At 39.6% G+C, this 57,671-nt stretch carries 55 protein-coding genes (2 of these 55 cut by a window edge); 35 read left to right on the top strand and 20 right to left on the bottom strand.

Annotated features, from left to right (window positions below; genetic code table 11):
* A protein-coding gene (locus CVP05_RS01645) for a Z-ring associated ZapG family protein (protein WP_100287810.1) crosses the window boundary here: on the bottom strand, positions 1–317 show its 5' portion. Its footprint begins 112 nt before the window's first position; 317 of the gene's 429 nt are visible here — the first part of the coding sequence; the start codon lies at positions 315–317; its stop codon lies off the left edge, out of view.
* Between the two features lie 316 nt (positions 318–633).
* Here CVP05_RS01645 and rplM point away from each other — a divergent pair, with 316 nt between their 5' ends.
* Together rplM and rpsI are read left to right on the top strand one after the other, a co-directional pair.
* Positions 634–1,062 carry a 50S ribosomal protein L13 gene (rplM, locus tag CVP05_RS01640; RefSeq protein ID WP_100287809.1) on the top strand — a complete coding sequence of 143 codons (429 nt, stop codon included), beginning with the start codon at positions 634–636 and terminating at the stop codon, positions 1,060–1,062.
* Between the two features lie 17 nt (positions 1,063–1,079).
* Entirely contained in the window at positions 1,080–1,472 is a 393-nt protein-coding gene (gene rpsI, locus CVP05_RS01635) for a 30S ribosomal protein S9 (RefSeq protein WP_100287808.1), read from the top strand.
* Between the two features lie 119 nt (positions 1,473–1,591).
* Here the strand turns inward: rpsI and CVP05_RS01630 are convergent, their stop codons facing one another.
* From CVP05_RS01630 to CVP05_RS01600, 7 genes are all read right to left on the bottom strand, one after another.
* Positions 1,592–2,623 carry a methionine synthase gene (locus CVP05_RS01630; protein ID WP_100287807.1) on the bottom strand — a complete coding sequence of 344 codons (1,032 nt, stop codon included), beginning with the start codon at positions 2,621–2,623 and terminating at the stop codon, positions 1,592–1,594.
* A 39-nt stretch (positions 2,624–2,662) separates the two neighbouring features.
* Positions 2,663–3,640: a DUF1852 domain-containing protein gene (locus tag CVP05_RS01625; protein WP_100287806.1), complete on the bottom strand. Its 978-nt coding sequence runs from the start codon at positions 3,638–3,640 to the stop codon at positions 2,663–2,665.
* A 297-nt stretch (positions 3,641–3,937) separates the two neighbouring features.
* A complete protein-coding gene (glmM, locus tag CVP05_RS01620; RefSeq protein WP_100287805.1) occupies positions 3,938–5,275 on the bottom strand; it encodes a phosphoglucosamine mutase in 1,338 nt (445 codons plus the stop codon).
* A 50-nt stretch (positions 5,276–5,325) separates the two neighbouring features.
* Complete coding sequence (gene folP / locus CVP05_RS01615) at positions 5,326–6,150, bottom strand: dihydropteroate synthase (protein ID WP_100287804.1); 825 nt, start codon at positions 6,148–6,150, stop codon at positions 5,326–5,328.
* Positions 6,151–6,266: 116 nt separating this feature from the next.
* Complete coding sequence (gene ftsH, locus CVP05_RS01610) at positions 6,267–8,165, bottom strand: ATP-dependent zinc metalloprotease FtsH (RefSeq protein WP_100287897.1); 1,899 nt, start codon at positions 8,163–8,165, stop codon at positions 6,267–6,269.
* A 68-nt stretch (positions 8,166–8,233) separates the two neighbouring features.
* Positions 8,234–8,863: a 23S rRNA (uridine(2552)-2'-O)-methyltransferase RlmE gene (gene rlmE, locus CVP05_RS01605; protein WP_100287896.1), complete on the bottom strand. Its 630-nt coding sequence runs from the start codon at positions 8,861–8,863 to the stop codon at positions 8,234–8,236.
* A 141-nt stretch (positions 8,864–9,004) separates the two neighbouring features.
* Positions 9,005–9,931 (bottom strand): AEC family transporter, encoded by a 927-nt coding sequence (locus CVP05_RS01600; protein WP_100287803.1) that lies wholly within the window; start codon positions 9,929–9,931, stop codon positions 9,005–9,007.
* Positions 9,932–10,176: 245 nt separating this feature from the next.
* Here CVP05_RS01600 and CVP05_RS01595 point away from each other — a divergent pair, with 245 nt between their 5' ends.
* The 5 genes from CVP05_RS01595 to CVP05_RS01575 all read left to right on the top strand — a co-directional run bounded on the left by CVP05_RS01595 (position 10,177) and on the right by CVP05_RS01575 (position 16,035).
* On the top strand, positions 10,177–10,629 hold the full coding sequence (locus tag CVP05_RS01595) for a DUF441 domain-containing protein (protein ID WP_100287802.1): 453 nt from the start codon (positions 10,177–10,179) through the stop codon (positions 10,627–10,629).
* A gap of 136 nt (positions 10,630–10,765) precedes the next feature.
* Positions 10,766–11,041, top strand: coding sequence for a BrnT family toxin (locus CVP05_RS01590; protein WP_100287801.1), 276 nt, complete (start codon positions 10,766–10,768; stop codon positions 11,039–11,041).
* Complete coding sequence (locus CVP05_RS01585) at positions 11,019–11,300, top strand: BrnA antitoxin family protein (protein WP_100287800.1); 282 nt, start codon at positions 11,019–11,021, stop codon at positions 11,298–11,300. Before CVP05_RS01590 ends, CVP05_RS01585 begins: the two co-directional genes overlap by 23 nt.
* 143 nt (positions 11,301–11,443) lie before the next feature.
* Entirely contained in the window at positions 11,444–15,358 is a 3,915-nt protein-coding gene (gene hrpA, locus CVP05_RS01580; RefSeq protein WP_100287799.1) for an ATP-dependent RNA helicase HrpA, read from the top strand.
* A 59-nt stretch (positions 15,359–15,417) separates the two neighbouring features.
* A complete protein-coding gene (locus tag CVP05_RS01575) occupies positions 15,418–16,035 on the top strand; it encodes a tellurite resistance TerB family protein (protein ID WP_100287798.1) in 618 nt (205 codons plus the stop codon).
* A 133-nt stretch (positions 16,036–16,168) separates the two neighbouring features.
* Here the strand turns inward: CVP05_RS01575 and CVP05_RS01570 are convergent, their stop codons facing one another.
* From CVP05_RS01570 to CVP05_RS01560, 3 genes are all read right to left on the bottom strand, one after another.
* The gene (locus CVP05_RS01570) at positions 16,169–16,666 is read right to left on the bottom strand and encodes a YbhB/YbcL family Raf kinase inhibitor-like protein (RefSeq protein WP_100287797.1); all 498 of its coding nucleotides are present in this window, start codon (positions 16,664–16,666) and stop codon (positions 16,169–16,171) included.
* A gap of 10 nt (positions 16,667–16,676) precedes the next feature.
* Positions 16,677–17,126 carry a macrodomain Ter protein MatP gene (matP, locus tag CVP05_RS01565; protein WP_100287796.1) on the bottom strand — a complete coding sequence of 150 codons (450 nt, stop codon included), beginning with the start codon at positions 17,124–17,126 and terminating at the stop codon, positions 16,677–16,679.
* A gap of 80 nt (positions 17,127–17,206) precedes the next feature.
* A complete protein-coding gene (locus tag CVP05_RS01560; RefSeq protein WP_100287795.1) occupies positions 17,207–18,979 on the bottom strand; it encodes an AAA family ATPase in 1,773 nt (590 codons plus the stop codon).
* A 228-nt stretch (positions 18,980–19,207) separates the two neighbouring features.
* Between CVP05_RS01560 and fabA the strand changes: the two genes are divergently transcribed.
* The 11 genes from fabA (at position 19,208) to CVP05_RS01505 (ending at position 29,458) form a co-directional block, all read left to right on the top strand.
* Positions 19,208–19,738, top strand: a complete 531-nt coding sequence (gene fabA / locus CVP05_RS01555; protein ID WP_100287794.1) for a 3-hydroxyacyl-[acyl-carrier-protein] dehydratase FabA — start codon at positions 19,208–19,210, stop codon at positions 19,736–19,738.
* Between the two features lie 211 nt (positions 19,739–19,949).
* Positions 19,950–21,032 carry a peptide chain release factor 1 gene (gene prfA, locus CVP05_RS01550; protein ID WP_100287793.1) on the top strand — a complete coding sequence of 361 codons (1,083 nt, stop codon included), beginning with the start codon at positions 19,950–19,952 and terminating at the stop codon, positions 21,030–21,032.
* 5 nt (positions 21,033–21,037) lie between these two features.
* A complete protein-coding gene (prmC, locus tag CVP05_RS01545) occupies positions 21,038–21,922 on the top strand; it encodes a peptide chain release factor N(5)-glutamine methyltransferase (RefSeq protein WP_100287792.1) in 885 nt (294 codons plus the stop codon).
* Between the two features lie 3 nt (positions 21,923–21,925).
* Positions 21,926–22,714, top strand: coding sequence for a SirB1 family protein (locus CVP05_RS01540; RefSeq protein ID WP_100287791.1), 789 nt, complete (start codon positions 21,926–21,928; stop codon positions 22,712–22,714).
* 10 nt (positions 22,715–22,724) lie between these two features.
* Positions 22,725–23,579, top strand: coding sequence for a 3-deoxy-8-phosphooctulonate synthase (gene kdsA / locus CVP05_RS01535; RefSeq protein ID WP_100287790.1), 855 nt, complete (start codon positions 22,725–22,727; stop codon positions 23,577–23,579).
* Between the two features lie 62 nt (positions 23,580–23,641).
* Positions 23,642–24,583, top strand: coding sequence for a 2-hydroxyacid dehydrogenase (locus CVP05_RS01530; protein WP_100287789.1), 942 nt, complete (start codon positions 23,642–23,644; stop codon positions 24,581–24,583).
* A gap of 123 nt (positions 24,584–24,706) precedes the next feature.
* The gene (locus tag CVP05_RS01525; protein ID WP_100287788.1) at positions 24,707–25,885 is read left to right on the top strand and encodes a lipoprotein-releasing ABC transporter permease subunit; all 1,179 of its coding nucleotides are present in this window, start codon (positions 24,707–24,709) and stop codon (positions 25,883–25,885) included.
* Positions 25,878–26,588 carry a lipoprotein-releasing ABC transporter ATP-binding protein LolD gene (gene lolD, locus CVP05_RS01520; RefSeq protein ID WP_100287787.1) on the top strand — a complete coding sequence of 237 codons (711 nt, stop codon included), beginning with the start codon at positions 25,878–25,880 and terminating at the stop codon, positions 26,586–26,588. Before CVP05_RS01525 ends, lolD begins: the two co-directional genes overlap by 8 nt.
* A 9-nt stretch (positions 26,589–26,597) precedes the next feature.
* Positions 26,598–27,854: a lipoprotein-releasing ABC transporter permease subunit LolE gene (gene lolE, locus CVP05_RS01515; RefSeq protein ID WP_100287786.1), complete on the top strand. Its 1,257-nt coding sequence runs from the start codon at positions 26,598–26,600 to the stop codon at positions 27,852–27,854.
* A 134-nt stretch (positions 27,855–27,988) separates the two neighbouring features.
* Entirely contained in the window at positions 27,989–29,074 is a 1,086-nt protein-coding gene (gene aroG, locus CVP05_RS01510) for a 3-deoxy-7-phosphoheptulonate synthase AroG (protein WP_100287785.1), read from the top strand.
* 174 nt (positions 29,075–29,248) lie between these two features.
* Positions 29,249–29,458, top strand: coding sequence for a DUF1107 family protein (locus tag CVP05_RS01505; protein WP_100287784.1), 210 nt, complete (start codon positions 29,249–29,251; stop codon positions 29,456–29,458).
* A gap of 148 nt (positions 29,459–29,606) precedes the next feature.
* Here CVP05_RS01505 and CVP05_RS01500 read toward each other — a convergent pair whose 3' ends face one another.
* Together CVP05_RS01500 and CVP05_RS01495 are read right to left on the bottom strand one after the other, a co-directional pair.
* Complete coding sequence (locus tag CVP05_RS01500; protein ID WP_133118692.1) at positions 29,607–31,166, bottom strand: WaaS/CpsH family glycosyltransferase; 1,560 nt, start codon at positions 31,164–31,166, stop codon at positions 29,607–29,609.
* Entirely contained in the window at positions 31,099–31,659 is a 561-nt protein-coding gene (locus CVP05_RS01495; protein WP_100287782.1) for a glycosyltransferase family protein, read from the bottom strand. The genes CVP05_RS01500 and CVP05_RS01495 overlap by 68 nt, the downstream gene beginning before the upstream one ends.
* A 262-nt stretch (positions 31,660–31,921) precedes the next feature.
* On the opposite strand from CVP05_RS01495, the gene CVP05_RS01490 reads away from it, so the two are divergent.
* From CVP05_RS01490 to yfbR, 13 genes are all read left to right on the top strand, one after another.
* Positions 31,922–33,322 (top strand): replicative DNA helicase, encoded by a 1,401-nt coding sequence (locus CVP05_RS01490; protein ID WP_100287781.1) that lies wholly within the window; start codon positions 31,922–31,924, stop codon positions 33,320–33,322.
* A gap of 1 nt (position 33,323) precedes the next feature.
* Positions 33,324–34,400 (top strand): alanine racemase, encoded by a 1,077-nt coding sequence (gene alr / locus CVP05_RS01485; protein ID WP_165773107.1) that lies wholly within the window; start codon positions 33,324–33,326, stop codon positions 34,398–34,400.
* A gap of 22 nt (positions 34,401–34,422) precedes the next feature.
* Positions 34,423–36,069: a glucose-6-phosphate isomerase gene (gene pgi / locus CVP05_RS01480; RefSeq protein WP_100287780.1), complete on the top strand. Its 1,647-nt coding sequence runs from the start codon at positions 34,423–34,425 to the stop codon at positions 36,067–36,069.
* A 59-nt stretch (positions 36,070–36,128) separates the two neighbouring features.
* Positions 36,129–37,181: a selenide, water dikinase SelD gene (gene selD / locus CVP05_RS01475; RefSeq protein ID WP_100287779.1), complete on the top strand. Its 1,053-nt coding sequence runs from the start codon at positions 36,129–36,131 to the stop codon at positions 37,179–37,181.
* 148 nt (positions 37,182–37,329) lie between these two features.
* Positions 37,330–37,803 (top strand): 6,7-dimethyl-8-ribityllumazine synthase, encoded by a 474-nt coding sequence (gene ribH / locus CVP05_RS01470; protein ID WP_100287778.1) that lies wholly within the window; start codon positions 37,330–37,332, stop codon positions 37,801–37,803.
* A 2-nt stretch (positions 37,804–37,805) separates the two neighbouring features.
* Entirely contained in the window at positions 37,806–38,240 is a 435-nt protein-coding gene (nusB, locus tag CVP05_RS01465; protein ID WP_100287777.1) for a transcription antitermination factor NusB, read from the top strand.
* A 17-nt stretch (positions 38,241–38,257) separates the two neighbouring features.
* The gene (gene thiL / locus CVP05_RS01460; protein WP_100287776.1) at positions 38,258–39,265 is read left to right on the top strand and encodes a thiamine-phosphate kinase; all 1,008 of its coding nucleotides are present in this window, start codon (positions 38,258–38,260) and stop codon (positions 39,263–39,265) included.
* Between the two features lie 7 nt (positions 39,266–39,272).
* Complete coding sequence (locus tag CVP05_RS01455; RefSeq protein ID WP_100287775.1) at positions 39,273–39,755, top strand: phosphatidylglycerophosphatase A family protein; 483 nt, start codon at positions 39,273–39,275, stop codon at positions 39,753–39,755.
* A gap of 14 nt (positions 39,756–39,769) precedes the next feature.
* Complete coding sequence (locus CVP05_RS01450; RefSeq protein ID WP_100287774.1) at positions 39,770–40,402, top strand: LysE family transporter; 633 nt, start codon at positions 39,770–39,772, stop codon at positions 40,400–40,402.
* 44 nt (positions 40,403–40,446) lie between these two features.
* Positions 40,447–40,896: a transcriptional regulator NrdR gene (nrdR, locus tag CVP05_RS01445; RefSeq protein ID WP_100287773.1), complete on the top strand. Its 450-nt coding sequence runs from the start codon at positions 40,447–40,449 to the stop codon at positions 40,894–40,896.
* Positions 40,897–40,898: 2 nt separating this feature from the next.
* Positions 40,899–42,029 (top strand): bifunctional diaminohydroxyphosphoribosylaminopyrimidine deaminase/5-amino-6-(5-phosphoribosylamino)uracil reductase RibD, encoded by a 1,131-nt coding sequence (gene ribD / locus CVP05_RS01440; protein ID WP_100287772.1) that lies wholly within the window; start codon positions 40,899–40,901, stop codon positions 42,027–42,029.
* Positions 42,023–43,057, top strand: a complete 1,035-nt coding sequence (gene degS, locus CVP05_RS01435) for an outer membrane-stress sensor serine endopeptidase DegS (protein ID WP_100287771.1) — start codon at positions 42,023–42,025, stop codon at positions 43,055–43,057. Before ribD ends, degS begins: the two co-directional genes overlap by 7 nt.
* Before the next feature lie 25 nt (positions 43,058–43,082).
* On the top strand, positions 43,083–43,679 hold the full coding sequence (gene yfbR / locus CVP05_RS01430) for a 5'-deoxynucleotidase (RefSeq protein WP_100287770.1): 597 nt from the start codon (positions 43,083–43,085) through the stop codon (positions 43,677–43,679).
* Between the two features lie 43 nt (positions 43,680–43,722).
* Here the strand turns inward: yfbR and mrcB are convergent, their stop codons facing one another.
* The 5 genes from mrcB to erpA all read right to left on the bottom strand — a co-directional run bounded on the left by mrcB (position 43,723) and on the right by erpA (position 49,942).
* Positions 43,723–46,104, bottom strand: a complete 2,382-nt coding sequence (mrcB, locus tag CVP05_RS01425) for a penicillin-binding protein 1B (protein ID WP_100287769.1) — start codon at positions 46,102–46,104, stop codon at positions 43,723–43,725.
* 200 nt (positions 46,105–46,304) lie between these two features.
* Positions 46,305–47,672, bottom strand: coding sequence for an L-serine ammonia-lyase (locus tag CVP05_RS01420; RefSeq protein ID WP_100287768.1), 1,368 nt, complete (start codon positions 47,670–47,672; stop codon positions 46,305–46,307).
* Positions 47,673–47,760: 88 nt separating this feature from the next.
* Entirely contained in the window at positions 47,761–49,017 is a 1,257-nt protein-coding gene (locus tag CVP05_RS01415) for an HAAAP family serine/threonine permease (protein WP_100287767.1), read from the bottom strand.
* A 211-nt stretch (positions 49,018–49,228) separates the two neighbouring features.
* Entirely contained in the window at positions 49,229–49,594 is a 366-nt protein-coding gene (locus tag CVP05_RS01410) for a YacL family protein (protein ID WP_100287766.1), read from the bottom strand.
* Between the two features lie 6 nt (positions 49,595–49,600).
* Entirely contained in the window at positions 49,601–49,942 is a 342-nt protein-coding gene (gene erpA / locus CVP05_RS01405; RefSeq protein ID WP_100287765.1) for an iron-sulfur cluster insertion protein ErpA, read from the bottom strand.
* Between the two features lie 166 nt (positions 49,943–50,108).
* Between erpA and map the strand changes: the two genes are divergently transcribed.
* The 3 genes from map (at position 50,109) to CVP05_RS01390 (ending at position 54,806) form a co-directional block, all read left to right on the top strand.
* Positions 50,109–50,912 (top strand): type I methionyl aminopeptidase, encoded by an 804-nt coding sequence (gene map / locus CVP05_RS01400; protein ID WP_100287764.1) that lies wholly within the window; start codon positions 50,109–50,111, stop codon positions 50,910–50,912.
* 68 nt (positions 50,913–50,980) lie between these two features.
* Positions 50,981–53,560 carry a bifunctional uridylyltransferase/uridylyl-removing protein GlnD gene (glnD, locus tag CVP05_RS01395; protein ID WP_100287763.1) on the top strand — a complete coding sequence of 860 codons (2,580 nt, stop codon included), beginning with the start codon at positions 50,981–50,983 and terminating at the stop codon, positions 53,558–53,560.
* Positions 53,561–53,567: 7 nt separating this feature from the next.
* Entirely contained in the window at positions 53,568–54,806 is a 1,239-nt protein-coding gene (locus tag CVP05_RS01390) for a chloride channel protein (RefSeq protein ID WP_100287762.1), read from the top strand.
* Positions 54,807–54,907: 101 nt separating this feature from the next.
* On the opposite strand, the gene CVP05_RS01385 is transcribed toward CVP05_RS01390, so the two are convergent.
* Together CVP05_RS01385 and cueR are read right to left on the bottom strand one after the other, a co-directional pair.
* Positions 54,908–56,542 (bottom strand): NAD-dependent malic enzyme, encoded by a 1,635-nt coding sequence (locus tag CVP05_RS01385; protein WP_100287761.1) that lies wholly within the window; start codon positions 56,540–56,542, stop codon positions 54,908–54,910.
* 156 nt (positions 56,543–56,698) lie between these two features.
* The gene (gene cueR / locus CVP05_RS01380; RefSeq protein ID WP_100287760.1) at positions 56,699–57,088 is read right to left on the bottom strand and encodes a Cu(I)-responsive transcriptional regulator; all 390 of its coding nucleotides are present in this window, start codon (positions 57,086–57,088) and stop codon (positions 56,699–56,701) included.
* A gap of 75 nt (positions 57,089–57,163) precedes the next feature.
* On the opposite strand from cueR, the gene CVP05_RS01375 reads away from it, so the two are divergent.
* Positions 57,164–57,671: the beginning of a copper-translocating P-type ATPase gene (locus tag CVP05_RS01375; protein ID WP_100287894.1), read on the top strand. Its footprint extends 1,973 nt past the window's final position; only the first 508 of its 2,481 coding nucleotides appear in the window; the start codon lies at positions 57,164–57,166; its stop codon lies off the right edge, out of view.

Here is a 57,671-nt window from a genome sequence, read left to right as displayed (position 1 = left end):
GTAATTAAATTTTGAGAAAATAGTGCTTGCTGTTCAGAGTTAGGAAGCAATTTTGTTGAAGAGCTTGCTAAGTGCTGATAAAGTTTTTGATAATCTTGAGCAAGATTTTTGAGTAACTCTGCGCTTTCAGAAAAATGTTTTTCTAACTCTTGTTTTTGGTTGGAAACTTGTTCTTTTACGGCTTTTAATTCATTTTCGGTCTCTAACTGTTTTTTTACCGAGCCTTTTGTTAAACGCACGAGAAAATAACCGATAATTACACCCACAACAAGGCTTATACCCGCGATTTGCCACATTTCAGATGTCCAGTTTTGCATAATGTCACTCCTATTTCTAATATCAATCAAATAGGAGCATAATAACTGGAAATGGAGATTTTGTCTTGTTATAGATGTAAATAGTTTGAATAAGCTCACAAAAGCAAATAAGTGCGGTAAAAAAATAGGATTTTTTTATTAAAAAATTAGCATTGTGTTGAAAAATCTTGTATAATCCTGCGACCCTGTGATACATAGGTTTTTCCCGCCTTGTATATGCGTCGAGATCACACTCGAAGGGGTGAGATTAAGATAAAGGTTGTGTTTAAATTATTTAAACACTGGGTAATCAATTTTTATATTTGGTAATGAATTAATGAAAACTTTTGTAGCAAAACCAGAAACGGTTAAACGCGACTGGTACGTAGTAGATGCGACAGGTAAAACTTTAGGTCGTTTAGCGACTGAATTAGCACGTCGTCTTCGTGGTAAACATAAAGCAGAATATACACCGCATGTTGATACTGGTGATTATATCATCGTGATTAATGCGGAAAAAGTTGCGGTAACAGGTAACAAAGAATCTGATAAAATTTACTACTGGCACACTGGCTATGTAGGTGGTATTAAACAAGCGACTTTCAAAGAAATGATCGCGCGCCGTCCTGAAGCAGTGATTGAAATTGCGGTTAAAGGTATGTTGCCAAAAGGCCCATTAGGTCGTGCAATGTTCCGTAAATTAAAAGTGTATGCGGGTAGCGAACACCAACACGCAGCACAACAACCACAAGTTTTAGACATTTAATCACGAGGTAAAGGAAAATGGCAGAGAATCAAAACTACGGCACAGGTCGCCGCAAAAGCTCCGCAGCTCGTGTATTTATCAAACCGGGTAGCGGTAAAATTACTATCAACCAACGTGAGTTAGATGTTTACTTTGGTCGTGAAACTTCACGCATGGTAGTTCGTCAACCTTTAGAGTTAGTTGAATTAACAGATAAATTAGATATTTATGTGACTGTTAAGGGTGGTGGTATTTCTGGTCAAGCAGGTGCAATCCGTCATGGTATTACTCGTGCATTGATCGAATACGATGAAACTTTACGTCCTGCATTACGTGCTGCTGGCTTCGTTACTCGTGACGCTCGTCAAGTTGAACGTAAAAAAGTGGGTCTACGCAAAGCACGTCGTCGTCCACAATTCTCAAAACGTTAATACTATATTGTTATTATTCCAAATATCAAAAGATATTTGGAATTTTACAAAAATATCAAACAAAAACACCGCACTTCTTTTCAAAGTGCGGTGTTTTTTTATCAAGTTTTTGCTGAGTATTATGGTGAAAGTAATTCTTTTCGCACAATATCAGCACCTTGTGCAAGAGCATATAGTTTATCGGTGGCAACTTGGCGAGGTAGAGGAGCCATACCGCAATTTGTGCAAGGGTAGAGTTTATCCGCATCCACAAATTGTAAAGCGCGACGTAATGTGGCGGCAACTTGCTCAGGGGTTTCTATTTCATGAGTTGCTACATCAATTGCGCCAAGCATGACTTTCTTTCCACGTATAAGCTCAAGTAAATCCATTGGCACATGTGAGTTTTGGCATTCAAGGGAGATGATATCAATACTTGATTGCTGCAGCTTTGGAAAGGCTTCTTCGTATTGTCTCCATTCTGAACCGAGTGTCTTTTTCCAGTCAGTATTCGCTTTAATGCCATAGCCATAACAGATGTGTACAGCTGTTTCACATTTTAATCCTTCTGCTGCTCGTTCTAAGGCGGCTACTCCCCAGTCATTCACTTCATCAAAAAACACATTAAAAGCGGGTTCATCAAATTGAATAATATCCACTCCAGCGGCTTCTAATTCAAGGGCTTCTTCATTGAGGATTTTTGCAAACTCCCAAGCTAATTTTTCACGACTTTTATAGTGGCCGTCATACAGCGTATCGATCATTGTCATTGGGCCTGGTAACGCCCATTTAATGACCTTGTCTGTATGTTTGCGCAAAAATTTAGCATCATCTACGAAGATTGATTTAGGTCGAGAAACGGCGTGAATAACACTCGGTACAGAAGCCTCATAGCGATTGCGGATTCGAACAACCTTGCGTTGATTGAAATCAACGCCGTTTAAGTTTTCAATAAAAGTGGTAACAAAATGTTGGCGTGTTTGCTCACCATCACTAATGATATCAATACCTGCATTAAGTTGAGTTTGTAGGGCAACTAATAAGGCATCTTGTTTTGCTTCTAACAGCGCATCACCGGATAATTTCCAATCAGACCAAAGTTTTTCAGGCTCGGCTAGCCAAATTGGTTTTGGCAAGCTGCCAGCAGTAGAAGTAGGAAGTAATTTCGTCATAATCAACTCTTTTTCATTATTTTAATACATACTTTATATTTATAGCACATCAGTATTTGCCCATTGCGCTAACAAATCCCTATGGCGATTGATAAAGTGCTCTTTCGTAAATTCACCTTGCTTAATTGCAAGTAATCGACGTTCTTCTCTATCATATTCGATTTTCGTTACTGAATAGTCTTCATAATTTAAACTTGGCTGATAGGTTTTCCCTGCTGCTGAGTTCGCATTATAAATTTCAGGACGATAAATTTTTTGGAATGTTTCCATTGTACTGATGGTACCAATAAGTTCTAAGTTAGTATAATCATTTAATAGATCGCCCTTAAAATAAAAGGCATAAGGTGCGACGGATTTTGGTGGCATAAAATAGCGCACACTGAGCCCCATTTTCTTAAAATATTCATCAGTAAGAGAATAGTCATTTTGTATATATTCAACACCTAAAATAGGGTGGTGATTATCTGTTCTATGATATGTTCTTGTCGTGGCAACACTTAAACAAATAACAGGCGCTTTTGGTGATAATGCTTTGTATTCATCTGAACTCACCAAGTACTGATAGAGTTTCCCATGTAATTCGCCATAGTTGTCGGGTACGCTAAACTCAGATTTGTTTTTATTATATTCAGCCAATAATACACTAAAATCATAATCACGCACATAAGATGAAAAATTGTTACCCACGATTCCATCTAAACGTTGACCGGTTTTGTGATCGATAATATACGTTTTTAACACTTCGATTGCCGGAAAAATATCCGCATCACCTTGTACTTGCATATCAATTGATACAATATCAAGTTCAATACTGTAGCGATCAGATGTAGGATTATCCCAATTAGCAAGATCATTGAAGCGTTTATTAATCATATTAATGGTGTTTTTAAGATTTTCTTGGCGACGTTCACCTCTTGCTAAGTTTGCAAAGTTGGTGGTTAAACGCGTGCTTTGAGCGGGCTCATAGTTTTCATCAAAGCGAAGAGTTTTAATTGAGCAACGAAATGGAGTAGTCATAAATTAGCCTTTTTATTGAAAATTAGTTGGTTAAAATTGATGTTTATTATTAAACGGTATTTTTATCATAAATAAAAATGATCTTTTTTAAAGAGAATATGAATTAAATTCATGTTTAATATAAACAAGCTAAATTTTCTTAAAAAGGTTGTTTTTGTTTCAAAGATATTTTCATAGATAATGCTGAAAAAATGGTTCATACACTAAAGGGAAGCGAGATAGAAAAGGCAAAGTGACGTTGATTTGTGTCGGTTAATTAAACCTAGTATTTAATTAACCGACTGCCAGAAAATATGCTTAACTGTTTGCTTTGACAGCTTCGGCTATTTCTTCTGCGCAACGTTGGGCTAAATCAGCCTCTTCACATTCCACCATCACTCGAATTAATGGCTCTGTACCGGATTTACGTAGGAGGATTCGCCCCTTACCGGCTAAACGCTCTTCAACGGACTTGGCAACTGCTTTTACAGCATCATTTTCGAGTGGATTTGCTCCGCCGGCAAAGCGAACATTAATAAGGACTTGTGGAAATAATTGTACTGCACGAGTTAATTCATGCAGAGACATTTTATGATCAACCATCGCTTGTAATACGGCGAGGGAAGCGATAATACCATCACCTGTTGTATTCTTATCTGCAATAATAATATGGCCTGAATTTTCCCCACCAAATAACCAGCCTCGTTCTTGCATTTGCTCTAATACATAACGATCACCAACATTTGCACGTACAAAAGGAATTGCTAATTCTTTTAAGGCTAATTCAAGGCGCATATTGCTCATTAATGTACCAACTACACCACCTTTTAAATTACCTGAACGGAGCGCTTCTCTTGCGATAATAAAGAGAATTTGGTCGCCATCAACTTTATGGCCGAGATGATCTACCATCATGATACGGTCACCATCACCATCATAAGCAAGACCCAAATCAGCTTTGACCGCTAGCACCTTATCTTGTAATGCTTTAATATCGGTTGCGCCACATTTTTCATTGATATTCATTCCATTAGGTTCTGTACCAATTTCAATGACTTCTGCACCAAGTTCTCTTAATACATTAGGGGCAATGTGATAAGTTGCACCATTTGCACAATCTACAACAATTTTATATCCTTCTAAACTCATATGAGCAGGGAAGGTGCTTTTACAAAACTCAATATAGCGCCCAGCCGCATCATTAATACGGCTTGCGCGGCCTAATTCGGCAGATTCTACACAATCCATCGGTTCATCAAGCATGGCTTCAATGGCAATTTCAACATCATCAGGTAATTTCGTGCCTTGACTAGAGAAAAATTTTATCCCATTGTCATAATATGGGTTATGGGAAGCAGAAATAACGATACCGGCTTCGGCACGGAATGTGCGGGTTAAATAAGCTACTGCGGGGGTTGGCATTGGGCCAATAAATGCGGCGGATAAGCCAGCTGCAGCTAAACCGGCTTCTAGGGCAGATTCTAACATATAGCCAGAAATGCGTGTATCTTTACCGATTAATACTTGGCGAGATCCTTGAGTCGCAAGCACTTTACCGGCTGCCCAGCCAAGTTTTAAGGCGAAATCAGGGGTAATAGGGAATTGTCCTACTTTACCGCGTACACCATCGGTTCCAAAATATTTACGTTCAGCCATAATATTTCCTTTTTATTTATTCGATATAAAATGATTTTGTGGATTCGTTATTATTGTTCAGTGGCTTGCCAGATTTTTAGAGCATCAGCAGTTTCTGCAATATCATGTACACGCAAAATTTTTGCTCCTTTCTGGGCGGCAATTAATGCACTCGTGACACTACCGATCAAGCGTTGTTCAACAGGTTTGTCTAAAATTGCACCAAGCATAGATTTGCGAGAAAGTCCGGCTAAAACAGGATAGCCCATCGAACAAAATTGATTTAATTCTTTAAGTAAGCTGTAGTTATGTTCTACGCTTTTACCAAAGCCAAAACCAGGGTCTAAAATCAAATTCTCTTTTTTGACACCAGCTTGTAGACATTGTTCAATTTTTTCAGATAAAAATGACCGCACTTCAGCCACAACATCATGATATTGCGGAGCAGTTTGCATCGTACGTGGCTGACCTTGCATGTGCATAATGCAAACTGGAAGAGCAAGATCGACTGCCATTTGGAGCGCATTTTTTTCATTGAGTGCTCGGATATCATTAATTATATCCATACCGACTTGAGCCGCTTCATACATTATTTCTGGCTTTGAGCTATCTACTGAAATCCAGCAATCAAAGCGCTGATGAATGGCGTCGACTAATGGCACAACACGCGACAATTCTTCGTCAAGGCTCACTTCTTCAGCCATTGGGCGTGTGGATTCCCCGCCGATGTCGATAATGGCGGCCCCAGCGTTAATCATATATTCTACGTGGAAAAGTGCTTTATCTAATTGAAAAAATTGCCCACTATCGGAAAAAGAATCAGGTGTGAAATTAAGAATTCCCATAATTTGGGGGGTAGAAAGATCTAAGGTTTTTTGATTGGCAAAGAGTTTCATACAACATATGGATTAATAAAAGAAAGTGCGGTCAATTATACCGAAGTTTTCATGAAAAATAAAAAACCTTCTTGCAAACAAGAAGGTTTATTCATTAATGAGTTAAGCGAATAAGATTATTTATCATCACTTTCAGCTTTATCAGCATCATCTTGCGACTGCTGATTTTCCGCTTGTTCTTGTTTCGCTGCACGCTCATGAGCGTTATCCCAGCCCGGTGGTGGTGTAACTGGCTCACGGTTCATCAACTGTTTAATTTGTTCTTCTTCAATGGTTTCATATTTCATCAACGCATCTTTCATGGCGTGTAAAATATCCATATTATCAATCAACATTTGACGAGCGCGTTCGTAATTACGGCTAACGATTTGGCGAACCTCTTCATCAATGAGATGTGCGGTTTCATCAGACATATGTTTTGCTTTTGCCATAGAACGCCCTAAGAATACTTCTCCTTCATCTTCAGAATAGAGAATCGGACCCAGTTTATCAGAAAAGCCCCATTGAGTGACCATATTACGCGCAATATTGGTGGCCACTTTAATGTCATTAGAAGCACCCGTAGAGATATTTTCTTCACCATAGATCAAGTCTTCAGCTAAACGACCTGCATATAGTGTCGATAATTTACTTTCTAATTGTTTTTGACTGATGCTGACTTGATCGCCCTCAGGTAAGAAGAAAGTCACACCCAATGCTCGACCGCGAGGAATGATGGTGACTTTATGTACTGGATCGTGTTCTGGTACTAAATAACCAACAATGGCATGGCCAGCCTCATGATAAGCAGTAGATTCTTTTTGTTTCTCTGTCATCATCATGGTGCGACGTTCAGGTCCCATGTTAATCTTATCTTTGGCTTTTTCAAAGTCTAACATTGTCACAACACGTTTGTTGTTTCGAGCGGCGAATAATGCGGCTTCATTTACAAGGTTAGCTAAATCCGCACCTGAATAACCCGGACAACCACGAGCCAATACCATTGGATCCACTTCAGGGTCGACAGGCACTTTGCGCATGTGTACACGTAGAATTTGTTCACGACCTCGAACATCCGGTAAACCTACAACAACTTGACGGTCAAAACGTCCTGGACGAGTAAGAGCCGGATCAAGCACATCTGGACGGTTCGTTGCAGCGATAACAATAACCCCTTCTTTTCCTTCGAAACCGTCCATCTCAACTAACATTTGGTTAAGAGTCTGTTCACGTTCATCATGACCGCCACCTAAACCAGCACCACGCTGGCGACCGACAGCATCGATTTCATCAATAAAGATTAAACAAGGTGCTGCTTTTTTAGCTTGCTCAAACATATCACGTACACGTGAAGCACCAACCCCAACGAACATTTCAACGAAGTCTGAACCTGAAATAGTAAAGAAAGGTACTTTGGCTTCACCCGCAATCGCTTTTGCAATTAAGGTTTTACCTGTTCCAGGTGGGCCGACCATCAAGATACCTTTTGGAATTTTTCCGCCTAATTTTTGGAATTTACTTGGGTCACGTAAGAAATCAACAATTTCACCGACTTCTTCTTTAGCTTCGTCACAACCGGCAACATCGGCAAAAGTGGTTTTAATTTGCTCTTGGGTCATCATGCGGGCACGACTTTTACCAAAGCTCATGGCTTTGCCACCGCCGCCTTGCATTTGGCGCATAAAGAATAACCATACCCCAATTAATAACAACATTGGGAACCAAGAGATCAGAATTTGTGACAACAAGCCACGACGTTCAGGAGGCGTGCCTTCTACTTTGATTTTTTTATTTAATAAATCATTGAGGATTTTATCATCGTAGAGTGGCATTACTGTTGTATATTTTGTGCCATCGGTTTTTGTTACAAGAATTTCGTTATCATTAAAACGCGCTTGGCTGATTTGATTATTGCCAACATCAGCAACAAAAGTCGTATAATCTGTATTTGTTCCTGTTGTTGAACCACTAAAACCTTGATAGGCTGTCATCATGACAACCGCCACAACAGTCCAAAGAATTAAATTTTTAACAATATCGTTCAAGGCGTTACCTCATTTGTTGGTTTGTTGATTAATAAATTCAGTTACAAGTAAATTAGTAATTATGATAATTTGTAACCTGTTGCGACAATATAAACTTCTCGAGAGCGTCCTCGTGAAGCTTCAGGTTTTCGAACTTTGACGACACTAAAAAGAGAACGAATTTCTTTTAGATAATCGTCAAATCCCTCACCTTGAAATACTTTCACCACAAAGCTTCCTTTGGGGGCGAGTACTTGGCGACACATATCTAAGGCGAGTTCCACTAAATACATAGCGCGTGGAATGTCGACAGATGGCATACCGCTAAAATTTGGCGCCATGTCAGACATAACGACATGTACTTTTTCTTCGCCTACGCGTTCGAGCAGGGCTGCGAGTACGTTTTCATCACGAAAATCACCTTGAAGAAAATCGACTCCAACAATAGGATCCATATCCAAAATATCACAAGCAATAACACGCCCTTTCGTACCAATTTGAGTGATCACATATTGAGACCAACCACCTGGAGCCGCACCTAAATCGACGACAGTCATACCTGGCTTAAACAAGCGATCTGTCTGTTGAATCTCGTCCAGCTTAAAATAAGCACGAGAACGCAGCTTTTGCTTATGTGCTTTTTGTACAAAAGGATCTTTAAAATGTTCGTTCAGCCAACGGCTTGAACTAGCAGAACGTTTTTTTCCCATATCCCATAAATGTTTAATAAATTGTAACAGTTTCCAATATAGAGGCATTATACAAGCATTTCAAGTTTGTTGCTGTATAAAATTTCGGAGAGTGGCAATCATACAACGTAGTTTTTGCTAATGAACCACTAAGAAAACTTGTTACCATTGATAAATTGCGATAATCAGAGGCATTGTCATGACACAAAGTAATGTGGTGACACCATAAATACCGCTGGCTTTATTGGCGTCTTTTTTGAATAAAAGCGCCATTTGGGTCACGGTAGAAGCTGCTGGTGAGGTGACAGCTAAAAAACTGATCATCATAATAATATCACCATTAGGTAGCCATTTATTTGCAGGTATTGCTTTCATGATGACTAAAATACAAAGTGGAATAAAGATTAGACGTAAAAAACTGACTAAATAAATTCGTTTTGATGAAAATAAGGTTCTTAATGGTATAGAAGCAAGTAACATTCCTGCAATTAACATGGCATTTGGGCCAATCATGATGCCAATGGCGGAAAATGTGCCTGTGATTAGGCTAGGTAATTTAATTTGAAAGACAAATAAAATTAACCCAACGATGATGGAGATAATATTAATATTACTGATAATTTTTTTGAAACTTAGCTCGGCTTTACCACATAATAAGATACGGCAGTGAGACCAAAATAGAAAAATCTGTACCGCCATAAATCCACAAGAATAGATTACCCACTCAGGGCCAAAAAGTGCGGTAACTAATGGAATAATTAAATTACCAGAGTTAGAGTAAATACTGGTAGCTTGTTCTAAACTGTCTAACTTGAGTGGAATACTTAACAGTTTGACTAAAATAATTAGCACAATATGCAAAATAATGGCTAATGCAAAAGAGAAGAGCAAACCTTGTGATACCTCAGGAGTATAATCTACTTGGAAAGCGTTAATAATAACACAAGGGCTAATAATATAGAGTCCGATAACAGATAGAGGGTAGCTGTCTTTTGAGTCTAATAGTTTAGACTTAACAATAGCAAATCCAGCAAACATAATGAGCGCAAGTTCGGTAATTTTAATGGCAAGTAGTAAAGCGAGTTCCATAGCATTTCCTTGATAGTGTTCATTTCTATAGTAGCGACTTTTTGGGCTTTTCGCTAGGGGGCGTTCAGTTTTGTTTATTTTTGAATGAGAAGCCCTATCAAGTATGATTCAAAAGGCTTGTTTCCCTTGTCTCAAAATAAATGTATTTCGCGATAAAATAAAGCTTAGCAGCCCCTAGAAATATTTGTGATTTTTTGTTTAAATGAATTATCTTCTCCTGGTTTCTTGGCACATTTAGGTTTTCTATGTCATTACAATTAAATGCTATTGCACTTTTGCTTGTGGCGCTGATCTTATTAGGACTGTTTAGCCATAATACCTCTGTTACGATCTCTGCTGCAGTGTTACTGATTATGCAGCAAACCTTTTTGACTAAATATATCCCTTTTGTGGATAAATATGGTTTAAAAATCGGAATCATTATTTTAACGATTGGCGTGTTGAGCCCGCTGGTATCGGGCAAAATTCAAATTGATGGAATAAGCCAGTTTCTGAATTGGAAAATGATTTTAGCCGTTGTGACAGGTGTTATTGTGGCATGGTTAGGTGGTCGAGGTGTGTCTTTAATGAATATGCAACCCACACTAGTAACGGGACTGGTAGTGGGAACCATTATTGGCGTCTCCTTTTTTGGCGGCATTCCTGTGGGGCCACTTATCGCAGCAGGCATTTTATCTTTAGTCATTCAACATAGTTGATAACTTGTTTTTACACAAATAAATTTTCTTTTTGGAATCTCTTTCACATTTTTTACTGATAAATTTGTATTGTATCTCAAAGTATGTCGAAATAATTTTCTACTTGATTATTTTGTAGATACAATATAAGGTGTGAATGAAAATTAGTTATGATGAAAATAAATCTTTACGCAATATTGCGTTACGGCAGTTATCTTTTGCGAAAGTAGTAGATTTTGATTGGGAGAGAGCAATTGTACGTGAAGATGTACGTTTCAATTATTCAGAACAACGCTATGTCGCTTATGGCTATTTAGAAGAGCGATTACATTGTTTGTGCTTTACTCCGGTTTATGACGGGATCAGGGTAATTAGTTTTCGTAAAGCAAATAAGAGGGAAATACGGGATTATGAGCAGACCATTAACAAATGAAGCAGGGGAAGTTCGTGAATTAACCGCAGAGGATTTTGCGAACTTTAAACCCATTGCCGAAGTGATGTCCCCTGAATTTATGGCAATGGTTACCACCCATATGGAAAATCGTAAGGGGCGAGGCAAGCAGAAAAAACCGACTAAAGAATTAGTTTCTATTCGCCTTTCTGCTGATGTATTAAAAAGTTTTAGGGCGACCGGCAAAGGTTGGCAAAATCGTATTGATCAAGTGTTATTAGAATATGTGTCGAACCAGTAATGCATGAAATAATATTTAGTCAAATGATTTAATTGAAATAAATTGTGTGGTCAGGTGAAAAAACTCACCAAACAGACCGCACTTTTTCATTTCTATAACTATGTTAAAATAGGGATTAATTTTAGATTTAACTTGATAACTTAATGAAACGGCATCTTTCTTCAAAACAATATTCTTTTTCTCCCGAACAACAGGCATTGATAACACAACTTTCAGACGTGATGAATACGGATTATCGCCGTTTGCTTGGACGAATACGAGGGCTTAGCCAAATCAAAAATCCTGTGGCACAACAAGCCGTAATTACGGAAATCGAACAGGATATTTTTCTTGCAAAACAACGCCTTGAACTGCGTCGAAGTGCGGTTAAAAAACCGATTGTTTTTCCGGATTTGCCCGTATCTGCCCGTCGAAGTGAGATTTTGAACACGATTAAAGAAAATCAGGTGGTCGTGATTGCCGGCGAAACCGGTTCTGGCAAAACCACTCAGTTGCCGAAAATGTGTTTGGAACTTGGTCTCGGTACTAAAGGTTTCATCGGACACACTCAGCCAAGACGGATTGCGGCACGCTCTGTGGCAACACGTATTGCAGAAGAATTGCAATGTGAATTGGGCACTCAGGTAGGCTATAAAGTACGGTTTAACGATCAGATTTCGGAACAAACTCAAATTAAGTTAATGACCGATGGGATTTTATTGGCTGAAATCCAAACGGATCGTTTTTTAAATCAATATGATTGCCTTATTATTGACGAGGCCCATGAACGCAGCCTTAACAATGATTTTATTCTAGGTTATTTAAAGCAACTATTGCCACGTCGCCCTGACCTAAAAGTGATCATTACCTCCGCGACCATTGATGTGGAACGCTTTTCCAAACATTTTAATCATGCGCCAATTATTGAGGTTTCAGGCAGAACCTATCCAGTTGAAGTTCGTTATCGTCCAATTGTGGAAACTGAGGAGCAAGATCAGTTACAAGGTGTTTTGAATGCGGTAGATGAATTGCAGGCGGAAGGGCGTGGTGATATTTTGATTTTTCTTAGTGGTGAACGGGAAATTCGTGATACGGCAGAAGCATTAGAAAAGCAAAACCTAAAATTCACTGAAATTCTACCGCTCTTTGCCCGGCTTTCAGCGCAGGAACAAAACCGTATTTTTCAACCGACTAACTTAAACCGTATTGTACTGGCGACCAATGTCGCAGAAACCTCTCTGACGATTCCGAATATTAAATATGTGATTGATCCAGGTACAGCAAGGATTTCTCGTTATAGTTATCGTACTAAAGTGCAGCGTTTACCGATTGAGCCCATTTCACAAGCTTCCGCTAATCAACGTAAAGGACGTTGCGGGCGGGTAAGTGAGGGGATTTGTATTCGCTTATATTCGGAGGAAGATTTTAATACTCGTCCGGAATTTACCGATCCAGAAATTTTACGTACAAACTTAGCTTCAGTCATTTTGCAAATGACAGCACTTGGCTTAGACGATATTGAGGCTTTTCCATTTGTGGATGCGCCTGATCGTCGTCATATACAAGATGGGGTTAAATTATTAGAAGAGTTAGGGGCATTTGAACAAACGCGTAGGGGAGAAGCGCGTTTAAGCCAAGTAGGTAAACAGTTGGCCCAATTCCCAGTGGATCCTCGATTGGCTAAAATGTTATTAGGCGCAGTAGAACAGGGCTGTTTACATGAAGTTATGATTATTGTTGCCGCATTGTCTATTCAAGATCCTCGTGAACGTCCACTGGAAAAACAGCAATCCGCCGATGATAAACACCGTCGTTTTGCGGATAAAAAATCCGATTTTTTGGCGTTTCTTAATTTGTGGAAATATTTACAACAAAACCAAAAAGCGCTGAGTAAAAACCAGTTTCGCCGTTTATGCCAAAAGGATTATTTGAACTACTTACGAGTGCGGGAATGGCAGGATATTTATCATCAAATTCGCTTAACTGTGCGAGAAATGGGGTTGCCAATTAATTCAACAGAAGCAAAATATGCGCAAATTCATACCGCACTTCTCAGTGGCTTGCTCTCCCATATTGGGCAAAAAGAAGCGGAAAAGAGCCAATATCTCGGCGCGCGCAATGCCCATTTTGCTATTTTTCCGAATTCAGTGCTTTTCAAAAAGCAACCGAAATGGGTGATGGCTGCAGAGTTGGTGGAAACCAGTAAACTTTGGGGGCGAATGGTAGCGGAAATTGAGGCAGAATGGATTGAGCCCCTTGCCACACATTTGACCAAAAGTAGCTATGCTGAACCACGTTGGTCAAAATCGAAAGGCGCAGTGATCGCGGATGAAAAAGTCAGTTTGTATGGTGTGCCGATTGTGGCTGCTCGCCCTGTTAATTATGGTCGCATTGATCCCACAGTGAGCCGTGAGATCTTTATCCAATCCGCTTTAGTCGAAGGGAATTGGCATACAAAGCACAAATTTTTCTTTGAAAACCAGAAATTAATTCAAGAAGTGGAAGCGCTAGAGCATAAATCACGTCGCCGTGATATTTTGGTGGATGAACGGACCTTATTTGAATTCTATGATCAACGTATTGGCATGGAAATCGTGTCTCAGAAACATTTTGACAGCTGGTGGAAAAAGGCGCAGCAGCAAGAGCCTGAATTGCTCAATTTTGAAAAATCTTTTTTAATTAATGATGAGGCGGAGACCGTAAGCAAACTGGATTTCCCGAATTATTGGCAGCAGGGCAATGTAAAATTAAAACTTAGCTATCAATTTGAACCTGGTACAGAAGCTGATGGTGTCACTGTGCATATCCCACTGCCACTACTCAATCAAATTGAAATGACGGGCTTTGATTGGCAAATTCCTGGTTTACGCCATGAGTTAATTGTAGCCTTGATTAAATCTTTGCCGAAATCCCAACGGCGTAATTTTGTGCCGGCACCGAATTATGCCGATGCGTTTTTGGGGCGTATTACAGATATAGATAAGCCGTTATTAGAGAGCTTAAGTCATGAATTACGTCGGATGACGGGAATATGGGTTGCCCCAGATGAATGGAATCTTGAACAAATTCCACCGCACTTAAAAATCACATTTAGAGTGATTGACGATAGAGGCAAAAAAATTGCCGAAAGTATGGATTTAGATGAGTTGAAATTCCGTTTGAAAGATCAGGTACAGCAAAGTATTTCAGCCGTAGCGGATGATGGTATTGAACAAAGTGGTATTCATATTTGGAATTTTGACCGTCTGCCACAGTTTTATGAACAGAAAAAACAGGGATTTACAGTAAAAGCGTTCCCGGCCATTGTAGATGAAAAAACAGCGGTAGGGATCAAATTATTTGAAACAGAATTTGAACAGTCTGTCGCCATGCAGCAAGGTTTACGCCGTTTGCTATTGCTAAATGTACCGTCGCCCATTAAATATTTGCACGAAAAATTGCCGAATAAAGCCAAGCTAGGTTTGTATTTTACGCCATTCGGTAATGTGTTGAGTTTGATTGATGATTGTATTGCTTGTGCGACAGATAAATTGATTGCAGATTTTGGCGGTGTGGTATGGGATGAGCAAAACTTTACACAACTGCGGGATTTCGTGCGAGAAAATCTCAATGAGATCACAGTAGACATCGCTCAACAAGTTGAACAAATTCTGACGATAACGTTTGATATTAATAAGCGTTTAAAAGGCAAAATGGATTTTACGATGGCTTTTGCTTTGTCGGATATTAAAACACAAATCAGCGGATTGATTTATCCCGGCTTTGTGGAAAAAAATGGTTATGATCGTTTGCCGGATTTACATCGCTATTTGAATGCTATAGATAAACGCCTTGATAAATTGGGACAAGATATTAACCGAGATCGGGCAGCAATGTTGCGAGTGGAACAGGTTCAAAAAGCGTATCAACAATTGCTACAAAAACTGCCGAAATCCAAACCGCACTCTGCGGCAGTAAAAGAAATTCCTTATATGATAGAGGAACTGCGGGTCAGTTTATTTGCGCAACAATTAGGCACAAAGTATCCTATTTCTGATAAACGGGTGCTGAATGCGATTAATGAGATAAAATCATCTTGAAATTTGAAAATTTATACCCATTTAATGATTAATTCATTGATATTATTTAAGGAGATAGCATGGATTTTAATTCAATTTTAAACCAAGTTTTAGGTGCGGCGAAAGGCGCGGCAAATAATCAAAATAGCGCAGGTCAAATTGGTAAATTTGGCGGGGGCGCTGCAGCAATTGGTATTTTATCCATGCTTTTGGGTAAAAAAGGGGGAGCGAGTTTAACTAAAATGGGAACCCTTGCTGCATTAGGTAGTCTTGCGTATCAAGCTTACCAAAATTATCAGAAAGCCCAACCACAAACAGCTCAACCCTTAGAAGAAGAGGCATTTAATCCAGAAAATCATCAAGAGAGTGGTAATGCGGTATTGCGTGCAATGATTGCAGCGGCAGTATCTGATGGCCTATTAGATGAACAGGAAAAACAGGCGATTTTTGTTGAAGCCGGTGAGGATCCTGAGCTTAAAGAATGGATTATGAATGAAATTAATCATCCAGCCAGTGTCGAGGTGATTGCACAACAAGTGGCAAATAATTCAGCTTTAGCGGCTCAAGTCTATTTAGCTGCACGCATGGTATGTGGTGATTTGTCTCGTAAAGAAATTGTGTTTTTAGCTCAATTAGCCGATGCGTTACATTTAGATGAAAGTTTTGTAGAACAGCTTGAGAAAGAAGCTGGCTTTTAATTAGAAAGTGCGGTGGATTTTGGGACTATTTTTAGTCAAATAAATTCATTTTGAGACAAGGAAATTAAGTTTGATAAGAATCAAATTGAATTTAAAAATTATACCTTAATCCGACCGCACTTTTTGTTAGCGTTTAAACATCATATCTTCCCATTACGCTTGCTTGTGCAAGAATGTGATTCTGCATAGCAAAGTGTAATTCATTGAATCGGAAACCCGCTTTTAAATCGAGTTTAGTGTCCAGTGCATATACAATCAATTCATAGCGATGCTCACAATTTGGGGGAGCCATACCGCCGTAGGCTGAAGCTTCTTGTATATCAAACTTGCCTAGAACACTTGCCCAACTATTTGCGCCCTGTATATAGTCAGTTGCTGTTTGGCTTTCATTCTCTTGTACACAGGTGCGTTCTAAATTGGCAATTAACCAATGAATCCAAACAAAACCGCTCGCCGTAATCGCATCTTTGTCTTCTAATACCACAGCGAAAGACTGCGTGCCTTCAGGTGCATCACTGATTTCAAAAGGAATAGAATAAGTCGGCATACCATTAGGGCTAAATTGTGTACCTCGTTTGCCATATTGATCGTCAAATCGGCCATTTTTAATTGCAAGACTAGTTACTTTCATATTCGCTCCTTTATGTTTTGAGTAAATCGGCAAGGCCTGCTTTCATCACAGACATTTGTGATTCATATAAAGCTTTACTTTCCCGTTCATCAATCATGTAGTTAATGGTTTCAGATAGGGTCATATTCATTTTTTTCGAATACTTCGATAAGCGTTGCCACACCGCATATTCCAAATCAATGGATTTTTTCTTAGTAGATTGTTTTTCCCCATTGAAAAAGCGCTTGCGACGGGCGCGAATGGCTTGATCGAGCTTGATGGTTAAATTTGGAGATAAATGTTTGGCGATCCATTCTTCAATGCGTTTAGGATTATTTTGGCTTTCCAATAATTGACGGATCATTTCCTGCTCTAGGCTTTTTTCTTCATATTTACTGATCTGATGACCATCACGTTGTTTTTTAATTAAATATACCCACTTCCAATTGGCTTCTTGGTTTTCTAATTTTTGATATTTCATGTGTTTTCCGTAAAAATGGTATTGTGACGTGGTAACCTAACTATAATATAACGGTTCAATACCGATTTTTCCAGTGTTATTTATCGATTAAACCAACGCCAAAACCCTTTATGTTGAGTGGATTCTATTTTTTGCTCAATTCGTTGATTGATAAGATAAGAGAGGGTTTGATTATCTGCGGTATAAACCTTGCCTTCTTCTTCCAAGAAATCTCGTTGGAATAGTAGGTTGGCCGTTTGAAAAATATCATCTACGGCCCAAATAAAAAATTCCCCTTTTTTGACCGCACTTACGACTTCATCAGATAAACTGAGCTGATGGCAAGTTGAACTAGGAATAATAACACCTTGTTTTTTAGTTAAACCACGTTGAGCGCAAATAGCAAAAAAACCTTCAATTTTATGGTTTACCCCTCCAACGGCATGCACAAGACCAAATTGATCAATGGCCCCTGTTACTGCGATATGTTGAGGAAGTGGAATATCGGTGAGTGCACTGACTAAGGCACAAAAGATGGCTAAAGAAGCACTATCGCCATCAATATCGCTATAAGATTGCTCAAAAACCAGTGAGGCGGAGAAAGGCAATTGCGATTGAAAATTTAATAGCCCTGCTAAACATGCCTCAGCAATCATCATGCCTTTGCCGTGAATATTGCCTGCGAGTTCATTTTTACGATCAATATCGACAATTTCACCATCGCCAAAACGCACAATACAGCTAATACGTGATGGTTCACCAAAGATTAATGGTGTGCCAGGATATTCGATAACGGATAACCCGTTAATTTGCCCGATGATTTCGCCATCAGTTGCAACATAAACTTGTTCATTAAGAATGTCGGAATAGGCTTGTTCTCGCAGAAAACTATATTCAAATTGTTTTTGTTGAAAATATTGCTCAAAAGACATCGCGTTGAGTGGCTTTCCTTGAGAGATAAGAGTGGTGCGACTTAATATTTCACGCAAGGAATTTGGGGCGATAGAAATACAAGTGCGATCTTCACTGTCACGTACTGCTAATTGATATAATTTATTTAAGCCATCTAAAGTTAACTCAGGGAAGTGATTTTCCTTTGCAAAGTTTTGTATAAAATCGCTCCATTGTATTTGCTGGGCAGGGCTTTCCACAAGAAAATAACTATCCATTTCACCATAATCGCCTAGCAGATAGAGTTCAGGTTCCAGTTCTGAAAAGGTGGCAAGTTCGTCCCGATTACCTAATAAAATGACTTTTAGCTTCAAAGGGTAGCTTGGAATATCACAAGGCAGCGCTTTGAATGGGTGAGTGCTATACCAATCAAATTGATGAGTGATGAGAATATTTTTTAAACGCTCCCAAAGGTCAAATTGTGCTAACAGCGCAGATAAGCTTAAAATTAGCACGCCACCATTTAGTTGATGAACAAGACCGGGAATTAATTGAATATCTTTGGAAATAGGGTGTTGGCGAATAGAACCAAAAAGCTTTGCATGATCAAAATATAATGCTGTATTGATATTTTGTTGCGCCGAAAAATTATCTTCTAAGGATTCTGCTTTTGCTATTGTGACATAAGGAAAATCGCTTTTTTCTCCTTTTTCTACTGTGTATTTTACCCCTGTGACAGGGTTATCTTCATTTAGCTGAGATTGAACAAAAGTTTGTACTATCTTGGCCATTTCAGCAATTTCATTAGCTTTAAGGACTAATAAGGAGCGATGTGAATTGGCTAAAAAAGAGCGAATAGATGAACATGCGCGTGGCTGTAATGCGATGGCATGTGTATTTCCAGTAGGTAAATCAGCTAGTTCTAATGTTGGTTGTAAGGTTTCCCAATGTAGGGCATGTTCACTCAATGCTAATAAAGACACTCGATTCTCACTATTCAATTATTATATTTAATGTCGATATAAACCGGCATTATGGCACAAAATGAAAAATTTCGCTCGTTTAATACTGATGATAATAATGACTGATCGGACAAGTCAGCTTACATGTGTTAGCTTATTTAAATTGCCTATTAACTTTGCTAGAATCACATTTTTGCAAAATATTGCGATTTTATTATATTTTCGTGAGCAGATAGAGGATGTAAAATAATGAACACTTGTATTCCAAATAAAAAAAACGCCTATACATATGAAGATTTGCTAGCTTCAGGGCGTGGTGAGTTATTCGGTGAAAAAGGTCCACAATTGCCTGCACCAACTATGTTGATGATGGATCGAGTCACTGAAATGAACGAAACAGGTGGACATTTTGGTAAAGGTTATATTGAAGCGGAATTGGATATTCGTCCGGATTTATTTTTCTTTGATTGCCATTTTATCGGTGATCCTGTTATGCCAGGATGTTTAGGATTAGATGCGATGTGGCAGCTGGTAGGGTTTTATCTCGGTTGGATTGGCGGCGAAGGAAAAGGCCGAGCCTTAGGAGTGGGTGAAGTGAAATTTACCGGACAAATTTTACCAACAGCGAAAAAAGTGACTTATCGTATCCATATGAAACGCGTGATTAACCGCAAATTAGTGATGGGATTAGCAGATGGCGAAGTGGAAGTGGACGGTCGTGTAATTTATACTGCTACTGATTTAAAAGTTGGCTTATTCCAAGATACCTCTGCGTTCTAGTTTATTTCCTCCTATGTTATCAGCCCCGAATGGGGCTGTTTTCTTTACTGCATTGATAGTTAAGCAAAAGTGCGGTTGTTTATTTCTCTCTTTTATCTTTTATTCCCAGCCTTGTTTACCCCTATAAGGGGATTTGTTTTTGTCGCCACAGATAGATAATTCATGCTAAAATAAACGGATTTTAGCGTATTTCCAGTATTTAAGGTTAAAGATGAAACCCTCAATTATTAGTAAATTAGATAGTTTAAATGAACGACATGAAGAATTAGAGGCATTATTAGGTGATGCTTCGGTGATTAGTGATCAAGAAAAATTTCGTGCCTATTCAAAGGAATATGCGCAATTAGAGGATGTCGTGAAGTGTTTTGCCCGTTGGAAACAACTCAACAATAATGTGGAAGAAGCGGAATTATTGCTTGATGATCCTGATATGCGAGAAATGGCAGAGCTTGAAATCGAAGAATGTAAACAAGAATTAGAACAAGTTGAACAACAACTACAGATTTTGTTATTACCGAAAGATCCTAATGATGAATATAATGCTTATTTAGAAATTCGCGCGGGTACCGGTGGTGATGAAGCCGGGATTTTTGCCGGTGATTTATTCCGTATGTACAGTCGTTATGCAGAAAGCAAACGTTGGCGCATTGAAGTATTGTCAGCGAATGAAAGCGAGCAGGGCGGATTTAAAGAAATTATCGTCAAGGTTAATGGCGATGGCGTATATGGCCAATTAAAATTTGAATCAGGTGGCCATCGCGTGCAGCGTGTGCCAAAAACGGAATCTCAAGGACGCATTCATACGTCGGCATGTACGGTGGCGGTTATGCCAGAATTACCTGAAAGTGAATTACCAGAGATCAACCCAAGCGATTTGCGAATTGATACCTATCGCTCATCAGGAGCGGGCGGCCAGCACGTCAATACAACGGATTCCGCTGTGCGGATTACCCATATCCCGACAGGAATTGTGGTTGAATGTCAAGACGAGCGTTCACAGCATAAAAATAAAGCAAAAGCCTTATCAGTTTTAGCTTCCCGCATTGTACAGGTTGAGCAAGAGCGCCAAGCGGCTGAACAAGCTAGTACGCGCCGTAATTTATTGGGCTCAGGGGATCGTTCAGATAAAATCCGAACTTATAACTATCCACAAGGGCGTGTGACGGATCACCGTATTAATTTAACGGTTTATCGTTTGGATGAAGTAATGAATGGCAAAATTGATGAATTAATTCAACCGATTATTACAGAATATCAGGCAGATCAGTTAGCTGCGTTATCGGAAACCAATTAAGATTCATGAATTACCAGACTTGGCTAAATGAGGCGGTATTATCTTTATCCGCCGCCGATTTGCAAGATAGTCCTAAACGTGATGCACAATTGATTTTACAATGTGTGACACAGCAATCTTTTGCCAATATTTTTGCTTTTGGTGAAACTGCATTATCAGAAAAACAATTAGCTGAATTAACGGTACTTTTGGCTCGTCGTTTAACAGGTGAGCCGATGGCTTATATTCTCGGTGAAAAAGAATTTTGGTCATTGCCGTTACTTGTGTCGCCAGATACCTTAATTCCACGTCCGGATACGGAAATTTTAGTGGAAAGTGCGCTGAAGATTGGGCAAGATTGTTTGCAAAATCAATCCACCTTACGGATTTTGGATTTGGGGACAGGCACCGGCGCCATCGCTTTAGCATTAGCAAGTGAGTTAAAGCCGTTGGCTGAAAAGTGCGGTTCCATATTAGAAATTATTGGGGTCGATCGCATTGCGCAAGCGGTCAGTTTGGCACAACGTAATGCAGAGCGTAATCAATTGACATTTGTAGACTTTTTGCAAAGTGATTGGTTTTCTCGTCTTCCCTCTGACACAAAATTTGATATGATTGTGAGTAATCCGCCTTATATTGAAGCGGGTGATATTCACTTGGTTCAAGGTGATGTGCGCTTTGAACCATTGTCTGCCTTAGTTGCGGAAGAACAAGGTTATGCAGACCTACGATTTATTATTGAAAACGCACCGCACTTTTTGAAAGACGAAGGGTGGTTGCTGCTGGAGCATGGTTGGCAACAGGGCGAAAAAGTGCGGTCTATTTTTGTAGAGAATAATTGGCAACGAATTGCGACTATAAAAGATTATGGTGGTAATGAACGTGTGACATTAGCACAATATGCAGTATAAACAATGAGTAATAATCAGAAACTTTTATTTCAGTTAATGATGGATTTTTATCGTACTACGACAGATGGGGAAGGGCGTTCAAAAATTTATGGGCGCATGGGACATCTAGTGCGTAAAGTTCATAAAGCGATAGACAAACAAGCGACTATTAAAACGCAAGTTCAGCAATTACTGTACTTGGTTTATGAGGAGTGGGGATTTTATTGCGATGATGAACGTTATTTCTTATCAGATAATTTATATTTGGATCAGGTATTAGAAAGTAAAAGTGGAATGCCTGTTAGTCTGGGCGCGATCATTTTATATTTGGCGGAAAGTTTACAATTACCGATTTATCCAATGAATTTCCCTACCCAATTAGTATTGCGCGTTGATTTAGAGGAAGAAATATTATTTATTGATCCTTGGGACGGGAAATTTATTTCCCGTAGCTTGTTAGCCACCTGGTTTGAGGGATATTTAGGCTTTGGACATAAGATGTTAACCAAAGATCTTGCTTGTGCAAAATCTGAAGAGTTACGTGATCGTTTTAACCAAGTAGCCAAAATGGCACTCATACGAGAAGAGCGTTATTCTGAGGCTTTAGGATTCATTACACACCTACTGCGTCACAATCCTGAAGACCCTTATGAAATTCGTGATCGCGGTTTGGTATTAGCGCATATGGAGTGTTTACATGCGGCTATTCCGGACTTAAGTTATTTTATTGAACATTGTCCAGATGATCCCACTGCCGTGTTATTAATGGCACAAATGTCAGAGTTAAAAGAACAACAATATCCACTTCATTGAGGAATGAAAAATGCAAAATAAAATTGTGAAAATTGGTCAAATAGATGTGGCAAATGACAAGCCTTTTGTTTTATTTGGCGGTATGAATGTGTTAGAAAGCCGTGATATGGCAATGCAAGTTTGTGAAGCTTATGTAAAAGTCACGGAAAAATTAAATGTACCTTATGTTTTTAAGGCTTCTTTTGATAAAGCCAATCGTTCTTCTATTCATTCCTATCGCGGTCCTGGCATGGAAGAGGGATTAAAAATTTTCCAAGAGCTGAAATCAACTTTCGGTGTGAAAGTTATCACCGATGTACATGAAATTTACCAGTGTCAGCCTGTAGCTGAAGTCGTGGATGTAATTCAATTGCCTGCGTTTTTAGCGCGTCAAACCGATTTAGTGGAGGCGATGGCGCGTACTGGTGCGGTGATTAATGTGAAAAAACCACAATTTCTCAGTCCGGGGCAAATGGGAAATATTGTAGAAAAAATTGCAGAATGTGGTAATGAGCAAGTGATTTTATGTGATCGGGGCTCAAATTTTGGCTATGATAATTTAGTTGTCGATATGCTTGGCTTTGGCATAATGAAAAAAGTATCTCATGGTAGCCCAGTAATTTTTGATGTCACCCATTCATTACAGTGTCGCGATCCATTTGGAGCTGCTTCCGGTGGACGTCGAGAACAAGTGACGGAATTGGCAAGAGCAGGCATGGCAGTGGGATTAGCAGGGTTATTTTTGGAGGCTCACCCAGATCCAAATAATGCAAAATGCGATGGCCCATCAGCGCTGCCATTGGCGGCATTAGAAGGGTTTGTGAGCCAAATGAAAGCCATTGATGAGTTAGTGAAAAGTTTCCCAGAACTTGATACGACACAATAATTTTGGTAATAATGAAAAAGTGCGGTGGAATTTACCGCACTTTTTATAGAAAAGGAGAATCCATGAAAATTGTATTTTTAGATAGCACCGCTATTCCTTCTCATATCCCGATACCTCGTCCAAATTTTGAGCATGAGTGGGTTGAATATGAACATACCTCGCCAGAACAAACGATAGAACGTATGCAAGATGCGGAAATTGCGGTAACGAGTAAAGTCGTATTTTCCCGTGAAATTATGCAACAGTTACCCAAATTAAAATTAATTGCAATTACCGCAACGGGGACAAATAATGTTGATCTTGTGGCAGCAAAAGAATTAGGCATCACAGTAAAGAATGTTTCAGGTTATTCTAGCGTGACTGTGCCTGAACATGTTTTGGGTATGATCTTTGCATTAAAACACAGTTTTGTAGGGTGGATTAAAGATCAGTTAACGGATAAATGGGTGGAAAATAAACAATTTTGTTACTTTGATTATCCCATTACTGATGTGCGAGGCTCGACATTAGGGATTTTTGGTCGAGGGAATTTAGGTAAAGAAGTTGGTCGTTTGGCAGAATTATTAGGCATGAAAGTCTTGTATGCAGAACATCAAGGCGCGACAACTTGCCGTGAGGGATACACACCATTTGAAGACGTGTTCAAGCAAGCGGATATTATTACCTTACATTGCCCATTAACTGAAACAACACAAAACCTCATTAATAAAGAGACACTTGGGTTATGTAAAAAAGGTGCGTTGTTAATTAATACTGGGCGTGGACCGTTGGTTAATGAAATAGATTTATTGGCTGCTTTAGAATCCGGACAGCTTGGTGGCGCAGCGATTGATGTCATGATCAAAGAACCCCCAGAAAAAGGAAATGTGTTAATGGAAGCGGCGAAAACTATGCCAAATCTTTTAATTACACCACATATTGCTTGGGCAAGTGATTCAGCGGTGACTACGTTGGTCGGTAAAGTCACAAAAAATATTGAAGAATTTGTGGCAACAGGCAAATAATGATTTAATTGCAATCTATTGTAAGGGCGACAGCGTTCGCCCTAAATTATTTGTAAGATAATGGTCCTAACGGGACTGAGTTCGAACCTAGTATAGTGTGTACTAGAGGATAATGTTTAATTTATGAAAATCTCTTTCTATATAGCTCTACGTTATTGGCGCTCCAAAAGTGCAGATCGTTTTGGACGTTTAGTCACGAATCTTGCGAGTGTCGGGATTGTTTTAGGCGTGATGGCATTAATTATTGTGTTGTCAGTGATGAATGGTTTAGAAAGACAGCAAAAACAGCAGGTACTATCAACTATTCCTCATGGCATTGTGTCAAATTCACAAGGGCATTTTAATTTACAAGATACGGCGCCTGATTTTCCGCCCTTTGTGCAAAAAGCTGTTCCTATCAACACGACTAATGTCATACTACAAAGCGCGCATGGGGTTAGCGCTGGGCAGGTTATTGGCGTAAAAGATGTTTCTGATGATCCTTTACTAAACCATCTTTCCGACGAATTTAGCCAGCTTTTACCGAATGGTGAATTTAAGTTGATTATAGGATCTAGTCTTGCAGACAAATTACAATTAAATATTGGTGATAAAGTGCGTATGATGATCACAGAAAATAGCCAATATACGCCTTTTGGACGTGTTCCCACACAGCGATTATTTACCATTAGCGGTCTGTATTATTCCAGTGCTGAAGCGGCAAGTTATGCCGTGTTTGCGAATTTAGCTGATATTGGTCGTTTAATGCGTTTGTCTGCAGAGCAGTTTCAAGGTTATCGCTTATTTTTAGCCGATCCTTTTCAAATTACAGAACTTTCCCGTTTTTTTCCATCAGATTGGAAGATTCAAGATTGGCGTAGTCAAAAAGGTGAGTTTTTTCAAGCCGTTCGCATGGAAAAAAACATGATGGGGCTACTGATTAGTTTGATTGTTGTGGTAGCGGTATCGAATATTATTACCTCTTTAAGTTTAATGGTGGTGGATAAGCAAGGTGAAATAGCTATCTTGCAAACACAAGGATTACAAAAAAAGCAAGTCCGTCGAATTTTTATTTTTCAAGGTTTTTTAGTCGGCGCAGTAGGGACATTTATCGGTACGATACTGGGCATTTTAGTGACGTTAAATTTGGCTCAAATTATGGATTGGATAAGTACGAATAATGTATTTTTGCCAACATATATTGAGAGTGGGCAAATTGTTCTTATCGTTGCATTTTCTTTGTTATTAGCTTTATTATCAACTATTTATCCGGCTTATAGGGCAGCGAAAGTCGAGCCGGCGGAGGCATTGCGTTATGAGTAATACACAAAAAAATTCTGAAAAAACAACCGCACTTTTAAGCTGTGAGAATTTGTGTAAGTCTTATTTGGAAGGCGATAAAGAGACGCAAGTGCTACATAATGTGAATTTAACGATTCAACCAAATGAGCTAGTGGCTATTGTCGGGAGTTCGGGTTCCGGAAAATCGACGTTATTACATTTATTAGGTGGCTTAGATCAACCAAGCTCAGGTCAAGTGGTGATTAATGGGCAACCCTTAGCGACATTATCTGAATCGGCTCGAGCGGCATTACGTAATCAATATTTAGGCTTTGTCTATCAGTTTCATCATTTAATGGCAGATTTTTCAGCGCTGGAAAATGTGATGATGCCGATGTTAATTGGTAAACAAAATAAGCAGGAAGCGAAAGAACAGGCTGAAAAAATGCTTAGCGCTGTAGGATTACAACATCGCATTTCTCATCGCCCATCCGCGTTATCGGGAGGAGAGCGTCAACGAGTGGCTATTGCTCGAGCTTTAGTGAATAATCCGGCATTAGTATTAGCAGATGAGCCAACCGGAAATTTAGATCAGAAAACAACAGAAAGTATTTTTGAACTCATTCAACAGTTGAATGAGGAACAAAACATTGGTTTTTTATTGGTGACCCATGATCTGAACTTGGCACAAAAGTTATCTCGTCGCTTGATCATGCAAGACGGTGTGTTGCATGTGGACAAATAAGGAGCAGAAATGAGCACACCTTTTTTTATTAGTTGGCGTTATCAGCGAGGACGGCAAAAAAATCGCTTAGTGTCGTTAATTTCGCTTTTTTCTAGTGTGGGTATAGCGCTGGGCGTTGCTGTGTTGATTCTAGGTTTAAGTGCAATGAATGGTTTTGAGCGTGAATTAAATCAGCGAGTATTAGCTGTAGTCCCTCACCTTGAAATAACACCTTATCAACAAGAGGGACAAGGAAGTGAGCGAATCAAAAACTATCAAAATCTTGAAGGAATATTACAGCAACATCCTGAAATAAAAGGAATTTCGCCTTTTGTCACGTTTACAGCCTTAGTGGAAAATGGAAACCAGTTAAAAGTAGTTCAAATAAAAGGGATCGAAAAACAGGCACAAGACCAAGTCAGTGCATTAAGCCATTTTGTTTTGGATAATGCTTGGCAACAGTTTGAACAACATGAAGGGTTGATAGTGGGATCGGGCATTGCGCGTGATTTAGGGGTTTCTGTTGGTGATTGGGTCAGCTTACTCATTTCACAACAAGATGGCACAACCCAGTTATCACAACCCCGTCGAGAACGAGTGCAGATAACAGGTATTTTGCGCCTAGAAGGGCAGCTAGATCATAGTTATGCACTGATGCCGTTAAAACAAGCACAACAATTATTAAATTATCCCGAAACCGATGTTTCAGGTATTGAAGTCGCAGTGAAATCTCCATTTGATGTTCAGCATCTAGATTATTCTTTGTTGCAACATTATCCGCAGATGTTATCTGCAAAAAGCTGGATTCAACAATTTGGTTATATGTATCGGGATATTCAGCTAATTCGCATGGTGATGTATATTGCTATGGTACTCGTGGTTGGCGTTGCGTGTTTTAATATTGTGTCCACTTTAGTCATGGCAGTGAAAGATAAACAAGGCGATATTGCGATTATGCGTACATTAGGCGCGAACAATACCTTTATTAAGCGAATTTTTATTTGGTATGGTCTGCAAGCAGGCATGAAAGGTTGTTTGATTGGCATTATATTGGGGATAGTATTGTCTTTAAATCTAACACGTCTGATTCAAGGTATTGAAAGCCTAACGGGGCATAAATTATTGTCTGATGGCATTTATTTTATTGATTTTTTACCGAGTGAATTGCATTGGCAGGACGTGTTGTTGGTTTTTATGTCGGCATTAATCTTAAGTTTATTGGCCAGCCTTTATCCAGCAAGTCGCGCGGCAAAATTACAGCCAGCACAAGTATTAAGTAGTCATTGATTAAGTGGCTTATTGGATTTGCAATCAGGGTTTATATAAAATATTAAAATTTATCTTTAAACTAGTTTACTAGTACAAGAATAAGTGTTACATTAACTTTATTCATATTAAAAAGGAAGTAGTAGAGCGTTATTATGAAAAAAGCAAAAAATGATATTAAAATTGAAAATGATGATACGCGTATTGAACGCATTGAACAAGTATTGCCTCCAGTCGCGTTGTTAGAACGTTATCCGGCAAGCGACGTTGCGATTAAAACCGTGAAGCAAACTCGTAAAAAAGTGCATGACATTGTGCAAGGTAAAGATGATCGTTTATTGGTGGTAATTGGGCCTTGTTCCATTCATGATCCAAAATCAGCATTAGAATATGCGCAGCGTTTAAAGCCATTACGTGAAAAATATAAAGATAGTCTTGAAATTGTCATGCGCGTTTATTTTGAAAAACCGCGTACAACGGTGGGGTGGAAAGGGTTAATCAATGATCCTCATTTAAATGGTAGTTATGCATTGAATGATGGTTTACGTCTAGGACGTAAAATTTTATCGGATATCAACGATTTAACAGTACCCACTGCGGGAGAGTTTTTAGACATGATTACACCACAATACGTGGCGGATTTTATGAGTTGGGGGGCAATTGGGGCGAGAACAACAGAATCACAAGTGCATCGTGAACTTGCTTCGGGTTTATCTTGTGCCGTAGGGTTTAAAAATGGGACAAACGGAGGGGTAAAAATTGCGCTTGATGCCATCGGTTCTGCGGAATCTCCACATCATTTTCTGTCTGTGACAAAGTTTGGGCATTCAGCCATTGTGTCTACGAAAGGGAACCAAGATTGTCATATTATTTTGCGCGGAGGCGATAAAGGGCCGAATTATAGTGAAGCCGATGTTGCAGCCGTGTGTGCCGATATTGGTAAGAGTGGACGTGTGCCGCATGTGATGGTGGATTTTAGCCATGCAAACAGCAGTAAGCAATTTAAAAAGCAACTTGATGTTTGCCAAGATGTTTGTGGGCAAATAGCAAAAGGCTCAACCCAGATTTTTGGTGTCATGATTGAAAGTCATTTAGTTGAAGGACGTCAAGAATTGGGAGAAGATCCAAGTTTGTTAACGTATGGACAAAGTATTACAGATGCGTGTATTGGCTGGGAAGACACAGAGGCGGTGTTGTTATCGCTTTCTAATGCGGTTATTGCCCGTCGTCAAAGCTGTTAGATTTTTAGTTGAGGATAAGGCGTATGCAATACGCCCATTATCTTGCTAGGTTTGTCATTACTCTGAGGGGAACATAAGGTTCCCCTTTTTTGTAAATATTATACTTAGCGTGAAACTTTCTGATTATCACGTACTCTAATTCCATAATAAACTTATGGAATAGGAGGCGACAATATGAAAATTTTCCAACGTTATAATCCATTAAAAATTGCACGTTATGTGCAAATGTGTTTTGTTGGTAGTTTTTATATTAATGGAATTGGTTTTTTTGAATTTCAAAATGGCAAAATTGTCTGCCCCAAAGTTAAGGATTTACAACGTTTAGGGGTGATGTCGGAAATTAATCGACAAATAGTGAAATTACAGCGTGAAGCATTAGTATAAGCATTGGAAAAAATGTTGAGAACCAAGAACGCTCAAACGAGCGTTCGAGAATCTACAGAAAATAACGTTGTAACCAATTCATTTGAAGCCTATCATCTTCGGCGTTTGGATAGCATTTGTTGATAGGTTCTCCCTAGTATGCATATTTTCAAATCGGCAAATCAATCGGCTGATAAGGTGGCAAATCCAGCACATAGCGAATCCAGTTGCCAAAGCTGTATTTGCCACGAATGGCGGGGTCAATGTCCACAAAGGGCAGCTGGACAAACTCGGCAAGACCGCTCAAATCCACGCCGTCCCAGACGAAGATGTTATTTGGGTGATAAAAATCGTAGCGTTTGATATTCTCGTTAGTCGTTACCAGTTTTTTGCGATAGCCTAAGGCTTCAAAGGCACGAAACGACAGCCCTTCTTGGTTTGGCGTTTTAAAATCCACCAAAATCTTGCTGCTTTGAGCGCCGAGCAGATTGTCAGCAAAAGATTTAAAGCGCCCTTGAATGCAGATATTATCATGCGGATAATAGTGGCGCAGCGGCGCTATATGCTGTTCGCTCGGCGCACAAATTTCCATCTGCAGCGTCCAGCCGTGCTGCCGTGCAAGCTGGGCAAAGCGGTTAATCGCCACCTGTCTGCCTGGCACGTGCGCACCGACAAAATAAAAATCGGCAGCAGGGGCGGCAGCTCGGCTTGGCAAATGGTCAAAGTAAAAATTACTCGTGGGCAAAAATTTATCTGAATGCTGCTGGTAATCCTTCGTATCATAGACAAAAAACCGCTCAAAAAACGGCACCGCCTTCCAAATATTCGGAAAACGAGCAAGTGCGTCCCATTGATAAGCGACCATGTTGCCCTTGACATAAGGCTTGATTTTATCAATCAGCCCCACGCCCACAAAAATATCACTGCGGATAAACAGCGCATAATCGTAATATTCTGGGGCAGCTGGCGTCTCGCCTTTTAACAGCTGCAAGATAAAGTGATTTGCCGAAATCTCACGCTTGGCAATGTGGGCAATGACACTGACGACATCAAAACCATGAAAGCGCAAATTCTCTTGGAAACATTGATACAAGCCGACATCGGAGGGCATGGCGAGTAGGATTTTTGGGCGTTTTGGCGCCGGGTGTTGTAAGCGCTGCACCTGCGATTGCAACTGCTGATCGCCCTGTCTTGCTTGCCCCAGCAGCCGACACGCATAACGGTGATTGACAAACAATTCGCCCAAAAACTCTTCTGGTGGATAAGACAGCTTTACCGTCTCAATCACTTTTTGGGTGAAGTCAATGGGCTTGGTATTATTCAGCAGTGTTTTGATAAACTCATCTAGGCGAAATGCGGACATATCGCTAAAATCTTGGGCAAATTGGAGCGCACTTTTAAAGCCGTCCACCAACTCGCTGGCGATTTGCTCGGCGGTTTTTTTGTCAAAGCCACGCCCTGAGAAATTATGCCATTTTGCCTTATCAAAATTGTCCGCATTCAAATAACCACAGCCACCAAAATGGTCGTAGCAATACACAGGCTTATGCCCAAGCAGCGCATATTGCACGGTTTTACCGATGGAGATAATCACATCATAGCTGGCGATAAGCGCTGGATTAACTTGCTGCTGCTTGGTGGTCTTGCCAATCACATCAATGCTAATGCCTTGCGCTTGCAGCTGTTTGGCGGCTGTCAGAAGCTCTAGGGGGGGGGTGATTAGAGACAATGGCAATCTTGGCAAGTTCAGGTTTGCGCTGATTGGGCTGGATAAATGTGGTTGGCGCAGCGTTATGGCTGACAAAAATGTCTTTATCATCTATGCTAAGTTCCGTCAGTTTTTGCTTGGTTTCGGCGCTGTTGACAACAAAAGTCGCACCGATGGCTTTCATATAAGCCAGCGAGCTGATTTCAAGTGGCACATAGGGCGACAAATGCACCGAAATCACCTTGAGCGAAAAATCCGTTTGTTTAATATCCTTAAATAGGCGCGCAAAAATCGCGTGTTGCACCCACACCACATCATAATCGCTGACACAAATCGCGTCAATGTCGGCAAGGACATCATCAGCATCAAAAAGCCCCTTAAACGCCTCGCCCCAATCGTTGGCATAGATTTTCGCCGTGTGATTTTGGGCTTTTAGGTGGGCATAAAGCTCAAGGATTTGGACTTCGCTGCCACCGTATTCAAAAAGATGGTTGGTTAATAATAAAAATTTCATGGCTGTGGTTAAAGTGTGGTCTTTTAAATGCTGGTTTTTCTTGTCCTAAAAAGCATTTATTTGGCTGTAAAGTGCGATGGTTTAGTATAACACGCTTGTGAGAGTGCGCCTAATATTTGCACATTGAAATAAAATAAATCATGGGTTGCAGACAGGGAAACCTCAGAGAAAAACGATTTAAAAATTTTACCGCACTTTTATTCATGGCAATCCCCATCAAATTTGTTATCATATAAAAAGCATTATTTAACGAGATCATTCCATGATACAACCAACTTCTCAACCTAAAGATAAACAAATGGCACAACTAGCCATACCCCCACATTCCCTTGAAGCCGAACAGGGCGTATTAGGTGGAATTTTATTAGCCAATAATGAATGGGATAATGTGACCGATCATATTATTGCTGAGGATTTTTATAATCATGCGCACCGTCTCATTTTTCAAGAAATGGAAAGTTTAATTCGTGCGAATAAACCGGTAGATTTAATTACCCTTGAACAAGCGTTGAAAGATCGTGAAGTGCTACAAGATGTTGGTGGGTTTGCTTATTTAGCTGAATTATCCAAAAATACTCCAAGTGCAGCCAATATCGTGGCCTATGCCGATATTGTTCGACAGAAAGCCATTTTGCGTGAGTTGATTTCGGTGGGAAATTCCATTGCGCAAAGTGGTTATTCTCCTAAAAATGAAGATATTAAAGATATTTTAGATCGCGCAGAGCGTGATGTATTTGCTATTGCGGAACAACGTGCCAATAAAAATGAGGGACCACAAAATATTGTCAGTATTTTAGAACAGACGATTAATAAGATTGAATTGTTGTCTAAGATGAAAGATCATGATGGTGTGACAGGGGTGAGTACCGGTTTTAAAGATCTCGATCGAAAAACAGCAGGCTTACAACCGTCAGATTTAATCATTATTGCGGCACGTCCATCAATGGGGAAAACCACCTTTGCGATGAATTTATGTGAAAATGCGGCTATGTTAAGTGATAAGCCTGTGCTGGTGTTTAGTTTAGAGATGCCGGCTGAGCAGATTATGATGCGTATGATGGCAAGTCTTTCACGGGTGGATCAAACTAAAATTCGCACAGGAAAAATCACTGATGATGAAGAATGGGCGCGTTTAGCGAGTACAGCCGAAATGTTGGCGAATAAGCCGAATATGTATATTGATGATACGGCTGGATTAACGCCAACAGAATTACGTTCCCGAGCTCGTCGGGTTTATCGTGAACATAATGGGCTAAGTATGATTATGGTCGATTACTTGCAGTTAATGCGAGCGCCGGGTTTTGCGAATAACCGAACTTTAGAAATTGCGGAAATCTCTCGTTCTTTAAAAGCCTTAGCTAAGGAATTGAATATTCCAGTAGTGGCGTTGGCACAGTTAAACCGTCGTCTTGATGATCGTCAGGATAAACGCCCAGTGAATTCAGATTTACGTGAATCAGGATCCATTGAGCAAGATGCGGACTTAATCATGTTCGTTTATCGTGATGAAGTCTATAATGAAACTTCAGAAAATAAAGGCATTGCTGAAATTATTATTGGTAAGCAACGTAATGGGCCAATAGGACGTGTACGTTTAACCTTTTTAGGTCAGTATTCTAAATTTACCGATTATGCCGGTGAGGCATATAGTGATGAGTATTAATATGAAACCCGCTACTGCAAAAATTAGTTCATCGGCATTAAAACATAATATTCAAGTGATTAAGCAAAAAGCTCCCAATAGTAAAATTATTGCGGTAGTAAAAGCCAATGCTTATGGACATGGTGTAGTGTTTGCTTCCTCTGTGTTAGAACCATTGGTCGATGGCTTTGGTGTGGCACGCTTAGAAGAAGCGTTAGCATTGCGAGCTAATGGAATTATTAAACCAATTTTATTACTAGAAGGATTTTTTTCGCCTAAAGATTTGCCGATTATGGCGGTGAGTAATATTCAGACTGTGGTGCATAATGAAGAACAGTTAGTCGCTTTAGAGCAAGCTGAATTATCAAATCCGATTAAAGTATGGCTGAAAATTGATACGGGAATGCACCGTTTAGGGGTACATTTAGCGCAGGTAGACGATTTCTATCAACGCTTAAAAGCTTGTGAAAATATTGCTCCAGAACTGGGATTTGTGAGCCATTTTAGTCGAGCCGATGAATTAGATAGTGATTATACGCAATGTCAATTATCTCGATTTTTAACCGCAACAGAAAATAAAGTAGGCGAACGTAGTATTGCGGCATCCGGTGGGATTTTATTTTGGGCGGATTCTCATTTAGATTGGATTCGACCGGGTATTATTATGTATGGGATTTCACCTAATGAGCGGATTGGAAAAGAATATGGCTTAAAGCCAGTTATGACGCTGACTTCATCACTTATCGCCGTGCGTGAACATCAACAAGGTGAGCCGGTCGGTTATGGTGGCGTATGGGTGAGCCCGACTAAAACAAAAATTGGCGTGGTTGCCATTGGCTATGGTGACGGGTATCCGCGCAATATCCCTGAGAATACGCCGGTTTATGTTAATGGACGTTTAGTACCTATTGTTGGACGAGTCTCTATGGATATGTTGACTGTGGATCTCGGTATCAATAGTCAAGATGTGGTTGGTGACGAAGTGATTTTATGGGGAAAGGAATTACCAATTGAAGAAATTGCGAATAAAACGGGTTTACTTAGTTATGAATTAATTACAAAATTAACCCCGAGAGTATTAACCGAATATATTGATTAATGAAAATAAATAAGGAGTATGTATGCAAAACATCAACCCAACTACAACTGAGGCATGGGCTGCACTTGAAACCCATAAAGATGCGCAAAGTGCGGTGACAATTCAACAACTTTTTGCGAATGAACCCAATCGTTTTAAAGATTATTCCCTCACGTTTAATGATGAAATCTTAGTTGATTTTTCAAAAAATAACATTACACAAGAAACCTTAGCATTATTACGTCAATTGGCCAATGAATGCGCCTTACCCGCTGCAATGAGTGCGATGTTTAATGGGGAAAAGATCAATCGAACAGAAAACCGCGCGGTATTGCATACTGCCTTACGTAATCGTTCTAACCGCCCAGTGTTAGTTGATGGTGTTGATGTTATGCCGGAAGTTAATGCTGTATTAGCGAAGATGAAATCATTTTGTGAACGTGTCATTTCAGGGGAATGGAAAGGTTACACGGGAAAAGCGATTACCGATGTGATCAATATTGGTATTGGTGGTTCAGATTTAGGCCCTTATATGGTGACAGAGGCATTACGACCGTATAAAAATCATTTAACGATGCATTTTGTCTCCAACGTAGATGGAACCCATATTGCAGAGACACTCAAGAAAGTTAATCCGGAAACAACCCTCATTTTAGTCGCGTCAAAAACCTTTACGACACAAGAAACTATGACGAATGCCATGTCTGCTCGTGATTGGTTTTTAGCTTCTGCTAAAGATGAAGCGCATGTCGCGAAACATTTCGCAGCATTATCGACTAATGCGGCTGAAGTGGCTAAGTTTGGTATTGACACTGCCAATATGTTTGAGTTCTGGGATTGGGTGGGTGGCCGTTATTCTTTATGGTCAGCGATTGGTTTATCTATTGCATTATCTATTGGGTTTGAGAATTTTGAACAATTATTAAGCGGCGCTCATGCCATGGATAAACACTTTTTATCAACTCCTATTGAACAAAATATTCCAACCACGTTAGCTTTAGTGGGGTTATGGAATACCAATTTCTTAGGTGCACAAACTGAGGCTATTTTGCCATATGATCAGTATTTACATCGTTTTGCAGCTTATTTCCAACAAGGTAATATGGAGTCGAATGGGAAGTATGTAGGACGAGATGGTGAAGTGGTGAATTATCAAACTGGGCCAATTATTTGGGGGGAACCGGGTACAAACGGACAACATGCTTTCTATCAATTAATTCATCAAGGTACAACCTTAATTCCTTGTGATTTTATTGCACCAGCGCAAAGTCATAATCCAATTGGTGATCACCATAGCAAATTATTATCAAATTTCTTTGCACAAACGGAAGCCCTTGCCTTTGGTAAAACAAAAGAAGAAGTTGAGGCCGAATTTGTTGCTGCAGGTAAAAGCTTAGATGAAGTCAAAGACATCGTTCCGTTTAAAGTGTTTGAAGGAAATAAACCAACTAATTCTATTTTATTACAAAAAATCACACCGTTCAGCTTAGGTGCATTAATTGCAATGTATGAGCATAAAATATTTGTACAAGGGGTGATTTTTAATATTTATAGCTTTGATCAATGGGGTGTAGAATTAGGGAAACAATTGGCTAACCGAATTCTACCGGAATTACACGATGATCAACAAGTGAATAGCCATGATAGTTCAACGAATGGTTTAATCAACCAGTTTAAACTATGGCGTTAATTTAAGTTATAAAATTGAGCGGTTTTTAACCGCTCTTTTTCAAATTAAACGGAGTCTGTATGGTTGAGAATGCACTAGAAGATGTGCGATTAACGCAATATAGTCATGGAGCAGGTTGAGGCTGTAAAATATCGCCTAAGGTGTTAGGGACAATTTTACAAAGTAACCTCGAAAAATTTGTTGATCCGAATTTATTAGTTGGCAATGAAACAGCAGATGATGCGGCTGTATACGATTTGGGTAATGGTACGAGTATTATTAGTACGACAGATTTTTTTATGCCTATCGTGGATAATCCATTTGATTTTGGACGTATCGCTGCCACTAATGCGATTAGCGATATTTTTGCAATGGGCGGTAAACCCATTATGGCTGTTGCAATTTTGGGCTTCCCAATTAATGTATTACCTGCAGAAGTTGCGCAACGGATTGTGGACGGAGGGCGTTTTGCTTGTCAGCAAGCAGGTATCGTGCTTGCTGGGGGGCATTCTATTGATGCGCCTGAGCCGATTTTTGGTTTGGCTGTAACGGGCGTTATTGATACAGAACGTGTGAAGAAAAACTCTTCGGCACAGGTAGGTTGTCAGCTTTATTTAACCAAACCATTGGGCATTGGTGTATTAACAACGGCAGAGAAAAAAGGGAAGTTAAAACCTGAACATCAGAATCTTGCCACAGAAGTGATGTGCCAAATGAATTCAATCGGGAGCCAATTTGCTGAAGTTAAAGGGATTACGGCGATGACGGATGTGACAGGGTTTGGCCTACTTGGACATTTGATTGAAATGTGTGAGGGATCGAATCTTATGGCTGAAGTGCAATTTGATGGCATTAAGACCCTTGAAGGGGTGACGGATTATATTGCGCAAGGTTGTGTGCCTGGTGGAACCTCACGGAATTTTGACAGTTATGGACATAAAATTGAGGCAATCACTGACTTGCAAAAAGCAATACTGTGTGATCCACAGACATCTGGAGGATTATTGATTGCCGTCGAGCCAGAAGCCGTCGCACAAACCTTTACAATTGCAGAAAAAGCAGGCATTGAATTAATTCCTGTTGGGCAGTTAGTACCGCAAGCCGAGAGCAGAAGTGTGATTAAGATTGTATAAATCTAAAACAAGGTGATTAATAAAGGAAAAGTGCGGTGACTTTTCCTTTATTTTTTCTTGTATTCAGCATAGAGAAACAATGAATTCATCTTAGATTTATGCTAGAATTCACGTCCGATTTTTCCATTAACTGATTTTAGGAATGACTATGAAAGTATTAGAAGGGGCAGTTGCAGCGCCAAATGCGCGTATTGCAGTGGTAGTTGCACGTTTTAACAGTTTTATTAATGAAAGTTTATTAGAAGGCGCAGTAGATGCCTTAAAGCGTATTGGTCAAGTTAAAGACGAAAATATTACCTTAGTTCGTGTACCTGGAGCCTATGAATTACCATTAGTTGCCCGTCGTTTGGCTGAAAGTAAAAAATATGACGCCATTGTTGCATTAGGTACTGTGATTCGTGGCGGTACTGCGCACTTTGAATATGTTGCTGGCGAGGCAAGCAGTGGATTGGGACAGGTTGCTATGCAGGCAGATATTCCAGTTGCTTTCGGGGTATTAACCACTGAAAATATTGAACAAGCCATTGAACGCGCCGGAACAAAAGCAGGTAATAAGGGTGCTGAAGCAGCATTAGTTGCTTTAGAAGTCGTGAATTTACTCGAACAAATTAAGTCAGCATAACTATGAATGCACCGGCAAAAAAAATCTCACCTCGTCGTCGTGCGAGAGAATGCGCAGTACAAGCACTGTATTCTTGGCATATTTCTCACAATTCTCCTGAAGAAGTGGAATTGGCATTTTTTTCAGATGTCGACATGTTAAAAGGGGCGGATAAAGCTTATTTTCGTCAATTATTTCGTCAAACGGTAGAGCATGTAGATAACGTTGATGAAGTAATGAGCGCTTATCTCGATAACCGTAATGTGCAAGAATTAGATCCTATTGAAAAAGCAATTTTACGCCTCGCGGTTTATGAGCTGAAATACGAACTTGATGTTCCTTATAAAGTTGTCATAAATGAAGCCATTGAATTGGCAAAAGTATTTGGCGCAGAAGATAGTCATAAATACATTAACGGTGTATTAGATAAAGTTGCACCTGCGTTAGCACGTAAATAATAGTGTGAGGGATTGCCATGAATGGGGAGTTTGATATTATTCAGCGCTATTTCACAGCCTCGACACGCGCGCCACGTAAAGACGTGGTGTTGTCGATAGGGGACGATTGCGCAATTACCGAACTTCACCCAAATCATCGTTTGGTGATCACAACAGATACTCTCGTTGAAAACAGCCATTTTTTGCCAACCATTTCGCCCGCAGATTTGGCTTATAAATCTTTGGCGGTTAATCTCAGCGATTTAGCCGCAGTTGGGGCTGAGCCAGCATGGGTGTCACTGGCGCTAACGTTGCCTAAAGTGGATCATCAGTGGTTGGCTGAATTCAGCCAAAGCTTTTTTCAAGTTCTCGATCATTATAATGTCGATTTAATTGGCGGTGATACCACAAAAGGCCCGCTTTCCTTGACAATTACGGCACATGGATTAATTCCTAAAGGGCGTGCTTTGTGCCGTCATAGTGCAAAAGCCGGAGATTGGATTTATGTTTCAGGCACATTAGGCGATAGTGCTGCGGGATTGCATTTGTTGCAACAAAAATCGCCTCAATGTCGTGAAAGCATAGAAGAAAGTGCGGTTGAAAATGCAAAAGTTTATTTGTGTCAGCGCCATCTTCGCCCAACGCCTCGAGTATTACTTGGCTTAGAGCTAGCCATATCCGGCTTATCAACGACTGCTATTGACATTTCTGATGGCTTGTTAGCGGATTTAGGCCATATTTTAAATCGTAGCCAATGTAGTGCAGTCATTGATTTAGATAAATTACCCTTATCTGAACAGCTAATGAGATGTTTTGATGATAAAACCGCTCAATCTTTTGCCCTATGTGGTGGCGAAGATTACGAATTGTGTTTTACCGTATCGGAAGCTAATCGTAGTAAAATGGAACGTGCTTTAGCGAATATTGGTGTGCCTGTTACCTGTATTGGACAGATACATCAAGGACAAAAATCTTCTATTCAGTTTCGTCATCAAGGTAAACCCGTTATGATTGATTCTGCTACAGGTTTCGATCATTTTAGGTAGGATTGTTATGTCACACCCATTGGAAAAATTATCTTTGCGTAATCCCACTCATTTCTTTGCTGTTGGATTTGGTGTGGGGTTAATGCGTTTCGCGCCTGGCACATGGGGAAGCTTGCTCGGTGTTGGATTAGGCGTATTATTGTTACAAGCGCTTTCAGCCTCTTTTTTCTTTTTATTGACCTTATTATTATTTGCGGTAGGCTGTTATTTTTGTCAAAAGACCGCCGATGATATGGGAGTTCATGATCATGGTGCGATCGTGTGGGACGAAATTATCGGTGTATTTTTGGTGCTTCTAGCATTGCCGGAACTATCCTGGACATGGTGTGCAGCCGCATTTGTGATATTTCGCATTTTCGATATTTTCAAACCTTATCCTATTCGTTATTTTGATAAACGTTTAACAAGCGGTTTTGGGATTATGTTTGATGATATTTTGGCCGCTGGTTATGCCATTTTATCTATTTGGGTTTTGCGTCTGATATTTTAAGTGGTGAGCTGTTTATGCTGAATCTGATGATCGTGCATTTTTTTGGCCTAATAAGTCCTGGTCCTGATTTTTTCTATGTTGTACGCATGGCGGTGAGTAATTCTCGTCGTAATACCATTTCAGGCATTGTTGGCATTACATTAGGTGTGGCAATGTGGGCGACGGCAGCGATTTTAGGATTAGCAATCTTATTTAATACTTTTCCCATGTTACATGGATTAATGATGCTTTTGGGTGGCGGCTATTTATTTTATTTAGGCATATTAATGGTAAAAGTAAAAGAAAATGTTGTTTTTACTAATATGACCACACAAGCGTTAAACCAAAATACCACAATCACCAAAGAAGTATTAAAAGGATTTGGTGTTAATTTATCCAATGCGAAAGCGGTGATTTACTTTACCAGTGTAATGGCTTTAGTATTAAAGGATTTAACCGAAACTTGGCAAATTTTGACCGCACTTTTCATTATAATAGTGGAAACATTTTTGTATTTTTATGGGGTTTCCGTATTTTTTTCAGGGAGTGTCGCTAAACGCTTTTATAGCCGATACAGTCGCTATATTGATAATATTTCAGGAATGATCTTTTTATTTTTCGGCAGTTTTCTGATTTATAGTGCAATTTTAGAAATCAGGTTACAATAACAAATCTATCAATTTATGACATTGATAACGAAAGGAGGAGCGCTATGCACTGTCCATTCTGTTCTACTGAAGAAACGAAAGTGATTGATAGTCGCTTGGTGTCAGACGGTTTTCAAGTACGCCGTCGCCGCGAATGCACAAAATGTCACGAACGTTTTACCACCTTTGAAACGGCTGAACTTATCGTCCCTAAAATAATTAAAAATAATGGAAGTCGTGAGCCTTTTAATGAAGAGAAGCTACGTCGAGGCATTCAACATGCGCTAGAAAAACGCCCAGTGAGTTCTGATGATGTGGAGCAGGCAGTTAGTCGAATAATTCATCAATTGCGAGCAACAGGAGAACGTGATGTACCTAGTAAGTTTTTAGGAACATTGGTGATGGATGAATTGAAAGAATTGGATAAAGTCGCTTATATTCGTTTTGCTTCAGTCTATTTAAGTTTTGAAGATATTAATGAGTTTTCAAAAGAAATTGAGAAATTGAAGGATTAGCCATGACATTTACTCAGCAAGATCAAGAGTTTATGCAACTTGCCTTAGATTTGGCAGCACAAGGTATTTTTACCACTACACCTAACCCGTCGGTAGGTTGTGTATTGGTGAAAGAAGGGGCAGTTGTTGGCAAAGGGTTTCATGCCAAAGCAGGAGAGCCGCACGCAGAGGTGATGGCATTACGAGAAGCAGGGAACCAAGCAAAAGACTCAATTGCTTATGTGACACTTGAGCCTTGTTCTCATTTTGGTCGTACTCCGCCTTGTGCCAAAGGTTTGATTGAAGCTGGGGTCAAAAAAGTGATTGTGGCAATGGAAGATCCTAATCCGCTAGTGGCAGGGCGAGGAATTAGCATGTTACGTGAAGCGGGGATTGAAACTGTAGTTGGATTATTACAGGAAAAAGCGGAAGCGCTGAATAAAGGGTTTTTAATGCGCATGCGAGCAGGAAGACCTTATGTGCGCCTGAAAATGGCCATGACGATTGATGGCAAAACGGCAACGATGACAGGGGAAAGTAAGTGGATTACTGGAGAATTAGCGCGTTCAGATGTACAAATGGAACGGGCTAAATCTAGCGCGATTTTGTCGGCGAGTGGTACGGTTTTAGTCGATGATCCCAGTTTAAATGTACGTTGGTCACAATTCCCCCCAGAATTACAACAGCGTTACCCAGAACAAAATGTACGCCAGCCTGTACGTATTATTATGGATTCGCGTGCGCGGGTGCGTGCTTATCATCAATTATTTCAAACGACCTCACCATTATGGTTGGTTGAATTTGAGAAAAAAAATCGTGAAAATTTACCGCACTTTTGCGAGGTATTAACCTTATCTTCAAATGAACATCAGTCAAAACTACAAACCTTAATGTATGACTTAGGACGTCGTCAAATTAACTCTCTTTGGGTTGAGGCCGGCGCTAATTTTGCAGGCGCTTTATTAGCAGAGGAATTGGTTGATGAATTGATTGTGTATATTGCCCCAAAACTGCTGGGAGATCAGGCGAGAGGATTGTGCCATTTGCCTCATTTAACAAAATTGGCTGATGCACCTTTATGGCAGCTGGAATCCATTACACAGTTAGGGCAAGATGTGAAGTTGGTCTACGTAAAAGGAGTGCCGACATGTTAAAAAAACTATTGCAAGCAGCGGGCATAGGATTGGTAGCTGCTGTGCTGATTTTATTAATTTTACCTACGATACAACAAAATAAACACACAGACAGTGAACCAATGAGTTTTAAAAATGCGGTGCGACTTGCTTCGCCTGCGGTGGTGAATGTCTATAATCAATCTTTTACAAATCACTCCCTTACCCAAACCGATTTACAGGTGAATAATTTGGGATCGGGCGTGATTATGTCTCAAGATGGTTATATTTTGACGAATAAACATGTTATTGAAAATGCAGATCAAATTGTCGTCGCGTTACAATCGGGTTTAATTTCAAATGCCACATTGGTTGGCTCAGATAGCTTAACAGACCTTGCGGTTTTGAAGATTAACGCAGAAAGTTTACCAACTATCACTTACAATCCTAAACGCCAAGTACATGTGGGTGATGTGGTTTTGGCCATTGGTAATCCTTATAACTTAGGACAAAGTGTCTCACAAGGTATTATTAGCGCTACAGGACGTAATGCAGTCGGGGATGCTGTGGGGAGACAGAATTTTATCCAAACGGATGCGTCGATTAATCGGGGGAATTCTGGCGGTGCGTTGATTAATTCTTTGGGAGAGTTGATCGGTATCAGTACGCTGAGTATTGGAAAAGATAGTAATGAAATAGCAGAAGGGCTGAGTTTTGCCATTCCGATTGATTTGGCTATTGATGTGATGAATAAAATTATCCGAGATGGGCGTGTTATTCGCGGTTATTTTGGGGTGCAAAGTAATATTTATTACAGCGCAGGTCAAGCTGAAATGCAAAGTAAAGGCATTGTTGTGACAAAAGTAGCGCCTAATGGTCCAGCAGCAAAAGCGGGGATTAGAGAGGGCGATATTATTATTAAATTCGGTGATACGGAAGCGACTTCGCCACAACAAATGATGCAAGTCATCGCAGATACGCCGCCTAATACGTCTGTAAAAGTTTTGGTATCGCGGCTAAATAAGATTTTGACATTTACTGTTGTCTTAGCGGAATATCCAACTAATTGATAATAAATCGCAATCTGGATTGAATATGAAAAAAATACAAACTAGTCACTTTTTTGCTTGTTTAGATCGCCTACGCCTGATTCAACGTTGGTCACTCATGCGCACATTAGAAAAAGAGAATTTAGCAGAACATAGCCTGCAGGTTGCTTTTGTCGCGCATGCATTAGCAATTATTAAAAATAAATATTTTTCGGGTCAACTCAATCCAGAACGTATTGCAGTCATGGCAATGTATCATGATACTTCAGAAATTTTTACAGGCGATTTACCAACACCAATCAAATATTTTAATCCTGAAATTACATTCGCTTACAAACAAATAGAAGGCGCGGCAGAAAAGCATTTAGTCAGTTTACTTCCCCTTGATTTACAAGGTGAGTTTTCCGTTTATCTTGATAGCGATTATTTTACAGAAGAAGAAAAACATATTGTAAAACAAGCGGATATTTTGTGTGCTTATATTAAAGCACAGTTTGAATTAGAAAGTGGCAATCTTGAGTTTTCTTCCGCAAAAGTGCGATTAGAAAGATTAATGGAAGAGTGGCATAGTGATGAAATGGATTATTTTTTACACGTATTTGTGCCGAGTTTTGGGCGCAGTATTGATGAAATAGCGTTATAAGGATAACGAAAACGCTATCCTTATATAAGAGATTAAAAGAGATTTAATTTGCTGGCACTGCTTCTTCCACAGGCGCTGGCGTATTTGGCGTAGTATCTTTTAATACATCCCAAAGGCTTGGTTGTGGTGTTGATACTGGCCGTGGTTGGCAAAAAGTTTGATTTTTATTCGCCCAAACGGGAATAGTTCGATGGCTGTTACAATCCCAACTACCATAACTATTAATGCCGATCCATTTCATTTCTGCAGGTTGATTTGGCTTCAATGCTTTAGGTTGGCTGCGCTGGACATAATCTTTATAAACCTGTAGTGCGCCACTTGCGCCAGTCAGTTTGGTTTCTCCATTATCATCGCGGCCGAGCCAAACTGTTGCAACATTTTCCCCATCAATCCCAACAAACCAAGTATCACGCGCATCGTTAGTGGTTCCCGTTTTTCCGGCTAGACGTAGGGCGGCAAAGTCATTTTGCAAGCTTCGGCCTGTGCCTCGTTCAACGACTTGTTGCATCGCATATAATGTTTGATAAGCCGCTTGTGGTGAAACCACTTGTTCGCCTCTTTTATCTGGTTGGTATAAAATCGTACCTTGTCTGTCGACTACTGCATCAATCGTCGTTAACGGAATACGCTCTCCAAGATTCGCAATGACCTGAAAAGATTTCGTCACATCATAAGGGGAAATTGAATAAGAGCCAAGCAGCATAGCCGGCACTTTAGGAATAGCAACTTTATCCCAGCCCATTGCTTTTTGGGTTTCAATAACCTTATTTAGCCCCACTTTCATGCCAATATTAACAGTTGGGATATTGAGGGAGCGGACTAATGCATCCATCAACATGACCGAACCACTATATCGACGATCATAATTACGTGGTTGCCAAGGTGGGCTACCTTTGATCCGAATGGTGATTGGCTGGTTTTGTATAGGTGTATTAAGGCGGAACTGTTCCGGCTGGCTTAATGCGGCTAAATAAATAGACGGCTTAACTAGGGAGCCAATTTGGCGCTTAGCATTTAATGCGCGGTTAAATCCAGCATATTGGGTTTGAATACCTCCCACAATGGCACTGATTTCCCCTGTATGGTAATTCGCCACCACTAAGGCAGATTGGAGGTGTGGATTTTTAGTTTTTATTTGTAAATCAGCAACAGTACTCACCACAGCTTGTTCCGCATAGCGTTGTTGCTTTGTGTCTAAGGTGGAGAAAATACGCGCGCCAAGTAAACTACCGATCTTATGTTCTCCCATATTATTACGTAATTCGGTTTGTAATGTTTGGATAAAAGCGGGGTAGTTACGGGCAATTTGTCCGCGAGTTTGTACGCCTAACGGTCGTTTAATCAAAAGCTCATAAAGTTCTTGCCCAATGACTTTATGTTCGACTAATAATTTTAATACAACGTTACGGCGTTCTGTTGCATAGGTTGGATTACGCCATGGGTTATACAGCGATGGGCCTTTTACCATGCCGACCAATAGGGCTATTTGATCTAAGCTAATTTCTCGAATCGGTCGTCCAAAGAAGAATTGGCTAGCTAATTCAAAGCCATGAATTTGAGTATCGCCGTTTTGACCCAAATAAATTTCATTTAGATAGGTTTCTAAAATACGGTTTTTATCATAGCGCCAATCCAAGATGACCGCCATTAAAGCTTCATTGATTTTTCGGGTAAAAGTGCGGTCATTTGTAAGAAATAAATTTTTGACTAATTGCTGAGTGAGAGTACTGCCACCTTGTACAGTTTGTCCTGCGCGAATATTGGTAATCATTGCACGCAAAATACCAATGGGGCTGATCCCTTCATGCTCATAAAAACGACGGTCTTCCGTTAATATCAAAGTATCAATCAATAAACGAGGGTAATTTTGTAACGGAATGGCTAAGCGTTCTTCATTTTCCGATTGCAACATGGCGATGAGTTTTGGCGCAAGACGGAAAGAGTCAATGGTGCGACGATTGATTAAATCTTCAATGATATTGAGTTTATTATCTTGAAAACGTAAGCGAAACACTCGTTGTGCTTCGGGTTGGTCAGGGAAAGGAAACGCGCGACGAATTAAGACAATCGTGTCATTTTCCAATTTGAAATCACCCGGTGCGGCGACCATAGAAGTTTGACGATAACCGTTATCCCAAAGCATTTGTTTGATTTGTTCAAGGGTTAAATTATCCTCAAGGCGGATACTTTCAATTTTGCTATAAACTTCTGCAGGTAAGCGCCAAATTTGCCCATCCATTTTGGCGCGAATTTTGGAATCTAAATATAATCCATAAAAGGCTATCAGGCAGAATAAGGTAAAGAAAACTTTAAAAAAGAACCATTTCCATGTGCTTTTTTTAGGTGTTGGAGGTTGTGCTTCTTGTGTAGCTGAATGTTGAGTGCTGTTTTCTGCTTCTTTTTCTTTCTCTAATTCTTGAGACATAATGCTAGCCTTATGAAAAATAGACAGAGAATTCTATCATAGAATTGATTGAACAGAAGAAAAAATGTGAAAAAATGCACCGCTCTTTTATTCGAGCGGTGCTGTATTATTTATCCACTTCAATTTGTACGCAATCAAACTGCTTTTTAAGAGGTTTTATGCCGGACATTGTTAAGCCAGAAAGGAAGCCTGAAAGCAGATTAATCACAGATGACTTTGACGGCTAAACCACCTTGCGAGGTTTCACGGTATTTTGCATTCATATCTTTGCCGGTTTCATACATGGTTTCGATGACCTTATCTAAGCTAACACGCGGTGAAGTTGTGCGTCTTAATGCCATGCGACTTGCATTGATCGATTTAACCGCTGCGATTGCGTTACGTTCAATACAGGGAACTTGTACTTGACCGCCGACAGGATCACAGGTTAACCCTAAATTATGTTCCATAGCGATTTCCGCAGCGATACAAACTTGTTCTGGCTTGCCTCCTAGTACTTCTGTTAATCCGGCAGCTGCCATTGAACAGGCAACGCCAACTTCTCCTTGACAGCCCACTTCCGCTCCCGAAATAGAGGCATTCATTTTATAAAGCGAACCAATAGCGCTACATGTGAGGAGATAACGATCGATAATTTCCGGTGTGATATGACCAATGAATTTTTCATAATAAGATAGTACAGCAGGCACAATGCCACAAGCACCGTTTGTTGGTGCGGTCACAACCCGTCCACCCGCTGCATTTTCTTCATTGACCGCAAGGGCATACATATTTACCCAGTCAATAACACGCATAGGATCATTGGAAAGACTATCATTGGCTTCAAGTAAGCGATGTAAGCTAGCCGCACGTCGAGGCACTTTAAGCGGACCTGGTAGTAATCCTTCTGTATGTAAGCCACGTGTAATACAGGCTTTCATCGTATCCCAAACCAATGTTAAATGGTCATTTAAGGCTTGTTTTCCATGTAATGCAATTTCGTTTTGCATAATAACACTCGAAAGAGATAAGCCATTTTCATTGCAATGGCGCAACATATCTTCTGCATTTTTGTAAGGAAAAGGCACATTGATTTCTGCTTTTTCTTCTTTACCAAAATTCTCCTCATCGATAATAAATCCACCACCTATAGAGTAGTAAGTTTTTTGATGAAGAATAGTATGATCTGCAGCTAAAGCTGTTATAGTCATACCATTTTCATGGAGTGATAGAAAAGAAGTATGGAAAATCATGTTTTCATCATAGTTAAAACTAGCCGTTTTTTGACCTTTTGCTAAGGGTAGAAGTACGGTTTGTTTTACTTGAGAAATAAAACGAGGAATGAGATCAATATCCACATCATGTGGTAAATAACCGGCTAATCCCATAATAATCGCAATATCTGTATTATGGCCACGCCCCGTCATTGATAACGAACCATATACATCTACATGCATTTTTGCCACTTTCGTTAATTGATTTTGTTGAATTAAATCATCAACAAATTGTTTTCCTGCTTTCATTGGGCCAACAGTATGGGAGCTTGATGGCCCAATGCCCACTTTAAACATGTCAAACACACTAATCATACATAGATACTCATTATTTATATTTATAGAAAGGCCCTCAATATATTGAGGGCGAATGAAGTCGTTATTTTACGATATTTTTATCAAATTAAAATAGCCCGTATACCACTGCTGAAATAGCAATTAGCCCCATTACAGTAACAAAAATATTACTTAATTTGCCTTGATAACGTTGCATCGCAGGGACTTTACGAATGGCATACATAGGCATAATAAATAAAATCATTGCGATAATTGGGCCGCCTAATGATTCAATCAAACCGAGAATACTTGGGTTAATAATCGCGACACCCCAAAGGGTTAATAAAAAGAAAATAGCAGAACCATAGTTAAGTTTTTTACGGTTTAAGGGTTTAGCATTATTGTCACGTAGTTTTAAAAATAAGCCTTCTAAACCTTCACGTGCACCTAAATAATGGCCAAAGAATGAACTTGTTATGGCTAAGAAAGCAACGAGTGGCCCAAGATAAGAAATATAGGGATTGTCAAATTTATTGGCTAAAAAAGATAAAATACTGATATTTTGTTGTTTCGCGGCCACTAATTCTTCAGGTGTTAACGTTAATACACAACTGAACACAAATAGCATCACAAAAATTAATAAGATACCAGCCGTGCCACGTAGAGTTTTACTCGTATGTTTTTCTGTAAGTGCAGCATCTTGGTATTCACGTTGTTGTGATTGAGCAAAAGATGAGATAGCAGGAGAGTGATTAAACGAGAACACTAAAACAGGAATTGTTAGCCAAAGCGTTGTTAAAAAACCGGTTGTTGTTGGGAATTCACTCAGCATGGAAGTATTCCATTCTGGGATCAGGTATAGAGATAAACCAAATAAGATCAACACAAGGGGATAAACTAAAAATTCTGTGATTTTTAACATGACTTTTTCACTCGCCAACATCACTGAAATCAATGTTGCAATCAATATGAATGAGAGAAAAACGCGGTTGGGTGATGGCATACCTAATTGATTAACAATAAATGAGTCAACGGTATTGGTAATGCCGTTGCCATAAATTAATAAAATAGGAAAAATCGCAAAGAAATATAAGAGCGTAATTAATTTTCCTGCGGTTTTACCAAAATGTTCTTCAACCACTTCCGTAATATCACTTCCTGGTTTGGAAGAGGAAAGGACAAAACGGGCAAGGCCTCTATGGGCAAGATAGGTCATTGGGCCGACTAAAATAACCATGACGACTAATGGCCAAAATCCACCCATTCCAGCATTAATCGGCAGAAATAATACTCCCGCGCCTACTGCGGTACCAAATAGGTTTAACACCCACGTAATATCAAATTTATTCCATTTATTAGAATAACAAGGTTGTTTCACAGACATACATACTCCAAATTTTTTATTATTAATTGAGTGAAATAAAAATTTCGGGTGTATCATAATCTTTACACTGAAGAGTTTCAAAAACTAAATATTAGAATTGTGATCGAGTTAATAATTTTATGCTGAAAATACGGGATTATTTAACACATTTGTAATAAATTAACGTCATTTGGTGACATAATCTACTGTTTCTTGATGAGGGGGAGCGTGATTATCGGATAAATTGGAGATAAGATTGAAGAAAATGCTCAAGATCGTTTAACCCACAAAACGCGATACTTTCTGCATCATAATAATAAAAATCTTGTTCTAGAGGCTGCTCATTATCTTCAATAGCTAAATGGTTTGCTTTTACCATAGCCTCATCTTCATTAAGATATAAGCTATATTCTGTGCCGATAAATTGGTATTCTTGGGCAGAAAGTGCGGTTGATAATTGATTAATTTTTTCGAGCACTTGAAAAACAAGATCAGGATTTGAACGAACTTCGGTATTTAGCCAATAAGCCATCGCCTCATGTTCCATAGAGCATTTGGCGATAACATTGCCGAGATGAAAAGTAAATTGAAAATCCATGTACAATTAGATACTAAAAGAAGAACCACAACCACAAGTACTGGAGGCATTTGGATTATTTACCACAAAACGCGAACCTTCGAGTCCCTCTGTATAATCCACTGTACCGCCAATTAAATATTGTAAGCTCATTGGATCAATAACGAGTTGAACACCTGATTTTTCAATCGTTAAATCACCATCATTCACTTTATCATCAAAGGTAAAGCCGTATTGGAAACCGCTACATCCTCCACCTGTAATATATACACGCAATTTTAATTCTGTATTTTCTTCTTCACTGATTAAAGCTTTGACTTTATTTGCGGCCGCGTCAGTAAAATTTAACGGTACTGCAATATCACTCATATTATCTCCCACTTTGGATTCATTATGACTATTTTTAGTGTAATTGGATTATTATCTAATAACCGACTAAACCATTCAAGAATTTCTCAAAGGTTTTTTATTTGTTTGCGGAATAATGTTATAATCAAATGATATTTTGCGATTGAATTTAGAGGCATTAATTAAGATGAATATTCCAATAAGAACCGCAACCGAAGTCGAAAAATTACGTGAAGCGTGTAAATTGGCTTCTGATGTATTAGTGATGATTGAGCCTTATGTCAAAGAAGGGATAAGCACGGGGGAGTTGAATCGTATCTGTCATGAGTATATGGTTAATGAGCAAAAAGTGATTCCTGCCTGTTTAAACTATCATGGTTTTCCTTATGCAACTTGTATTTCATTAAATGAAGTCGTGTGCCATGGTTTTCCCAATGATGAAAAGATCTTGAAAAAAGGGGATATCCTTAATATTGATGTGACGGTTATCAAAGATGGATATTTTGGTGATAACTCCAAAATGTATGTTGTGGGAGAAACGAATATTCGTAGCCAAAAATTAGTCGAGGCTGCACAAGAAGCGCTGTACGTTGGGTTACGTACGGTAAAACCGGGTATTCGTTTGAATGAAATTGGACGAGCAGTACAACAATATACGGAAGCGCAGGGATTTAGTGTGGTGCGTGAATATTGTGGACATGGAATTGGAACCGAGTTTCATTGCGATCCACAAGTATTACATTATTATGCAGATGATGGTGGCGTGATCCTTAAAGAAGGAATGGTATTTACCATTGAGCCAATGATAAATGCAGGCAAAAAAGAAGTCCGTCTTATGGGAGATGGTTGGACAGTTAAAACGAAAGATCGTAGCCATTCTGCCCAATATGAACATCAAATTGTTGTCACAAAAGAAGGGTGTGAAGTCATGACTATTCGTGATGAAGAAATTGCAGAGGGACGTATTTCCCGGATGATGATTAACGTCTAAATGAACTGTCTGAAAACTAATTAATATAACCCGATACTTTGTATCGGGAAACCTATGATAGGTCTACCATGTACCCACATTACCTCTCTGAAGCCAATCTCACCCCAAGTGCGGTTAAAATTCAAAAAGATTTATTACGCGCTTATGAGCTTGAGCAATTTTCATTTTTACCTATTGAAACCTTGATCGCAAATCGTACAGAATTTTGTGATGATTTGCTAAAACATCTTTGGGAATATATGGGATTAGCAGCACAAGCGGATTTAGCATTAATCGCTGTGGGTGGCTATGGACGTAAAGAATTATTTCCCTTATCTGATCTTGATTTTCTTATACTATCGTCAACTGAATTAAATCCACAAACAGAGCAAAAAATTGCTGAATTTGTGCAATTTCTATGGGATTGCCACTTTGATTTGGGACATAGTGTGCGCACTTTATCTCAATGCCTTGATGAAGGAAAACAGGATATTACGATAGCGACTAATTTATTGGAAAGTCGTTGTTTATGTGGTAATGAAATGCTATTTCAACAACTTGAAAATGCGATTTATCAGGATAGTTTTTGGTCTGAGCAGGCATTTTTTAGTGCAAAAATGCAAGAAAGAACAGAGCGTTACCAACGTTACCACAATACGAGTTATAACCTCGAACCCGACATAAAATATAGCCCGGGCGGTCTACGGGATTTACATTTGCTTTATTGGATTGCATTGCGCCACGCGAAAGCCCGTAATTTAGATGAATTATTACAAACTGGTTTTATTTATCCTGAAGAATATGAACAACTCAAAAATAGCCAGCAATTTTTATTTCGTACTCGATTTGCTCTACACCTCAGCTTGAAGCGTTATGATAATCGCTTGTTATTTGAGCGACAACGCAAAGTTAGCGAAATGCTAGGCTTTAGTGGCGAAGCGAATGTTGGTGTGGAAAGTATGATGCGATGTTTTTTTCAAGCGCTGCAATCAATTAGCGTGCTGAGTGATATCCTGACTAAACATTATCAAGAGCATATTTTAGTGGATAATAATGTCTCTAACAGCCATTATCTCGATCACAATTTTATTTTAGAAAACCATGCGATTTGTCTGAAAAATCAATGGTGTTTTATTGAACAACCTGAAACCATTTTAGATTTATTTTTTTATTTAACACAATATCCCCAAGCAGAAATTCATTCAGATACCTTACGCAAATTAATGTTAGCCTTGTCGCAAATTACGACACCGCTGAGTTTTTCCCAACCTATACGAGAGAAATTTTTAAGCTTATTTAAGCAACCTAATGGGATCAGTAGAGCAATTTTGCCAATGCATAAATATGGTGTATTAACGGTGTATTTACCTAATTGGCAGCCAATAGTAGGATTAATGCAATTTGATTTATTCCATGCTTATACGGTAGATGAGCATACGTTACGTGTGATGCTAAAATTGGAAAGCTTTTTAAATAAGGATAATAGCGAGCTTCACCCGCTTTGCACGACAATTTTTCCACTGTTACCTGACCGCTCTTTACTGTATCTTGCTGCATTATTTCATGATATCGCAAAAGGACGTGGGGGAGATCATGCCCAACTTGGCGCAGAAGATATGCGAGACTTTGCGGTGCAGCATGGATTTTCAGCTTCAGATACAGAATTGATGGTTTGGTTGGTCAGACAGCATTTATTTATGTCTGTAGTGGCACAACGTCGAGATATTTATGATCCAGAAGTAGTGTTAGCTTTTGCAAATGAAGTGAAAAATCAAAATAGACTAGATTATTTAGCTTGTCTAACCGTTGCAGATATTTGTGCGACAAACAGCACGCTTTGGAATGACTGGAAACGTTCATTATTAGCTACTTTATACCAATATTGTGTACAACAGTTACAGCAGGGAATGGATAATTTAGTCGATTATCAAGATAAAATTGACGAACACCGTCAAAAAGCGTTAAAGCTATTACCAAGTTTGGATCAAGAGAAAGTATTAACTTTTTGGGCCCGTTGCCCTGAAGATTATTTTCTACGTAATACCCCTAAACAAATTGCTTGGCACACGACATTATTATGCGAGTATGATAAAGATATACTGATAAAAGTCAGCAATCAGTATGCAAAAGGCGGAACAGAAATCTTTATTTATTGTGCAGATCAACCTCATTTATTTTCTAAGGTGGTCAGCATGATGGGGGCGAAAAATGTCAGTATTCATGATGCACAAATTATAACAGGCCAAGATGGTTATGTATTTGATAGTTTTATTGTGTCTGAATTAGATGGTAAAGCGTTACGCAGTGATAGACGGCGAGAGTTGGAAAAAGCGCTAATGAGTGCGCTGACATCAGAAAAAATAACGAAGCAGAGTCAGAGGGTGAACCGTAAATTACAACATTTTTCCGTTCCAACATGTGTGCGTTTTTTAAATACAGAGAAAACAGAACAAACAGAAATGGAGTTATTTACCCTTGATAAACCCGGGTTATTAATTGATATTAGTCTGATTTTTAATGCATTAAATTTAAACTTATTAAATGCGAAAATTACCACTGTGGGCGAACGAGCGGAAGATTTTTTTATTCTTTGCAATAATCAAAATCAGGCATTAAGTGAAGCCGAAAGACAGCAGTTGGATGAACGTTTACATTTTGTATTAGGATAGTCGTCTCATGATCATGACATTAAAACAACGTTTTTCATTAATTTTAGCCATTATTTTAATTGGAATTAGTGCCGGCTTAGTCGCTGCAGCATTATCTTGGCTCATTCATACCATTGAATTTTTTGCATTTGGGCATAGTGAAGAAACATATCGTATCGTAACAGAGGATACGACTCCTACAAGACGTATCATCTCCATGATGATCGGTGGCATTTTTGTGGCGGTAGGCTGGTGGCTATTACAAACTAAAGGGCGACCAATAGTCGGGATTAATCAGCAAATCAATCCTGAAACAGAAGCGCACCGTAAGCCACCTATGATAGAAAATCTGAGCCATTCGCTCTTGCAAATTGTAGCGGTAGGGACTGGTGCACCAGTGGGGCGAGAAGTTGCTCCCCGTGAAATTGCGGCATTCTTTGCCGGGCGAATTAGTCATTGGTTTGCTTTTGATAAGGACATGCGCCGAGTGCTGATAGCTTGTGGCGCAGCGGCTGGTTTGGCTGGGGTGTATCATGTGCCTTTTGCCGGAGCCATTTTTGCGTTAGAAATTTTATTAGGTGTTTTTTCACCGTTATATGCCGCGATTGCTTTTGCGATTTCAGGCATTGCAGTATTTGTTGCAAGGTTAGAAATTTCCCCAGAAGTGTTTTATGTGGTCGGGCAAATGAAAGGGGATTGGCAGCAAACCTTATGGGCGGGCGTTATTGGCATGTTGGTTGGATTGCCCGCCGCTTGGTTTCGTCAAATGAGTAAAAAAGCGGAACAAACTCGCGCCAAAGGGGGACAGGTATTATGGACATTACCCTTAGCTTTTTTATTGACCGCAGTGATAGCGATTTGGTTGCCACAGATTTTGGGGAATGGGCGTTCAGCGGCACAAACCGCTTATTGGGGAGTGAGCTTAGGTTTATGTAGTGCATTATTAGTGGCAAAAACGTTTGTTGTATTACTCACTTTACGCAGTGGCGCTTATGGCGGTACGTTAACACCTGGTTTATCTCTTGGCGCATTAAGCGGGTTGTGGATTGGCTTAATTGCACAGTTTATTGTCCCTGAAGCGGATTTATTGACTGCAACCTTAGCAGGCTCAGCGGCTTTTCTCGCCGTTTCAATGAATGCGCCTTTGACGGCATTTGCCTTAGTTGTTGGGTTTACAGGGCAAGGATTCGATAGTTATTTACCCTTGAGTATTGCGGTAGCCTGTGGAATGGCAACAGCCACCTTGTTACCAAAAGTCAAAAAATAAAGGCAGAGCATATTTCATGTTGTGTGCTTAGATAATGAATGTATCAAGACGTGTCATAAAGAAAAAAGTGCGGTCAAATAGACCGCACTTTTTGAAGAACATTAACGATAAACGGGTTGCCACATTGCATCTTGTACTGTTTGAACCCAGTTATCTGATTGCACAGTGGCAACACCGTCTTTTACGGCTTGTTTTGCAACAGCTACTGCAACGGTAGCAGAAGAAGCGCGTAAATGATCGACCGGTGGTAATAACGATGCGCCCAGTTCACTAGGGTCTACTTGGCTTGCTACGGCTTCTGCTGCGGCTAATAACATGCCATCAGTGACGTGTTTTGCACCAGATACAATAACACCTAAGCCTAATCCTGGATAAAGTAAAGCATTATTAGCTTGACCAATTTCATAGTGAGTGCCATTGTATTGAACTGGTGGAACTGGGATACCACAAGCAATCAAGCCACGTCCTTCAGACCATTTAATCGCAAATTCTGGCATCACTTCGATACGTTCCGTTGGATTCGATAATGGCAAAATAATCGGGCGTTCAACACCAGCAGATAGGGCGCGAATAACCTCTTCTGTAAATGCGCCATGATCGGTAGATGTGCCGATTAAAATAGTCGGTTTAACCTGTTTCACCACTTCTAACAAACCAATTTTACCATCTTGGCGAGCCCAATCACGGACTTCATTTGCTGCACGTGCATAGGCTTGTTGATAGTTTGGTAAATTTGGCATATCGTCAGTCACTAAACCTTGTTTGTCAATTAACCAAACTCGATTTTTAGCCTCCTCGTGAGATAAACCCGCACGCTCCATTGCTGCACTGATTTGATCCGCCATTCCTGTTCCCGCTGTCCCTGCACCATAAACAACCAAGCGTTGATCGGCAAAGCTTTCTTTAGTGACTTTTAAAGCTGAAAACACAGATGACATTACAATAGCACCGGTACCTTGCATATCATCATTGAAAATACGATATTTATCACGATTTTCTACTAAAATACGGCGTGCATTACTTGGGCCGAAATCTTCAAAGTGTAATAACGCATTTGGGAATAAATCCGAAGCGACTTTCAGGTATTCTTGAATTAAATAATCATAACGTTCACCGCGTACGCGTGCATGACGATTACCGAGATAATCAGGATCATTTAATAATGCTTCATTGTCAGTTCCCACATCAAGGTTAACCGCTATGACTCGTGCTGGATCAATTCCTGCAGCTGCAGTGTAAACCGCAAGTTTTCCAATAGAAATATCGGTGCCATTAACGCCCCAGTCACCAATACCGAGAATTTCTTCTGCATCAGAAACGACGATGAGATCGACATCATCAGCGCCTAAACCGAGAGTTTCAAAAGCTTGGCGGATATTTTCAGGGTGATTAACATCAAGATAAACTGCACGTGAACGGCGGTAGTCGCGCGACCATTTTTTAATGGCTTCCCCAACAACGGGATCATACACCACTGGTAGCATTTCAGTAATGTGATCGGTTAAAAGGCGATAGTAAAGGACTTCGTTACGGTTGTGAAGTTGATCAAGAAAAATATATTTTTCGATATCTTTTTCATATTGAGAGAATTGGCGATAAGCGCGATTTGCTTGCTGTTCTAATGTTTCTACTGCGGCCGGTAAACGACCAACTAACCCATATTTTTGGCGTTCTTCAAGCGTAAATGCTGTGCCTTTATTGGTAAGAGGATTACTCATGATGTGGGGCTTATTCATAGCTGACTCCTTTATTGTGACTTATGACTTATGAAAAAACAATCCATATGATAAGTTCATTAAAAGGTTAAAACAATAGAATAAATTTTTGTTTTACATAAAAATACTGAACAAACAAACAAACAAACAAACAAACAAACAAACAAATCTTGAATATTATTTACATATTAATCGATCTATAATTGGACAGTCACAAGAATCGTTACCTGGACACTGCTCGGCTAATTCTTGTAAATACTGTCTCATTTGCTCTAGTTTTTTGATTTGATGATTGATTTCTTCAATACGCTTTAAGGTTTTCATCTTAATATCCGCACTACGACGTTGAGGATTATGATACAGCTCTAATAATTCCTTGCATTCTGGCAGGGAAAATCCAACGATTCTTGCTTGATGTAACAAATTGAGTTCAATGATATGTTGTGGCGTATATTGGCGATAGCCATTAATTGAACGTTGTGGCGGCGTGATTAGGCCCTTTTGTTCATAAAAACGAATGGCTTTTGGGGTGAGTTCCGTTTGTTTTGCGACTTCTGTAATATTCATGCATTTTCCTCTTGACCTTACCCTTAGGGGAAGGTTTATTGTATGGCAGTTGTTAAAAATTACCAAGGAGATTATATGACAACTATTCATTTGGCCCTGAGTGGGTTATCTTGTGGACACTGTGTGAAAAGTGTGCAGAAAATTTTGAATAATATTGAGGGGGTTGAGCATGCAGAAGTGACATTAACTCAAGCGACGGTTCAAGGTGATGTAGATCCTGAAATATTAATTGCCGCCATTAAAGCCGAAGAGTTTGGCGCGGAACTCCAAGAGAATCAAAGCCCAAAGGCTAAGCTACTATCCGAACAGTCACATGAAATCGTAGAGCCTGATCCCGTGATAGTAGAGCATTCAGCGGATCAGGTATCTTTATTATTAACGGGTTTGAATTGTGCAGCGTGTGTACTCAAAGTTCAAAAAGCATTACAAGCAGTACCCAATGTACAAGCTGCACGAGTTAACCTAGCAGAGCAAACTGCTTTAGTGTTTGGCAACCCTTTACCACAAGCATTAGTGGCAGCTGTAGAGCAGGCCGGATATGGGGCAGAGGTTATCGAAGATGAACAATTGCGCCGAGAAAAAC

Source organism: Conservatibacter flavescens, from assembly GCF_002795425.1.
In the GTDB taxonomy this organism is placed as follows: Bacteria; Pseudomonadota; Gammaproteobacteria; order Enterobacterales; family Pasteurellaceae; genus Conservatibacter; species Conservatibacter flavescens.
Note: the sequence above shows the minus strand (reverse complement) of the source record. Positions and strands in the feature narration are given on the sequence as shown.

Excerpts from the sequence above, each read along its gene's own strand:
- CVP05_RS01595 (WP_100287802.1), top strand. The coding sequence starts at position 10,177 with ATGTCATTACAATTAAATGCTATTGCACTTTTGCTTGTGGCGCTGATC.
- CVP05_RS01450 (WP_100287774.1), top strand. The coding sequence starts at position 39,770 with ATGCTGAATCTGATGATCGTGCATTTTTTTGGCCTAATAAGTCCTGGT.
- fabA (WP_100287794.1), top strand. The coding sequence starts at position 19,208 with ATGAACACTTGTATTCCAAATAAAAAAAACGCCTATACATATGAAGAT.
- CVP05_RS01390 (WP_100287762.1), top strand. The coding sequence starts at position 53,568 with ATGATCATGACATTAAAACAACGTTTTTCATTAATTTTAGCCATTATT.
- prmC (WP_100287792.1), top strand. The coding sequence starts at position 21,038 with ATGAATTACCAGACTTGGCTAAATGAGGCGGTATTATCTTTATCCGCC.
- cueR (WP_100287760.1), bottom strand. The coding sequence starts at position 57,088 with ATGAATATTACAGAAGTCGCAAAACAAACGGAACTCACCCCAAAAGCC.
- CVP05_RS01540 (WP_100287791.1), top strand. The coding sequence starts at position 21,926 with ATGAGTAATAATCAGAAACTTTTATTTCAGTTAATGATGGATTTTTAT.
- CVP05_RS01525 (WP_100287788.1), top strand. The coding sequence starts at position 24,707 with ATGAAAATCTCTTTCTATATAGCTCTACGTTATTGGCGCTCCAAAAGT.
- CVP05_RS01490 (WP_100287781.1), top strand. The coding sequence starts at position 31,922 with ATGATACAACCAACTTCTCAACCTAAAGATAAACAAATGGCACAACTA.
- matP (WP_100287796.1), bottom strand. The coding sequence starts at position 17,126 with ATGAAATATCAAAAATTAGAAAACCAAGAAGCCAATTGGAAGTGGGTA.
- pgi (WP_100287780.1), top strand. The coding sequence starts at position 34,423 with ATGCAAAACATCAACCCAACTACAACTGAGGCATGGGCTGCACTTGAA.
- CVP05_RS01585 (WP_100287800.1), top strand. The coding sequence starts at position 11,019 with ATGAGCAGACCATTAACAAATGAAGCAGGGGAAGTTCGTGAATTAACC.
- CVP05_RS01415 (WP_100287767.1), bottom strand. The coding sequence starts at position 49,017 with ATGTCTGTGAAACAACCTTGTTATTCTAATAAATGGAATAAATTTGAT.
- hrpA (WP_100287799.1), top strand. The coding sequence starts at position 11,444 with ATGAAACGGCATCTTTCTTCAAAACAATATTCTTTTTCTCCCGAACAA.
- yfbR (WP_100287770.1), top strand. The coding sequence starts at position 43,083 with ATGAAAAAAATACAAACTAGTCACTTTTTTGCTTGTTTAGATCGCCTA.
- CVP05_RS01505 (WP_100287784.1), top strand. The coding sequence starts at position 29,249 with ATGAAAATTTTCCAACGTTATAATCCATTAAAAATTGCACGTTATGTG.
- erpA (WP_100287765.1), bottom strand. The coding sequence starts at position 49,942 with ATGAGTGATATTGCAGTACCGTTAAATTTTACTGACGCGGCCGCAAAT.
- nusB (WP_100287777.1), top strand. The coding sequence starts at position 37,806 with ATGAATGCACCGGCAAAAAAAATCTCACCTCGTCGTCGTGCGAGAGAA.
- prfA (WP_100287793.1), top strand. The coding sequence starts at position 19,950 with ATGAAACCCTCAATTATTAGTAAATTAGATAGTTTAAATGAACGACAT.
- CVP05_RS01600 (WP_100287803.1), bottom strand. The coding sequence starts at position 9,931 with ATGGAACTCGCTTTACTACTTGCCATTAAAATTACCGAACTTGCGCTC.
- CVP05_RS01420 (WP_100287768.1), bottom strand. The coding sequence starts at position 47,672 with ATGATTAGTGTGTTTGACATGTTTAAAGTGGGCATTGGGCCATCAAGC.
- CVP05_RS01495 (WP_100287782.1), bottom strand. The coding sequence starts at position 31,659 with ATGAAATTTTTATTATTAACCAACCATCTTTTTGAATACGGTGGCAGC.
- rlmE (WP_100287896.1), bottom strand. The coding sequence starts at position 8,863 with ATGGGAAAAAAACGTTCTGCTAGTTCAAGCCGTTGGCTGAACGAACAT.
- CVP05_RS01385 (WP_100287761.1), bottom strand. The coding sequence starts at position 56,542 with ATGAATAAGCCCCACATCATGAGTAATCCTCTTACCAATAAAGGCACA.
- CVP05_RS01410 (WP_100287766.1), bottom strand. The coding sequence starts at position 49,594 with ATGGATTTTCAATTTACTTTTCATCTCGGCAATGTTATCGCCAAATGC.
- CVP05_RS01590 (WP_100287801.1), top strand. The coding sequence starts at position 10,766 with ATGAAAATTAGTTATGATGAAAATAAATCTTTACGCAATATTGCGTTA.
- ribH (WP_100287778.1), top strand. The coding sequence starts at position 37,330 with ATGAAAGTATTAGAAGGGGCAGTTGCAGCGCCAAATGCGCGTATTGCA.
- CVP05_RS01625 (WP_100287806.1), bottom strand. The coding sequence starts at position 3,640 with ATGACTACTCCATTTCGTTGCTCAATTAAAACTCTTCGCTTTGATGAA.
- lolE (WP_100287786.1), top strand. The coding sequence starts at position 26,598 with ATGAGCACACCTTTTTTTATTAGTTGGCGTTATCAGCGAGGACGGCAA.
- CVP05_RS01530 (WP_100287789.1), top strand. The coding sequence starts at position 23,642 with ATGAAAATTGTATTTTTAGATAGCACCGCTATTCCTTCTCATATCCCG.
- kdsA (WP_100287790.1), top strand. The coding sequence starts at position 22,725 with ATGCAAAATAAAATTGTGAAAATTGGTCAAATAGATGTGGCAAATGAC.
- nrdR (WP_100287773.1), top strand. The coding sequence starts at position 40,447 with ATGCACTGTCCATTCTGTTCTACTGAAGAAACGAAAGTGATTGATAGT.
- lolD (WP_100287787.1), top strand. The coding sequence starts at position 25,878 with ATGAGTAATACACAAAAAAATTCTGAAAAAACAACCGCACTTTTAAGC.
- CVP05_RS01575 (WP_100287798.1), top strand. The coding sequence starts at position 15,418 with ATGGATTTTAATTCAATTTTAAACCAAGTTTTAGGTGCGGCGAAAGGC.
- rpsI (WP_100287808.1), top strand. The coding sequence starts at position 1,080 with ATGGCAGAGAATCAAAACTACGGCACAGGTCGCCGCAAAAGCTCCGCA.
- CVP05_RS01630 (WP_100287807.1), bottom strand. The coding sequence starts at position 2,623 with ATGACGAAATTACTTCCTACTTCTACTGCTGGCAGCTTGCCAAAACCA.
- thiL (WP_100287776.1), top strand. The coding sequence starts at position 38,258 with ATGAATGGGGAGTTTGATATTATTCAGCGCTATTTCACAGCCTCGACA.
- aroG (WP_100287785.1), top strand. The coding sequence starts at position 27,989 with ATGAAAAAAGCAAAAAATGATATTAAAATTGAAAATGATGATACGCGT.
- folP (WP_100287804.1), bottom strand. The coding sequence starts at position 6,150 with ATGAAACTCTTTGCCAATCAAAAAACCTTAGATCTTTCTACCCCCCAA.
- CVP05_RS01455 (WP_100287775.1), top strand. The coding sequence starts at position 39,273 with ATGTCACACCCATTGGAAAAATTATCTTTGCGTAATCCCACTCATTTC.
- ribD (WP_100287772.1), top strand. The coding sequence starts at position 40,899 with ATGACATTTACTCAGCAAGATCAAGAGTTTATGCAACTTGCCTTAGAT.
- CVP05_RS01570 (WP_100287797.1), bottom strand. The coding sequence starts at position 16,666 with ATGAAAGTAACTAGTCTTGCAATTAAAAATGGCCGATTTGACGATCAA.
- alr (WP_165773107.1), top strand. The coding sequence starts at position 33,324 with ATGAAACCCGCTACTGCAAAAATTAGTTCATCGGCATTAAAACATAAT.
- mrcB (WP_100287769.1), bottom strand. The coding sequence starts at position 46,104 with ATGTCTCAAGAATTAGAGAAAGAAAAAGAAGCAGAAAACAGCACTCAA.
- glnD (WP_100287763.1), top strand. The coding sequence starts at position 50,981 with ATGTACCCACATTACCTCTCTGAAGCCAATCTCACCCCAAGTGCGGTT.
- glmM (WP_100287805.1), bottom strand. The coding sequence starts at position 5,275 with ATGGCTGAACGTAAATATTTTGGAACCGATGGTGTACGCGGTAAAGTA.
- degS (WP_100287771.1), top strand. The coding sequence starts at position 42,023 with ATGTTAAAAAAACTATTGCAAGCAGCGGGCATAGGATTGGTAGCTGCT.
- rplM (WP_100287809.1), top strand. The coding sequence starts at position 634 with ATGAAAACTTTTGTAGCAAAACCAGAAACGGTTAAACGCGACTGGTAC.
- map (WP_100287764.1), top strand. The coding sequence starts at position 50,109 with ATGAATATTCCAATAAGAACCGCAACCGAAGTCGAAAAATTACGTGAA.